This window comes from Streptomyces sp. NPDC002520 (genome assembly GCF_053595235.1).
Genome location: NZ_JBSFXG010000004.1, coordinates 227,144 through 284,814, shown reverse-complemented (window position 1 = coordinate 284,814; position 57,671 = coordinate 227,144). Strand labels below are relative to the sequence as shown.

Annotated in this window: 45 protein-coding genes, 1 tRNA gene and 2 pseudogenes (2 of these 48 running past the window's edge); 27 read left to right on the top strand and 21 right to left on the bottom strand. The window is 71.4% G+C overall.

Translation table 11 applies throughout. From position 1 onward, the window contains the following. A protein-coding gene (locus ACWD5D_RS09425; protein ID WP_451372193.1) for an MFS transporter crosses the window boundary here: on the top strand, positions 1-546 show its 3' portion. It extends 687 nt beyond the left edge of the window; 546 of the gene's 1,233 nt are visible here — the last part of the coding sequence; its start codon lies off the left edge, out of view; the stop codon is at positions 544-546. Between the two features lie 117 nt (positions 547-663). On the opposite strand, the gene ACWD5D_RS09420 is transcribed toward ACWD5D_RS09425, so the two are convergent. The 8 genes and pseudogenes from ACWD5D_RS09420 to ACWD5D_RS09385 all read right to left on the bottom strand — a co-directional run bounded on the left by ACWD5D_RS09420 (position 664) and on the right by ACWD5D_RS09385 (position 14,157). Continuing rightward, positions 664-2,493, bottom strand: a complete 1,830-nt coding sequence (locus tag ACWD5D_RS09420) for a glycoside hydrolase family 3 protein (protein WP_451372192.1) — start codon at positions 2,491-2,493, stop codon at positions 664-666. A 197-nt stretch (positions 2,494-2,690) separates the two neighbouring features. Further along, positions 2,691-4,124 (bottom strand): annotated as a pseudogene (locus ACWD5D_RS09415) (S28 family serine protease). Positions 4,125-4,228: 104 nt separating this feature from the next. Then, positions 4,229-4,630: a hypothetical protein gene (locus tag ACWD5D_RS09410; RefSeq protein ID WP_451372191.1), complete on the bottom strand. Its 402-nt coding sequence runs from the start codon at positions 4,628-4,630 to the stop codon at positions 4,229-4,231. A gap of 182 nt (positions 4,631-4,812) precedes the next feature. Continuing rightward, positions 4,813-8,556 (bottom strand): ABC transporter ATP-binding protein, encoded by a 3,744-nt coding sequence (locus ACWD5D_RS09405; RefSeq protein WP_451372190.1) that lies wholly within the window; start codon positions 8,554-8,556, stop codon positions 4,813-4,815. Between the two features lie 160 nt (positions 8,557-8,716). Next, the gene (locus ACWD5D_RS09400; RefSeq protein ID WP_451372316.1) at positions 8,717-9,610 is read right to left on the bottom strand and encodes a serine hydrolase; all 894 of its coding nucleotides are present in this window, start codon (positions 9,608-9,610) and stop codon (positions 8,717-8,719) included. 326 nt (positions 9,611-9,936) lie between these two features. Further along, positions 9,937-11,622, bottom strand: coding sequence for a thiamine pyrophosphate-binding protein (locus tag ACWD5D_RS09395; RefSeq protein ID WP_451372189.1), 1,686 nt, complete (start codon positions 11,620-11,622; stop codon positions 9,937-9,939). A 40-nt stretch (positions 11,623-11,662) separates the two neighbouring features. Continuing rightward, a complete protein-coding gene (gene speB, locus ACWD5D_RS09390) occupies positions 11,663-12,631 on the bottom strand; it encodes an agmatinase (protein ID WP_393879138.1) in 969 nt (322 codons plus the stop codon). A 56-nt stretch (positions 12,632-12,687) separates the two neighbouring features. Continuing rightward, complete coding sequence (locus ACWD5D_RS09385) at positions 12,688-14,157, bottom strand: sodium:solute symporter (RefSeq protein ID WP_451372188.1); 1,470 nt, start codon at positions 14,155-14,157, stop codon at positions 12,688-12,690. 178 nt (positions 14,158-14,335) lie between these two features. Here ACWD5D_RS09385 and ACWD5D_RS09380 point away from each other — a divergent pair, with 178 nt between their 5' ends. The 3 genes from ACWD5D_RS09380 to ACWD5D_RS09370 all read left to right on the top strand — a co-directional run bounded on the left by ACWD5D_RS09380 (position 14,336) and on the right by ACWD5D_RS09370 (position 17,248). Continuing rightward, positions 14,336-15,943: a helix-turn-helix domain-containing protein gene (locus ACWD5D_RS09380; protein ID WP_451372187.1), complete on the top strand. Its 1,608-nt coding sequence runs from the start codon at positions 14,336-14,338 to the stop codon at positions 15,941-15,943. 66 nt (positions 15,944-16,009) lie between these two features. Next, positions 16,010-16,798 carry a phosphatase gene (locus ACWD5D_RS09375; RefSeq protein WP_451372186.1) on the top strand — a complete coding sequence of 263 codons (789 nt, stop codon included), beginning with the start codon at positions 16,010-16,012 and terminating at the stop codon, positions 16,796-16,798. 60 nt (positions 16,799-16,858) lie between these two features. Next, positions 16,859-17,248 (top strand): hypothetical protein, encoded by a 390-nt coding sequence (locus ACWD5D_RS09370; protein ID WP_451372185.1) that lies wholly within the window; start codon positions 16,859-16,861, stop codon positions 17,246-17,248. Between the two features lie 386 nt (positions 17,249-17,634). On the opposite strand, the gene ACWD5D_RS09365 is transcribed toward ACWD5D_RS09370, so the two are convergent. The 3 genes from ACWD5D_RS09365 to ACWD5D_RS09355 form a co-directional block, all read right to left on the bottom strand. Then, positions 17,635-18,510 carry an acyl-CoA thioesterase gene (locus tag ACWD5D_RS09365; RefSeq protein ID WP_451372184.1) on the bottom strand — a complete coding sequence of 292 codons (876 nt, stop codon included), beginning with the start codon at positions 18,508-18,510 and terminating at the stop codon, positions 17,635-17,637. Positions 18,511-18,541: 31 nt separating this feature from the next. After that, positions 18,542-19,699: an acyl-CoA dehydrogenase family protein gene (locus tag ACWD5D_RS09360; RefSeq protein WP_451372183.1), complete on the bottom strand. Its 1,158-nt coding sequence runs from the start codon at positions 19,697-19,699 to the stop codon at positions 18,542-18,544. A 162-nt stretch (positions 19,700-19,861) separates the two neighbouring features. Continuing rightward, a complete protein-coding gene (locus ACWD5D_RS09355; RefSeq protein ID WP_451372182.1) occupies positions 19,862-20,470 on the bottom strand; it encodes an SACE_7040 family transcriptional regulator in 609 nt (202 codons plus the stop codon). 96 nt (positions 20,471-20,566) lie between these two features. Between ACWD5D_RS09355 and ACWD5D_RS09350 the strand changes: the two genes are divergently transcribed. The 10 genes from ACWD5D_RS09350 to ACWD5D_RS09305 all read left to right on the top strand — a co-directional run bounded on the left by ACWD5D_RS09350 (position 20,567) and on the right by ACWD5D_RS09305 (position 33,547). Continuing rightward, complete coding sequence (locus ACWD5D_RS09350) at positions 20,567-22,219, top strand: carboxyl transferase domain-containing protein (RefSeq protein WP_451372181.1); 1,653 nt, start codon at positions 20,567-20,569, stop codon at positions 22,217-22,219. Between the two features lie 11 nt (positions 22,220-22,230). Beyond that, a complete protein-coding gene (locus ACWD5D_RS09345; protein ID WP_451372180.1) occupies positions 22,231-24,195 on the top strand; it encodes an ATP-binding protein in 1,965 nt (654 codons plus the stop codon). After that, positions 24,192-25,133 carry a hydroxymethylglutaryl-CoA lyase gene (locus tag ACWD5D_RS09340; RefSeq protein ID WP_451372179.1) on the top strand — a complete coding sequence of 314 codons (942 nt, stop codon included), beginning with the start codon at positions 24,192-24,194 and terminating at the stop codon, positions 25,131-25,133. The genes ACWD5D_RS09345 and ACWD5D_RS09340 overlap by 4 nt, the downstream gene beginning before the upstream one ends. A 5-nt stretch (positions 25,134-25,138) precedes the next feature. Next, positions 25,139-26,299 carry an acyl-CoA dehydrogenase family protein gene (locus tag ACWD5D_RS09335; RefSeq protein ID WP_451372178.1) on the top strand — a complete coding sequence of 387 codons (1,161 nt, stop codon included), beginning with the start codon at positions 25,139-25,141 and terminating at the stop codon, positions 26,297-26,299. Between the two features lie 139 nt (positions 26,300-26,438). Then, complete coding sequence (locus tag ACWD5D_RS09330) at positions 26,439-27,485, top strand: ABC transporter substrate-binding protein (protein WP_451372177.1); 1,047 nt, start codon at positions 26,439-26,441, stop codon at positions 27,483-27,485. Between the two features lie 64 nt (positions 27,486-27,549). Further along, the gene (locus ACWD5D_RS09325) at positions 27,550-28,374 is read left to right on the top strand and encodes a siderophore-interacting protein (protein WP_451372176.1); all 825 of its coding nucleotides are present in this window, start codon (positions 27,550-27,552) and stop codon (positions 28,372-28,374) included. 146 nt (positions 28,375-28,520) lie between these two features. Next, the gene (desA, locus tag ACWD5D_RS09320; protein WP_451372175.1) at positions 28,521-29,987 is read left to right on the top strand and encodes a lysine decarboxylase DesA; all 1,467 of its coding nucleotides are present in this window, start codon (positions 28,521-28,523) and stop codon (positions 29,985-29,987) included. Next, a complete protein-coding gene (locus ACWD5D_RS09315) occupies positions 29,971-31,254 on the top strand; it encodes a lysine N(6)-hydroxylase/L-ornithine N(5)-oxygenase family protein (protein WP_451372174.1) in 1,284 nt (427 codons plus the stop codon). The genes desA and ACWD5D_RS09315 overlap by 17 nt, the downstream gene beginning before the upstream one ends. Then, entirely contained in the window at positions 31,251-31,781 is a 531-nt protein-coding gene (locus ACWD5D_RS09310) for a GNAT family N-acetyltransferase (RefSeq protein ID WP_451372173.1), read from the top strand. Before ACWD5D_RS09315 ends, ACWD5D_RS09310 begins: the two co-directional genes overlap by 4 nt. Then, positions 31,778-33,547: an IucA/IucC family protein gene (locus tag ACWD5D_RS09305; protein WP_451372172.1), complete on the top strand. Its 1,770-nt coding sequence runs from the start codon at positions 31,778-31,780 to the stop codon at positions 33,545-33,547. Before ACWD5D_RS09310 ends, ACWD5D_RS09305 begins: the two co-directional genes overlap by 4 nt. 57 nt (positions 33,548-33,604) lie before the next feature. Here the strand turns inward: ACWD5D_RS09305 and ACWD5D_RS09300 are convergent, their stop codons facing one another. Next, entirely contained in the window at positions 33,605-35,206 is a 1,602-nt protein-coding gene (locus ACWD5D_RS09300) for a beta-N-acetylhexosaminidase (protein ID WP_451372171.1), read from the bottom strand. A gap of 70 nt (positions 35,207-35,276) precedes the next feature. Between ACWD5D_RS09300 and ACWD5D_RS09295 the strand changes: the two genes are divergently transcribed. Beyond that, positions 35,277-36,194 (top strand): DUF4429 domain-containing protein, encoded by a 918-nt coding sequence (locus ACWD5D_RS09295; protein ID WP_451372170.1) that lies wholly within the window; start codon positions 35,277-35,279, stop codon positions 36,192-36,194. Between the two features lie 42 nt (positions 36,195-36,236). On the opposite strand, the gene ACWD5D_RS09290 is transcribed toward ACWD5D_RS09295, so the two are convergent. Next, complete coding sequence (locus ACWD5D_RS09290; protein WP_451372169.1) at positions 36,237-37,805, bottom strand: fibronectin type III domain-containing protein; 1,569 nt, start codon at positions 37,803-37,805, stop codon at positions 36,237-36,239. Between the two features lie 165 nt (positions 37,806-37,970). Between ACWD5D_RS09290 and ACWD5D_RS09285 the strand changes: the two genes are divergently transcribed. Continuing rightward, positions 37,971-38,228 (top strand): hypothetical protein, encoded by a 258-nt coding sequence (locus ACWD5D_RS09285; RefSeq protein WP_451372168.1) that lies wholly within the window; start codon positions 37,971-37,973, stop codon positions 38,226-38,228. 26 nt (positions 38,229-38,254) lie between these two features. Then, a complete protein-coding gene (glmS, locus tag ACWD5D_RS09280; protein WP_451372167.1) occupies positions 38,255-40,072 on the top strand; it encodes a glutamine--fructose-6-phosphate transaminase (isomerizing) in 1,818 nt (605 codons plus the stop codon). Between the two features lie 148 nt (positions 40,073-40,220). Here glmS and ACWD5D_RS09275 read toward each other — a convergent pair whose 3' ends face one another. After that, positions 40,221-40,781 (bottom strand): hypothetical protein, encoded by a 561-nt coding sequence (locus ACWD5D_RS09275; protein ID WP_451372166.1) that lies wholly within the window; start codon positions 40,779-40,781, stop codon positions 40,221-40,223. Between the two features lie 144 nt (positions 40,782-40,925). Further along, positions 40,926-41,453, bottom strand: coding sequence for a universal stress protein (locus tag ACWD5D_RS09270; protein WP_451372165.1), 528 nt, complete (start codon positions 41,451-41,453; stop codon positions 40,926-40,928). A 319-nt stretch (positions 41,454-41,772) separates the two neighbouring features. Between ACWD5D_RS09270 and ACWD5D_RS09265 the strand changes: the two genes are divergently transcribed. The 4 genes from ACWD5D_RS09265 (at position 41,773) to ACWD5D_RS09250 (ending at position 44,655) form a co-directional block, all read left to right on the top strand. Then, positions 41,773-42,033 carry a hypothetical protein gene (locus ACWD5D_RS09265; RefSeq protein WP_451372164.1) on the top strand — a complete coding sequence of 87 codons (261 nt, stop codon included), beginning with the start codon at positions 41,773-41,775 and terminating at the stop codon, positions 42,031-42,033. Between the two features lie 388 nt (positions 42,034-42,421). After that, positions 42,422-43,648 carry a helix-turn-helix domain-containing protein gene (locus ACWD5D_RS09260; protein WP_451372163.1) on the top strand — a complete coding sequence of 409 codons (1,227 nt, stop codon included), beginning with the start codon at positions 42,422-42,424 and terminating at the stop codon, positions 43,646-43,648. Positions 43,649-43,833: 185 nt separating this feature from the next. Beyond that, on the top strand, positions 43,834-44,436 hold the full coding sequence (orn, locus tag ACWD5D_RS09255) for an oligoribonuclease (protein WP_451372162.1): 603 nt from the start codon (positions 43,834-43,836) through the stop codon (positions 44,434-44,436). 146 nt (positions 44,437-44,582) lie between these two features. Further along, positions 44,583-44,655, top strand: a tRNA-His gene (locus tag ACWD5D_RS09250). 129 nt (positions 44,656-44,784) lie between these two features. On the opposite strand, the gene ACWD5D_RS09245 is transcribed toward ACWD5D_RS09250, so the two are convergent. Then, the gene (locus tag ACWD5D_RS09245) at positions 44,785-45,840 is read right to left on the bottom strand and encodes a LacI family DNA-binding transcriptional regulator (RefSeq protein ID WP_451372161.1); all 1,056 of its coding nucleotides are present in this window, start codon (positions 45,838-45,840) and stop codon (positions 44,785-44,787) included. A gap of 343 nt (positions 45,841-46,183) precedes the next feature. Here ACWD5D_RS09245 and ACWD5D_RS09240 point away from each other — a divergent pair, with 343 nt between their 5' ends. From ACWD5D_RS09240 to ACWD5D_RS09225, 4 genes are all read left to right on the top strand, one after another. Next, complete coding sequence (locus ACWD5D_RS09240; RefSeq protein ID WP_451372160.1) at positions 46,184-47,506, top strand: ABC transporter substrate-binding protein; 1,323 nt, start codon at positions 46,184-46,186, stop codon at positions 47,504-47,506. Then, on the top strand, positions 47,503-48,528 hold the full coding sequence (locus tag ACWD5D_RS09235; protein ID WP_451372159.1) for a carbohydrate ABC transporter permease: 1,026 nt from the start codon (positions 47,503-47,505) through the stop codon (positions 48,526-48,528). The genes ACWD5D_RS09240 and ACWD5D_RS09235 overlap by 4 nt, the downstream gene beginning before the upstream one ends. Next, complete coding sequence (locus ACWD5D_RS09230; RefSeq protein WP_451372158.1) at positions 48,525-49,421, top strand: carbohydrate ABC transporter permease; 897 nt, start codon at positions 48,525-48,527, stop codon at positions 49,419-49,421. Before ACWD5D_RS09235 ends, ACWD5D_RS09230 begins: the two co-directional genes overlap by 4 nt. A gap of 171 nt (positions 49,422-49,592) precedes the next feature. Further along, positions 49,593-51,032 carry a GH1 family beta-glucosidase gene (locus ACWD5D_RS09225; protein WP_451372157.1) on the top strand — a complete coding sequence of 480 codons (1,440 nt, stop codon included), beginning with the start codon at positions 49,593-49,595 and terminating at the stop codon, positions 51,030-51,032. A gap of 117 nt (positions 51,033-51,149) precedes the next feature. On the opposite strand, the pseudogene ACWD5D_RS09220 reads toward ACWD5D_RS09225, so the two are convergent. The 3 genes and pseudogenes from ACWD5D_RS09220 to ACWD5D_RS09210 all read right to left on the bottom strand — a co-directional run. Further along, positions 51,150-51,554 (bottom strand): annotated as a pseudogene (locus ACWD5D_RS09220) (cellulose binding domain-containing protein); the annotation flags it as partial. A 290-nt stretch (positions 51,555-51,844) separates the two neighbouring features. Beyond that, positions 51,845-53,254 carry a sensor histidine kinase gene (locus ACWD5D_RS09215; RefSeq protein ID WP_451372156.1) on the bottom strand — a complete coding sequence of 470 codons (1,410 nt, stop codon included), beginning with the start codon at positions 53,252-53,254 and terminating at the stop codon, positions 51,845-51,847. After that, a complete protein-coding gene (locus ACWD5D_RS09210; protein ID WP_451372155.1) occupies positions 53,251-53,970 on the bottom strand; it encodes a response regulator transcription factor in 720 nt (239 codons plus the stop codon). Before ACWD5D_RS09210 ends, ACWD5D_RS09215 begins: the two co-directional genes overlap by 4 nt. 99 nt (positions 53,971-54,069) lie before the next feature. Between ACWD5D_RS09210 and ACWD5D_RS09205 the strand changes: the two genes are divergently transcribed. Beyond that, the gene (locus ACWD5D_RS09205; RefSeq protein WP_451372154.1) at positions 54,070-54,606 is read left to right on the top strand and encodes a hypothetical protein; all 537 of its coding nucleotides are present in this window, start codon (positions 54,070-54,072) and stop codon (positions 54,604-54,606) included. Between the two features lie 42 nt (positions 54,607-54,648). Here ACWD5D_RS09205 and ACWD5D_RS09200 read toward each other — a convergent pair whose 3' ends face one another. Both ACWD5D_RS09200 and ACWD5D_RS09195 read right to left on the bottom strand, forming a co-directional pair. Then, positions 54,649-55,518: a spermidine synthase gene (locus tag ACWD5D_RS09200; RefSeq protein WP_451372153.1), complete on the bottom strand. Its 870-nt coding sequence runs from the start codon at positions 55,516-55,518 to the stop codon at positions 54,649-54,651. Positions 55,519-55,573: 55 nt separating this feature from the next. Then, positions 55,574-55,981, bottom strand: a complete 408-nt coding sequence (locus tag ACWD5D_RS09195; RefSeq protein ID WP_451372152.1) for a hypothetical protein — start codon at positions 55,979-55,981, stop codon at positions 55,574-55,576. A gap of 264 nt (positions 55,982-56,245) precedes the next feature. Here ACWD5D_RS09195 and ACWD5D_RS09190 point away from each other — a divergent pair, with 264 nt between their 5' ends. Further along, on the top strand, positions 56,246-57,671 hold the 5' portion of the coding sequence (locus ACWD5D_RS09190) for a hypothetical protein (RefSeq protein ID WP_451372151.1). 47 nt of this gene lie beyond the right edge of the window; 1,426 of the gene's 1,473 nt are visible here — the first part of the coding sequence; it begins with the start codon at positions 56,246-56,248; its stop codon lies off the right edge, out of view.

Sequence of the window (57,671 nt, the reverse complement as noted above, 5' to 3'; positions counted from 1 at the left end):
CTGATCACCGACCTCGCGGCCACCGTGCTCTCGTTCCCGGTCAGCCTGTTCCCACTGGTCAACGCCGAGCGGTTCGGCGGGAACCCGCGCACTCTGGGACTGTTCCTGTCCGCCCTGGCGGTGGGCGGCATCACGGCCTCCACGCTGTCGGGGGCGCTGACCCGGCTCGGGCGGCCCGGCACGGTGATGCTCTGCGCCTCCGGCACGTGGGGGGTGGCGCTGCTGCTGTTCGGCCTGGCGTCCGAGCCCTGGGCCGGTCTCGCCCTGCTGGTGGTGGCCGGGGCGGCCGACGCCGTCTCGGTCGTCTCCCGTTCCACGATCGTGCAGACCCGGACCCCGGACGCACTGCTCGGCCGGGTCACGGCGGCCGAGGCGATCGTCGGCCAGGCCGGCCCCAGCCTCGGCAACGTGCGCGGCGGTCTGCTCGCCGGCTGGACCTCCGGCGCGACCTCTCTGATCACCGGGGGTCTGATGTGTGTCCTGGCGGTGGCGGCGGTGGCCGTGAGCACCCCCGAACTACGGGACGCGCCCACCACGACGCCCTGACGGAAGGGCACGACCTGAGGGAAGGCACGCCCTGAGGGAAGGCACGCCCTGACGGAGAGGTGCGTGGCCCGCCGTGGCGGGCCACGCGCCTTTCCTCGTACGTCGCGGGCCGTGCGCCTAGTACGTCAGGCCGTGCCCCACGGGATACAGCACCTGCGTGGGGTCGTCCGCACGCTGTACCGGTACCGGGAGCCTGCCGCGGGGGGACACCCGGCCGGCGATGACCCGGGCGGCGGCGCGCACCTCGACGTCGGTCCAGGAGTAGGTCGCCACGCAGGCCTTCACGGACGGGAGTTGGGCCACGTCGTAGGGGTTGCGCACGGCCACGGCGACCACGGGGCGGCCGGTGGCGAGCAGTTGCTCCACCAGGGTCCGCTGGGAGCTCGCGGCCGTCACGTTGTACGTCGCCACGACCACCACGTCCGCGTCCTTCGCGGCCGTCACCGCCTTGGCGATGGTCGCGTCGGAGGGGGTGATGCCGGTGGACAGCGCGCCCGCGGCGAAGCCCAGGTCGGAGAGGGCGGCGGCCAGGACACCGGTGGGCGGTCCGGTGGTGCCGGACGGGGAGGCGGGGTCGGCGCCGACGACGAGGACCCTGGGCGTCGTGCGGCGGTCGAGCGGGAGGGCGCCGCCCTCGTTGACCAGCAGGGTCGTGGTCCGCTCGGCGATCTGGTCGGCGGTGGCCAGATGGGCCGCGGTGCCCACCAGCCGGTCGACGCCGGCCTGGGTGACGTACGGCTTGTCGAAGAGTCCGAGCCGCGCCTTCATCCGCAGGATGCGCAGGATCGACTCGTCCAGCCGTGCCTCGGTCAGCTCGCCGCCCTGCACGGCCTTGAGGACCGCGTGCCACGCCACGTCGATGGACGGCGGGTTGAGCAGCTGGTCGACGCCGGCCTTCAGCGCGAGCACCGGAACCCGGTCGTCGCCGTACTTGGTGCGGACGCCCTCCATGCCGAGGGAGTCGGTGATGACGACGCCGTCGTAGCCGAGTTCGCCGCGCAGGATGCCGCTGAGGATCGGGGCGGAGAGGGTGGCGGGGTCGCCGGAGTCGTCGAGGGCCGGGAACTGGATGTGCGCGGTCATGATCGAGTCGATGCCCGCCCCGATCGCGGCCCGGAAGGGCACCGCGTCCAGCTTCTCCCACAGCTCCCTGCTGTGCGTGATGACCGGGAAGCCGAAGTGGCTGTCGACGGCGGTGTCGCCGTGGCCCGGGAAGTGCTTGGCGGTCGCCGCGACCCGAGCGGCCTGGTAGCCCTTCACCTCGGCCGCGACCAGTTCGGCCACCGCGTCCGGGTCGGCCCCGAAGGACCGTACGCCGATGACCGGGTTGGCCGGGTTGACGTTCACGTCGGCGTCGGGCGAGTAGTCCTGGTTGATGCCCATCGCGCGCAGCTCGGTGCCGGAGATCTTGCCGAGGGTGCGGGCGTCGAGCCAGGAGCCTCCCGCCCCGATCGCCATGGCGCCCGGGAACAGCGTGGCCGGCTTGCCCACCCTGCACACTATGCCGTGCTCCTGGTCGGTGGCGACGAGCAGCGGCAGGCCGCGCGGCTGCTCCAGGGACGCCTTCTGGATGCCGTTGGACAGGTCGGCGATCTGCCGCGGGTTGCGGGTGTTGTGCGCCCAGGTGAAGTAGATGATCCCGCCGACCCGGTACTTCGCGATCAGCTCGGCGGCGGTGCGGACGCCGATCTCGCCGAGGTTGGCGTCGATGTCGGCCTGGTCGGGTGCGGTGGCGGAGTGGCCGTAGGCCCGCATCACGAAGAGCTGGCCGACCTTCTCCTCCAGCGTCATCCCGGAGATGAGGGCCCGGAGCCTGCTGTCGGGGACGGCGGCGTGAGCGGTGGTGGATACGGTCAGCGCGGCGGCGACGCCCGCGGTCGCGGCGAGGACGGTCCGTCTGGACGGCCGTGCGGTGTTTCCCGTGCTTCCCGTGCTGGTGTCGTGCACGTGCGCCCCTTCCAGAGGAGAACCGCTGAAGGAAACTTCCGAGGAGCCACGAATATCCGGGAAGTTTCTTTCCGTCAAGGGAACGCACAGCAAGCCGCGGTGGGGCCGCCGATCGGCGTACGGGTGCGGGACGCGCCGGGGGCGGGGGCCGACGGGCGCGGTGCCGGCCCTCGTCGTGGAGGGCCGGCACCGGGCGGTCAGGGACGCAAGCCGGGCTCGCGCTCCGTGTTCCGGGCGTCGAGCCTGGCGTCGGGGCGGGCCAGCGGCTTCGCCGCGGACGGGTTCGCCCGGACGGCCGGGGAGGCCACGCCGGCCCATTCGAGGATCCGGGCCGTCGCGAGCGCCTTCTGGTCGGGGACCAGGCCGGCCACGTTGGCGCCGTGGTTCATGCCGGGAGCGGTGAACACGTAGGAGTCACGGGCGCCCACGCCGAGGCGGAAGCGCTCCGCGCCCCAGGGGTCGTTCTGCCCGTACACGTACAGCATGTGGTTCGCGTGCTGCCGCACCCAGGTGTCCACGTCCCGCATCGCGTCCGGCTGGAAGCGCATGGGGATGGAGCGGGGCACGAAGTTGCGCGGCGGCTGGTAGCCGTAGCGGATCAACTGCCGCTCGATGTACGGGAAGTGGATGGTGGGAGCGCCCAGCTGGGTGCCCGCCTGGTAGTAGTACGGCGTGTACGTCTGAAGGCCCTGGTCGGTGTAGGCGGAGAAGCCGGAGACGGTGTCGACCGAGTCCCAGATCGCGTCGTCGGTCGCGTTCGGGGCGTCCGCCGGGATCGTGTCGCAGTCGGGCAGGCCGCTGTACTGCCAGAAGCCCCAGACGTAGTCGAGGACGACCGCCTCGTAGGCCTTGTCCAGGCCGCCGATGGTGTCGAAGGTGTAGCTGTTGTCGGCGGCGTACTGCGCGTACTTCTTCTCCAGCGGCTCGCGGCGCACGAGCGCCTCGCGCTGGACGGCGTTCAGCCGGTCGCGGCACTCCTTGGTGCCGACGGTGGTGAAGAAGCGGTCGTACGCCGAATCCTCGTTGTTCACCACGTCGTTGGGGGCGACGTACGCGACGACGCCGTCCATGTCGCGCGGGTAGAAGCGCTCGTAGTAGGTGGCGGTCATGCCGCCCTTGGAGCCGCCGGTGGCGAGCCAGTTGGCCGAGTAGACCGGCTTCAGGGCCTCGAAGACGCGGTGCTGGTCGCTCGCCGCCTGCCAGATGTCCAGCTTGGACCAGTCGGCCGGGGCGGGGCGGGACGGCGTGAAGAAGCGGTACTCCAGGGAGACCTGGTTGCCGTCCACGATCTGGGTGGGCTCGCGGCGGGACGGGGTCGTGGAGACGTTGTACCCGCCGGTGTAGAAGACCGTCGGGCGGCTGGTGTCCTTGTGCAGCACGGTGATCCGCTGCTAGAAGGTGCCCTCTGACGGGTGCCGGTGGTCGACCGGCTGGGTGTAGTTGAGGACGAAGTACCGGTAGCCGGGGTACGGCTTCTCCTGGATCAGGCTCATGCCCGGTATCGCGAGGAGTCGGTCCTTGATGTCCGTGGGTCCTGACGGTTCAGACTGGGCGGCGGTGGCCGCGCCCGCTGTGCTCAGCGTTCCTACGAACACCATGAGCGCCAGCAGCCATCTGAGCGCCTTGCGCATGCGCACTCTCCCCTTCGAGACGGATGTTCGCCGGAAGCTATCCGAGCAACTGCCGTCACACCAGAGGGAGTCGAGCGGTTCTGGCGATCAGGGGCCGGCCGGGCTCAGCACAGGATCCAGCCGGAAGTGACCGAGCCCGCCCCCACGGAGCCCTTCACCCACACGCAGCGGTGGCCGGCGTGGACGGTCACCGGGCCCGCGAGTTGCTTGTACCGGCCCTTGTCGACGACCGGCCGGCCGCCGCGGGCCTGCACGCTGACCGACATGGCGCGCGGGGTGCCGGGGGTCCTGGTGACGGTGACGGCGCAGACGTAGCCGTCACTCTTGTAGACGTGGACGACGCCGGTGCTGAAGGGCAGGGTCCGCACCTCGCGCCCGGCGCAGGAAACGCCCCCGGCCGCCTGGGCGGTGCCGGGTACGGCGAGGGCCAGCGCACCGGACGCCGCCAGCACGGCCGCGCCGAGCGCCAGGCGCCGGCGTATCGCACCACTGTCCCCACTATCCACTTTTGTCCTCCCCGCACCCCGGTCGTGCCCCACCGATGAACGCACCGATGAACGTACTGACGAACGTACTGATGTACGGACGCACGACCTGTGTCGGATGGTTGCACGACCGTCAGCACGACGCGTGGGGAGGGGGGTCCCACGATCGGCCGTCCGGCCGGTCGGCGTCCGGCCGGACGCGCTCAGCGGGTCGCGCCCACCGGCTCCTCCGGCTCGGACTGGCCGACGAACGTCCGCCACAGTTCGGCGTACCGGCCGTCGAGGGCGAGGAGTTCGTCGTGGGTGCCGTCCTCGACGACCCGGCCGTGGTCCATCACCACGACCCGGTCCGCGCGGGCGGCCGTGGTGAGCCGGTGGGCGACCACCAGCGTCGTACGGCGGCCCGTCAGCCGGTCGGTGGCCTGATTGACCTGGGCCTCGGTGGCCAGATCCAGGGCGGCGGTGGCCTCGTCGAGCAGCAGGACGTCGGGGTCGACGAGTTCGGCGCGGGCGAGCGCGATCAGCTGGCGCTGGCCGGCCGAGAGGTTGCGGCCGCGCTCGGCGACCTCGTGGAGGTAGCCGCTGTCGAGCGTCGCGATCATCTCGTGCGCGCCGACCGCCCGCGCCGCCGCCTCCACCTCGGCGTCGGTGGCGTCCGGGCGGCCGTAGGCGATGGCGTCGCGGACCGTGCCCGGGAAGAGGTACGCCTCCTGCGGGACGACGCCGAGGCGGTGCCGGTACGACGTCAGGTCCAGGGTGCGCAGGTCCGCGCCGTCGGCCGTGACCCGGCCGCCTGTGGGGTCGTAGAACCGGGCCACCAGCTTGACCAGGGTCGACTTGCCCGCGCCGGTCTCGCCGACGAAGGCGACCGTCTGCCCGGCCGGTATCCGCAGGTCGATGCCGGTCAGCGCCTCTTCGGCCGCGTCGCCGACGCCGTACGCGAAGTGCACGTCCTCGAAGGCGATGTCACCGCGCAGGGAGGTGACCTCGAGGGGTTCGTCGGCGGACCGGGTGGAGGTCGGCTCGCGCAGCAGCTCCTGGATGCGGCGCAGCGAGACGGTGGCCTGCTGGTAGCCGTCGAAGACCTGGGAGAGCTGCTGGACCGGGGCGAAGAACAGGTCGATGTAGAGGAGGTACGCCACCAGCGCACCCGTGGTCAGCGTGGCCGCCTCCACCCGGCCCGCGCCCGCGACGAGGACGGCGGCGGCCGCGACCGAGGACAGCAGCTGGACGAACGGGAAGTAGACGGATATCAGCCACTGACCGCGGATCCGGGCCGTGCGGTAGCTCGCGCTGCGCTCGGTGAACCGCCGCCTGCCGTCCCGTTCGCGCCGGAACGCCTGCACGATCCGCAGTCCGGAGACCGACTCCTGGAGGTCGGCGTTGACCACCGACACCCGCTCACGAGCGAGCTCGTAGGCCTTCACGCTCGCCCGGCGGAAGAAGAAGGTGGCGATGATCAGCGGGGGCAGCGTGGCGAAGACGACGAGGGCGAGCTGCACGTCGATCACGAGCAGGACGATCATGATGCCGAAGAACGTGACGACCGAGACGAAGGCCGTGACCAGGCCGGTCTGCAGGAAGGTGGACAACGCGTCGACGTCGGTCGTCATCCGCGTCATGATCCGGCCGGTCAGTTCGCGCTCGTAGTAGTCGAGGCCGAGCCGCTGGAGCTGGGCGAAGATCTTCAGCCGCAGCGCGTACAGCACGCGTTCGCCGGTCCGGCCGGTCATCCGGGTCTCGCCGGTCTGCGCGGCCCACTGCACGAGCACGGTGAGCAGGCCCAGCAGGGACGCGGCCCACACCGCGCCGAGCGCCGTCCTGGTGACGCCCTGGTCGATGCCGTGCCGGATCAGCACGGGCAGCAGCAGGCCCGCGCCCGCGTCGACGGCGACCAGCAGCAGGCTGAGGAGCAGGGGCGGGCCGAAGCCGCGCAGGAGGCGGCGCAGGCCGTACGAGTCCTCGGGACGGACCGCGCGGGCCTCGTCGATGTCGGGGGTGTCGCCGGCCGGGGGCAGCGCCTCCACCTGGGCGAGGAGCTCGGGCGTCGCCGGGGTGCCGGACAGCGCCGGATCCCTGGGCTCGCGGTCGCCGGTCCACAGCCGCGGGGTCACCCCGCGCTCCGCGTCGAACTCGGCGTCCAGCTCCTCGCGGACGGAGCTCTCCGCGTCCTGCGGCTCGTCCGGCAGGGCGTGGCCCGGGGAGACCCCGCCCAGCTCGTCCGGGTCGGTGAGCAGCCTGCGGTACAGCGGCGAGCGTTCCTGGAGCTCCTCGTCGGTGCCGATGTCGGCGAGCCGGCCGCCGTCCAGGACGGCGATGCGGTCGGCGAGGTTGAGGGTGGAGCGGCGGTGCGCGATCAGGAGGGTCGTACGGCCCTCCATGACGTGCCCCAGGGCCTCGTGGATCTCGTGCTCCACGCGGGCGTCCACGGCCGAGGTCGCGTCGTCCAGGACCAGCAGGCGCGGGTCGGTGAGCAGGGCGCGGGCCAGCGCGATGCGCTGGCGCTGGCCGCCGGAGAGGGTCAGGCCGTGCTCGCCGACCTTGGTGTCGTAGCCCTCGGGCAGCTCGGCGATGAAACGGTCCGCCTGGGCGGCGCGGGCGGCGGCCTCGATCTCGTCCTGGGTGGCGTCCGGTCGGCCGTAGGCGACGTTGGCGCGGACGGTGTCCGAGAAGAGGAACGAGTCCTCGGGGACCAGTCCGATCGCGGCCCGCAGCGAGTCCAGGGTCAGCTCGCGCACGTCGTGGCCGCCGACCAGGACGGCGCCGTGGGTGACGTCGTAGAAGCGGGGCAGGAGGAGGGAGAGGGTGGACTTGCCGGAGCCGGAGGACCCGACGACGGCGAGGGTCTCGCCGGGGCGGATCTCGAAGCTGAGCCCTTCGAGGACCGGGCGGGCCGGGCCGGAGCCGTTCTCGTACCCGAAGGACACGTCGTCGAACTCGACGGTCGCGGGCGCGTCGGCGGGGAGGGTCCTGGTGCCCTCCTGGAGGGTCGGCTCGGTGTCGATCAGCTCCAGGACGCGCTCGGTGCTCGCGCGGGCCTGCTGGGCGACCGTGAGGACCACGGCGAGCATGCGGACGGGGCCGACCAGCTGGGCGAGGTAGGTGGAGAAGGCGACGAAGGTGCCGAGGGTGATGTGCCCGCGCACGGCCAGCCAGCCGCCGAGCGCCAGCATGGCGACCTGGCCGACGGCGGGGACGGCCTGCAGGGCCGGGGTGTACCTGCTGTTCAGGCGTATCGTCCGCAGCCGTCCCGCGAACAGCTTGCGGCCGACGCCCCGGAGCTTCCCGGTCTCCTGCTCCTCCTGCCCGAAGCCCTTGACCACGCGTACGCCGCTGACCGCTCCGTCGACCACGCCGGCGACGGCGGCGGCCTGGGCCTGCGCGTACCAGGTGGCGGGGTGGAGCTTGGAGCGGCTGCGCTTGGCGATCCACCACAGCGCGGGGGCGACGGCGAGGGCGACCGCGGTCAGCGGCAGCGACAGCCACGCCATGATCACCAGGGACATCAGGAAGAGCAGCAGGTTCCCGATGGTCATCGGGAGCATGAAGAGCAGACCCTGGATCAGCTGGAGGTCGCTGGTGGCACGGCCGACCACCTGCCCGGTGGACAGCTCGTCCTGACGGCGGCCGTCCAGGCGGGTGATCGTGCCGTACATCTCGGTCCGCAGGTCGTGCTGGACGTCGAGGGCGAGCCGGCCGCCGTAGTAGCGGCGGACGTAGGTGAACGCGTAGACGAGGACGGCGGCGCCTATGAGGGCGCCGGCCCAGGTGGCCATGGAGCGGGTGCGGTCGCTGATGACGTCGTCGATGATCACCTTGGTGATCAGCGGGACGAACGCCAGCACGGCCATGGCGGCCAGGGAGGAGCCGAGCGCGAGTACGACGTCCCTCGGATACCGCCAGGCGTAGCCCGCCAGCCGTCGTGCCCATCCCCGTTGCGGTGCCACGCGGGTGCCTTCCTGTCGACCTGCTCTACCGCAAGGCACAAACGCCGGGAGGGGCGGATTTCATCCCCCCGCAACAAACCGGGTGACAGGGCGTGCGACAGACCACGTGACGAACAGGGGGCGAGGCGGGCACGCTCTCGCCCCCTGGTCCCCGGCTCTCTCAGCCCTTCGGCGGCACCGGGACGGTCGCCTCACGGGGCGTTTCGGTCGGGACGTAGAGAGCGGTGGCGGAGGTCGTGGGCACCAGGTCCTTGTGGATGACCTTGGCGACGTTCTGGATGGTGGTCACGCCGTAGCTCATGGTGCTGTTGTCCTGCGTGAGCACGCTGATCATGTAGTCGTGGCCGGCTCCGTTGAAGGTGCCCAGGCTGTGCACGCGCCAGCCGTGCGTGGAGCGCTGCAGCCAGCCGTTCTTCACGTGCACGGAGACGGTGGACGGCGCGCCGGCCGGGGTGCCCCAGCGCTGCGAGCTGATGACCTGGCCCATCAGCTTCAGGATGTAGGCGCGGGAGTTGTCGCTCAGGACGCTGTTCTTGGCGGTGACGAGCTTGAGCAGCTTCTGCTCGTCGGTGACGTTCTCCTGGGTGAGACCCCAGTAGCCGTTCGCGCCGGGGACGGTGTTCGTCATCCCGGCGGCGGACAGGAAGCCCTTGATCTTCGTCAGGCCCAGCTGCCTCCAGAGGGTGCTGGTGGCATCGTTGTCCGACTTGGTGATCATCGCCTTGGCGAGCGTGGCCTCCCGGTCGGTCAGGTACCGGTTGTGCTTCTTGGCGTCCCACAGCAGCGTGGCGAGGACGGTGACCTTGACGGTGCTGGCCGAGTCGTAGGAACTGGTGGCACGCAGGGTGCAGGTGGTGCTGGTCGACCGGTCGTACAGGCCGAGGGCGACGCTGCCCCTGCGGGTGGCGAGCGCCGCGGTGATGTCCTTCTGCAGCTTGGTCGCGAGGCCCGCCTTGGCGGACGTGCAGCTCACGGCGGGCGTCGCCGCGGCGGCCGGGGTGGCGGCGGTGACGGCCGGCATGAGCACCGCGGCGCCGAGGGCGGCCGCGAGCATGCCGGCGCGACTGGATGTACGGGGAGTCATACCGGTGTTGACTCCCCGGTCTGTCCGAAAGTTGTACACCTGTTCCCGAGGTTGGGTTCGAGAGGGTGAACCGGGACAGACATCGGCTCACGCCTGAAGTGCCCGAAGCGGGGGAAAGCAGATAAGGCAGATAGAGCAGATACCCGCGGCCGGGGCGGCTGTTCGCGGCGCCGGCGGTGCCGGCGGTGCTGCGTCCTCTCGGGTCCTCTCGCGTCGTCCGCGCTACCGCGCCGACGGTGCCCTGTCCGCCTTCCGGAGCAGGGCAACCCCCGTCCCCGTCCCCCGTCCCCTGTCCCCTAGCTCAGGTGCGTCGGCGCGAACATCCGCAGCAGGGCCGGGAGGACGACCACCGACGGGCCCGGGGTCGCCAGCGCCTTCGCCAGGTCCGCCTCCAGGGTCTCGGGGGTCGTGCGGGTCCCGGGGACGCCGAAGGACTCGGCGAGGGCCGCGTAGTCCGGGCGGGCCAGTTCGGTGGCCGTCGCCTGGCCGAAGGCGTCCGTCATGTACTCGCGCAGGATGCCGTAGCCGCCGTCGTCGACGATCAGCCAGGTGACGGGCAGGTCGTACTGCTTGGCCGTGGCCAGTTCCGCGATCGAGTACAGGGCGCCGCCGTCGCCGGACACCGCCAGGACCGGGCGGGTCGGGTCGGCCGCCGCCGCGCCGAGGGCCGCCGGGAAGCCGTAGCCGAGGCCGCCCGCGCCCTGGGCGGAGTGCATGGTGTTGGTGCCCCGGGGGTCGAAGGCCGACCAGGCCCAGTACGCCAGGATCGTCATGTCCCAGAAGGACGGGGAGCCGGCGGGCAGGGCGCGCCGGACGGACGCCAGCACGTCCTGTTCCAGGGTGAGCTCCTGGGCGGCGATGCGGGTCCCGACCTTCGCCAGGAGCTCCCGCACCCGCTGCGGCGCCGACGCGTCCGTGCGCTCCTCCACCGTCTCCAGCAGGGCCTGGAGGGCGAGGCGTGCGTCCGCGTGGATGCCGAGGGCGGGGTGGTTGGACTCCAGCTTGCCGAGGTCGGCCTCGATCTGGACGACCCGGCCGCGGGGCTTGAACGTGTGGTAGTTCGAGGAGAGTTCACCGAGGCCGGAGCCGACGACCAGGAGGACGTCCGCGTCCTGGAGGAACTCCGTCGTGTGCTGGTCCTCCAGCCAGGACTGGAGCGAGAGCGGGTGTTCCCAGGGGAAGGCGCCCTTGCCGCCGAAGGTCGTCACCACGGGGGCGTCGAGCTTCTCGGCCAGTGCCAGCAGCTTTCCGGCGGCGTCGGAGCGGACGACACCGCCGCCCGCGATGATCGCCGGACGGTCGGCCTTGGACAGCAGGTCGGCCGCGACCGCGGTCAGTTCGGGGCGCGGGAGAAGGTGCTCCGGGGTCGCGTCCACCGCCGTCACTATCGGCAGGGCGGTCTCGGCGAGCAGCACGTCCTGCGGGATCTCCACCCACACCGGGCCGTGCGGAGCGGTCAGCGCGGACTTCCAGGCCGCCGCGAGGGCGGAGGGGATCTGGGACTGGGTGCGGACGGTGTGGACCGACTTCACCACACCCCTGAACGAGGCCGCCTGGTCCGGGAGTTCGTGCAGATAGCCGTGGCGGCCACCGCCCAGGCCGGCGGTCGGGATCTGGCTGCTGATCGCCAGCACGGGAGCCGAGGCCGACGCCGCCTCCTGGAGCGCGGCCAGGGACGTGAGGGCTCCCGGGCCCGTCGAGAGCAGCAGCGGGGCCGCCTCACCGGTGATCCGGCCGTACGCGTCCGCCGCGAAGCCCGCGTTGTTCTCCACCCGCAGGCCCACGTAGCGCAGCGAGGAGCGGCGCAGGGCGTCGAACATGCCGAGGGCGTGCTGGCCGGGCAGACCGAACACGGTGGTCGCGCCCAGCCCGGCCAGGGTCTCCACGACCATGTCTCCGCCGTTGCGGCCGGAGGGCGGGTTCAGCGCGGCCTCCGTCTGCGCGGGCGTCGGGCGGAGTACCAGGTCGTGGTCGTGAGTCACTGCTCTCGGTCCCCTAGGGAGAGTCGGGCGTCGGGGTGGGTCAGGCGTTACGCGCGGCCGCGATCTGGCGGCTCATGATGGTGGTCAGTTCGTACGCCGTGTGGGAGGCCGCCACCGAGGTGATCTCCGCGTGGTCGTACGCGGGAGCGACCTCGACGACGTCCGCCGAGACCAGGTTGCAGGAGGCCAGGCCGCGCAGGATCTCCAGCAGCTCGCGGGAGGTCATGCCGCCCGCCTCCGGGGTGCCGGTGCCGGGCGCGTGGGCCGGGTCGAGGCAGTCGATGTCGATGGAGATGTACAGCGGGCGGTCGCCGATGCGCTGGCGCAGCTGGTCGGCGACCTCGTCGGCGCCGCGGCGGTAGACGTCCGCGGAGGTGACGATGCCGAAGCCCATCTTCTCGTCGTCGGTGAGGTCCTGCTTGCCGTACAGCGGGCCGCGGGTACCGACGTGGGAGAGCGCCTCGGTGTCGAGGATGCCCTCCTCCACGGCGCGGCGGAACGGGGTGCCGTGGGTGTACTCGGCACCGAAGTAGGTGTCCCAGGTGTCCAGATGGGCGTCGAAGTGGAGCAGGGCGACGGGGCCGTGCTTCTTCGCGACCGAGCGCAGCAGCGGGAGCGCGATGGTGTGGTCGCCGCCCAGGGTCATCAGGCGGGCACCCGTGCCGAGCAGCTCGTCGGCGGCCGCCTCGATGGTCTCCACGGCCTCGTTGATGTTGAACGGGTTCACGGCGATGTCGCCGCCGTCCGCGACCTGGGCGAGCGCGAAGGGGGAGGCGTCCTGTGCCGGGTTGTAGGGGCGCAGCAGCCGGGACGCCTCGCGGATGGCGTTGCCGCCGAAGCGGGCGCCCGGCCGGTACGAGACGCCCGAGTCGAACGGCACACCGACGACGGCGACGTCGGTGGTGCCGACCTCGTCGAGGCGGGGCAGCCGGGCGAAGGTCGCGGGGCCGGCGTACCGCGGGACGCGGGAGGAGTCGACGGGGCCGCGGGGCGTCTCGTTGCCGCTCATGCTGATATGCCTTCTTTCTTACGCTCTGTCGCGTACGTACTGCTTATCTCTCGACTCTACTGGTGAGCCGGGACCGCTTCGGACACGAGTTCGGGGGACCGACCCGCCAGCCGCTCGCGCCAGTTGGCGAGGACGGCGGCGTCGGTGGGCCTGGTCGCCAGGGAGACGACCACGTAGGCGGCGAGGGAGGCGAGCAGGCCGTAGTAGACGGGCTCGTTGGCGAGGATGCCGAAGGCCGCCATCAGGCCGATCACGGCGAGGCCGCCGACGATCACGGAGGCCAGCGCGCCCTGCACGGTGCCGCGCTTCCACAGCAGACCGCCGAGGATCGGGACGAGCAGGCCGCCGACGAGGAGGTTGTAGGCGACGGTCAGGGCCTCGACGACGTTGTTCAGCGCGATCGCGGTGACGATCACCGCGACACCCATCACGAGGATGAAGGCGCGGTTGCCCTTGACCTCGTCGTGCTCCTCGCCCTCTCGGCCCTCTCGGCGCACCGCGCCCCGCAGCCGGGACCAGATGTCGTTGTTGGCGACGGTGGCGCAGGCGATCAGGGCGCCGGAGGAGGTCGACATCACGGCGGCGAGGGCGGCGGCCAGCACAAGTCCGCGGACGCCGATGGGCAGTTCGTCCTTGACGATGGTGGCGAACGCGTCGTCGGCGCTGCCCAGGTTCGGGTAGAGCACCTTGGCCGCCGTGCCGATGACGGCGCCGGCGAGGGCGTACACCAGGCAGTAGGTGCCGGCGACGGTACCGCCGTGCCGGGCGACCTTGTCGCTGCGCGCGGTGAACACACGCTGCCAGATGTCCTGGCCGATGAGCATGCCGAAGGTGTAGATCAGCACGTAGGTGAAGATCGTCTCGCCGCCGATGCCCAGCGGGTCGAAGTACGAGGTCGGCAGCTTGGCCTTCATGCCGGAGAAGCCGCCCGCCTTGACCACGGCGATGGGCAGGAGCAGCAGGAGCACGCCGATCGTCTTGACGACGAACTGCACCATGTCGGTGAGCGTGATGGACCACATGCCGCCGAGCGTGGAGTACGCGACGACGATCGAGCCGCCGAGGATGATCGCGATCGTGCGGTTCATGTCGAACAGGACGTCGAAGATCGTGGCGTAGGCGATGGTCGAGGTGACCGCGAGCATGAGGGTGTACGCCCACATGACCACGCCGGAGATGACGCCCGACTTGCCGCCGTAGCGCAGGTCCAGCATCTCGGAGACGGTGTAGACCTTCAGGCGCGCGATCCGGGCCGAGAAGAAGATCGACAGGGCGAGGATGCCGAGGCCGATGGTGAAGACCATCCAGGCGCCGGAGAGGCCGTACTTGTAGCCGAGGCCGACACCGCCGATGGTGGACGCGCCACCGAGGACGATCGCGGCCATCGTGCCGGAGTACATGGCGGGACCGAGGCGGCGGCCTGCCACCAGGAACTCGCTCTTGGACTTGGCGCGGCGCATGCCCCACCAGCCCATGGCCAGCATCCCGACGAGATACAGGACGATCACGGTGTAGTCGACGGCCATGTGGGGCCCTCCTTCGCGCACGGGTCGGTGGCGTGTCGTGCAGGTGAATGGGGAGTGGGGACGTCGGCAGCGGATCGCGGGGACATCCGCCCGTACCCGCGGCTGCCGGACTCACTTGACATTAGGTGGCCGGAAAGCGACTGCGAAGTGTACGTTCCATCCATATGGACGGGGCGGAATGGAGGGAGTGCACACCATGTCGGATTCGATCACCCCAGCCGTCCCACCGACCCCACCCGTACCGCTGTCGGCGCTGCTGGCCCGTGAGGACCTGGCGCTGCGGCAGATCGCGGGGCCCTCGGATCCGGACATCGTGATCCACTGGGCGCACACCACGGAGATGTCCGACCCCTACCCGTACCTGCTGGGCGGCGAGCTGCTGCTGACCGCCGGGGTGCACGTGCCGGGGGCGGCGGGAGGGGCCGAAGGCACGGGCCGGACAGGCAGGCTCAAGGGCCTGGGCAAGTACTTCGACGACTACGTCTCCCGGATCGTGGCCGCCGGCGGCGCCGCCCTCGGCTTCGGCCTGGCCCCCCTGCACGACACGGTCCCGCCCGCGCTGGTCGCCGCCTGCGAGGCGCACGCCCTCCCCCTCCTGGAGGTCCCGCCCCAGACGACGTTCTCCGGCGTGGCCCGCGCTGTCTGGCAGTTGATGGCCCAGGCCCGCCTGGCCGAACTGCGCCGGGTCACGGAGGCCCAGCAGAGCCTGGCCTCCGCCGCCTCCCGCCCCGACCCGGTCCCCTCGGTGGTGCGCCAGCTCGCCCAGCGCCTGGGCGGCCGCGCGGTCCTCTACGGCCCCGACGGCACCGAGATCGCGGCGGCGGGCCGACAGACGCCGGAGGCGGTCCGGCGGGCGCTGGCGGGACTCGCCGCCGTGGTACGGCCGGCGGGACGCACGGCCCAGGGCACGGACCGGGACCCGGAGGACGGCCCCCAGGCCGCCTCCCGCCCCACCCCCACGTCCGCCACCGACACCCACGGCGACACCCACCTCGCCGCCTACGCCCTCGGCGCCGGCGAGGGCTTCGTCCTCGGGGTGGCGACGGCGCAGCGCGAGCCCGGCGACCACACCATCGCCTCCGTCGCCTCCGTCCTGCTCTCGCTGCTCACCGGTGAGCACCAGAGCGGGACCGGTGCGAACCGATCCTCCGCGCTGGTGAGGCTGTTGCTCGGCGCGGCACCCGAGGAGGTCGCGCCGCTGCTGGGCGGGGGGCCGGCCGAAGTCGGCGAGGAGGGACGGTGGTTCGTCGTGCACGCGCGGCCCGAAGGCCACGCCCCGGACGCGGTGGCCGCGTCCGCGCTGGGCGCGGCGCTCGGGTCACCGCTGGTCGACCTCGACCGTGACGTCGTACGGGTGCTGGTGCCGGCCGGGCGGGAGCCCGCGGCGCAGCCCGGCTGGACGCTCGGGGTCAGCGCGCCCACCGGCCCGCGGGAGTGGCCGTCCGCGGACGCGCAGGCGGCGCGTGCGCTGACCCGCGCGCGGGCCACCCGCACCGCGCTGGTCCGGCGCGGCGCCCGGCCGGGCCTCGACGACCTGGTGCCCCGGGCGGACGCGGAGGCGCACGCGCGCGCGTTGCTCGCGCCGCTCGCGGCCGGTCCCGCGCTCGCCGACACCCTGCGCACCTGGCTTTCGCTGCACGGCAGTTGGGACCGTACGGCGGTGGCGCTCGGCGTGCACCGCAATACCGTGCGGCAGCGGATCGCGCGGTGCGCGGCCCTGCTGGACGCCGATCTGGACGACCCCGACGTACGCATGGAGCTGTGGTTCGCCCTGCGCGGACGGTGAGTGAGCCGTGTCCCAGCGTGCGATATGCCGAGGACGCGCACGGCACGCTGCCTCACAATGGGAGCCATGCCGATACCCGGGACACCCAGCCGCGCCCAGCTCGTCGACCACCTGGTGAGGACCCGTATCGCGGGGGACGTCGCCACGCCCCGCGAGAACAACCTCTCCCACTACCGCAAGCTGGCCAACGGCGACCGCCACTACTGGTTCGGTCTGGAGCTGGGCGAGCGCTGGGCGGACGAGCAGGACGTGCTCGCGGTCATGGCCGAGCGGGTGGGTGTCGACGACGATCCCGAGTACCGCTACGGGCAGGACACCATCGACCCCCAGCTGACCGTGGACGCGCTGGAGCGGCTCGCCACGAGGCTGCGCAAGGCGGCGGACGCCCAGCAGCGGGTGCTGTTCGCGACCGGTCACCCGGGCGGCCTGCTGGACGTGCACCGGGCCACGGCCGCCGCGTTGCGCGCCGCCGGCTGCGAGATCGTCGTCATCCCGGACGGACTGCAGACGGACGAGGGATACGTCATGCAGTTCGCGGACGTCGCCGTCCTCGAGCACGGGGCGACGCTGTGGCACACCCACTCCGGGGAGCCGATGCGGGCCGTCCTCACGGGACTTGAGCGCGAGGGGCGCCCGCTGCCGGATCTGGTGGTGGCCGACCACGGCTGGGCCGGCTACGCCGCACAGCACGGCGTCGACTCCGTCGGGTACGCCGACTGCAACGACCCGGCGCTGTTCCTCGCCGAGTCCGAGGGCACCCTCCAGGTCGCGGTGCCGCTCGACGACCACGTCGCGAGCCCCCGCTGCTACGACCCGATGACGGCGTACCTGCTCGCGGAGGCGAACCTCGCCTGACCCGGCGACAAGTGAGTGTGCGGCCCCGCTGAGGGAGCCGCACACCGTACTCAGGTTGTGGTGCGATCAGCGGCCTCCGCCGCCGCCGCCACCGTGGCCGCCACCGCCGTGACCGCCACCGCCGTGGCCGCCGCCACCGTGGCCGCCGCCACCGTGACCGCCACCGCCGTGACCGCCGCCACCGTGACCGCCGCCACCGTGACCGCCACCGCCGTGACCGCCGCCACCGTGACCGCCACCGCCGTGGCCGCCGCCACCGCCGTGGCCGCCGCCACCGCCGTGGCCGCCGCCACCGCCGCCGCCACCGCCGTGGTCACCGTAGCTCGTGCTGTACGAGCCGTAGTTGTGGGACGGGGCCGCCGAAGCGGTGCCTGCTGCGCCGATCGCGGCGCCGCCGGCCAGGAGCACGCCACTGGCGGACAACGCGATAAGGCGCCTCGTGCGCTGTGATCGCATGGGATTACCTTCCATCTCCATCGTCTCTCGCGACTCCGGGAAGGGTGCGAGGTGGATGGCCGTCGCCGCGACCAAAGGTGGACGAATGCGGCGCGGTCTTGAGGTGCCACCGCAGTTCCTTGAGGGCACGACACCTGTCACCGACGCCTGCAGACCACCCGTTCGTTGTTGCGCCACCGGGTGCTGCGGCTGAGGTCCGGGCGTCCGGAACCTCGTCGGCCGGGCATTTCGTGCGCTGCGGCTTTCACTCATAGAGCCTAGTACCCCATGCGTCACTCGCAACTCCGCGCGACCACCCATGGGGGCGGCGGGGCGCGCACGAGGGCCGCCCCGACGGATCGGGGCGGCCCTCGTGCGCGTGTGTCCGGTCGGTCGCGCCCTCACCAGGGAACGCGGACCACGCCCTCCTGGATGACGGAGACGGCGAGCCGCCCGTCCTGGGTGTAGATGCGGGCCTGGCCCAGGCCCCGGCCGCCGTGCGCGGACGGCGACTCCTGGTCGTAGAGCAACCACTCGTCGGCGCGGAAGGGCCGGTGGAACCACATCGCGTGGTCCAGGGACGCCCCGACGACGTCCCCGACGGCCCAGCCGCCGCGCCCGTGCGCGAGCAGCACGGAGTCGAGGAGGGTCATGTCGGAGACGTAGGTGGCGAGGACGACGTGCAGCAGCGGTTCGTCGACGGCGCCGTCGAGCTTGCCGTTGGTGCGGAACCACACCTGGCTGTGCGGCTCGCGCGCCTCGCCGAACTGCCCGTACGGCGGCTCCTCCACGTACCGCAGGTCGATCGCCTCGCGGGCCTCCAGGATCTTCTCGACCACCATCGGGTCCAGGTGGCCGTAGCGGCGCAGTCGCTCCGGGGAGGTGGGCAGGGTCTCCGGATCCGGGGCGGGCGGCATGGGCGCCTGGTGTTCGAGACCCTCCTCGTCCGCCTGGAACGACGCCGAGAGATGGAAGATCGGCTTGCCGTGCTGGACGGCGACCACCCGGCGGGTGGTGAAGGACCGGCCGTCGCGGATGCGGTCGACCTCGTAGACGATGGGCGCGCCGGGGTCGCCCGGGCGCAGGAAGTACGCGTGCAGGGAGTGGGCGGGGCGGTCGGCGGGGGCCGTCCGGCCGGCGGCGACCATCGCCTGCGCGGCGACCTGCCCGCCGAAGACGCGGGGGACGACGGCGGAACGGGACTGGCCGCGGAAGATGTTCTCCTCGATCCGCTCGAGGTCGAGCAGATCGAGGAGATCCTGTAGTGCCTGGCTCATGGCGACAGTTGTACCGGCCGGCGAGGCCGGCTCACAGCCCCATGTCCTTGGCGATGATCGTCTTCATGATCTCGCTGGTGCCGCCGTAGATGCGGTTGACGCGGTTGTCCGCGTAGAGGCGGGCGATCGGGTACTCGTTCATGAAGCCGTAGCCGCCGTGCAGTTGGAGGCAGCGGTCGATGACGCGGTGGGCGACCTCGGTGCAGAACAGCTTGGCGGAGGCGGCCTCGGCGGGGGTCAGCTCACCGGCGTCGAGAGCCTCGGTCGCGCGGTCCGCGACGGCCTCGGCGGCGTCGACCTCGGCCTGGCAGGCGGCCAGTTCGAACTTCGTGTTCTGGAAGTGGGCGACCGGCTTGCCGAAGACGGTGCGCTGCTGGACGTACTCCTTGGCGAACCGGACGGCGGCCTTGGCCTGCGCGTAGGCACCGAAGGCTATGCCCCAGCGCTCGGAGGCCAGGTTGTGGCCGAGGTAGGAGAAGCCCTTGTTCTCCTCGCCGAGCAGGTCCTCGACCGGCACCTTGACGTCGACGAACGCCAACTCGGCGGTGTCGGAGGTGCGCAGGCCGAGCTTGTCCAGCTTGCGGCCGATGGAGTAGCCCTCGGCCTTGGTGTCCACGACGAAGAGGGAGATGCCGAAGCGGCGGTCGTCCTCGCGGGGCGCGGAGGTGCGGGCGCAGACGATCATGCGGTCGGCGTGCACGCCACCGGTGATGAAGGTCTTGGCGCCGTTGAGGACGTAGTGCGTGCCGTCCTCGGAGAGCTTGGCGGTGGTCTTCATGCCCGCGAGGTCCGAGCCGGTGCCCGGCTCGGTCATCGCGATGGCCCACATCTCCTCGCCGGTGACGAACTTCGGCAGGTAGCGCTTCTTCTGCTCATCGGTGGCGAGCAGCTTGACGTACGGCAGGCCGAGCAGCACGTGCACACCGGAGCCGCCGAAGGAGACGCCGGCGCGGGCGGTCTCCTCGTACAGGACGGCCTCGAACTTGTGGGTGTCCAGGCCGGCGCCGCCGTACTCCTCCGCCACGTTGATACCGAAGACGCCCAGCTCACCGAGCTTGTAGTAGAAGTCGCGCGGCGCCTGGCCGGCGGCGAACCACTCGTCGTAGACCGGGACGACCTCGGCCTCGATGAAGGCGCGGAGGGTCTCCCGGAACGCCTCGTGATCTTCGTTGAACAGCGTGCGGCGCATGGTTCCCTCCACGGACCTCGGGCGTGTCTAAGCGCTTGCTCAGATTCGAAGATACCGGCGAGTACGTGAGGCGTCCAGAGACGCACATCACTCCGGGGAGGGGGATGCGGGCGTCATGCCGACAGGACGGCGGGCGTCACGCCCCGTCCGGGACGGCGGGCGTCACACCCCCGCCGCTCCCCCCGCCGCCGAGAACGCCCCCCGCGCCATCCGGTGCAGCAGGGCCGCGGTGGTCCCGCGTCCGGGCAGCGTGCCGGCGCGGCCCAGGTGCGGGGTGGAGTTCAGCAGGCCGAAGACCGAATGGACCGCCGAGCGGGCCGCCGGCTCCGACAGCCCCGGGTACACCTCGCGCACCACCTCGACCCACAGCTCGACGTACTGCCGCTGGAGCTGGCGGACCAGCTTGCGGTCGCTGTCGCGCAGCCGGTCCAGCTCGCGGTCGTGGAGGGTGATCAGGGGGCGGTCGTCCAGGGCGAAGTCGATGTGGCCCTCGATGAGGGAGTCCAGGACGTCGAAGGCGCCGGTGCCACCGTCGGTCTCCGCCAGGCGGCGCCTGGCGCCGGTCAGGAGCTGTCCGCTGATGCCGACCAGCAGCTCGGCGAGCATCGCGTCCTTGCCCGGGAAGTGCCGGTACAGACCGGGGCCGCTGATGCCCACGGCGGCCCCTATCTCGTCGACGCCGACGCCGTGGAAGCCGCGCTCGGCGAAGAGCCGGGCGGCTTCCCTGAGGATCTGCTGGCGACGGGTGGAGGCGTCGGTTCTGGTGGCCATGCCGGTAATTCTAGACAGCGAGGTTAGCGGTCGTTAACCTGAGGGAAATGGTTAACGCTCATTAACAGTACGACCACTGGGTGAGGGGACCGCAGGATGCAAGAGGCACCGGAGCTGACGAGCGGTGGGGGTCCCCCCGCGCGAGTCCTTTCGAGCGTGGGGGAGGACCCCGCGTCGGAGGCCTGGCGGGCCAATGAGGAAGCCCACCTCGCCCTCGCCGAGGAGCTGCGCGCCAAGCTGGCCGCGGCGGCCCTCGGCGGCGGCGAGAAGGCTCGCGCCCGGCACACCGCGCGCGGGAAGCTGCTGCCCAGGGATCGGGTGGACACCCTGCTCGACCCCGGGTCGCCGTTCCTGGAGCTGGCCCCGCTCGCGGCCGACGGGATGTACGAGGGCCAGGCGCCGGCCGCCGGTGTGATCGCCGGGATCGGGCGGGTCAGCGGGCGCGAGTGCGTGATCGTCGCCAACGACGCCACCGTCAAGGGCGGCACGTACTACCCGATGACGGTGAAGAAGCACCTGCGCGCGCAGGAGGTGGCCCTCGACAACCGGCTGCCGTGCGTCTACCTCGTGGACTCGGGCGGCGCCTTCCTGCCGATGCAGGACGAGGTCTTCCCCGACCGCGAGCACTTCGGGCGGATCTTCTACAACCAGGCCCGGATGTCGGGCGCGGGGATCCCGCAGATCGCGGCCGTCCTCGGCTCGTGCACGGCGGGCGGCGCGTACGTCCCGGCGATGAGCGACGAGGCCGTGATCGTCCGCAACCAGGGCACGATCTTCCTCGGCGGCCCGCCGCTGGTGAAGGCGGCCACGGGTGAGGTCGTCACCGCGGAGGAGCTGGGCGGCGGCGAGGTCCACTCCCGGATCTCCGGCGTCACCGACCACCTCGCCGAGGACGACGCGCACGCCCTGCGGATCGTGCGCGACATCGTGGCCACGCTCCCCGCCCGGCAGCCTCTCCCCTGGGAGGTCACACCCGTCGTGGAGCCCAAGGTCGACCCCTACGGGCTCTACGGCGCGGTCCCCGTCGACTCCCGTACCCCCTACGACGTACGCGAGATCATCGCGCGGGTGGTCGACGGCTCCCGGTTCGCCGAGTTCAAGAGCGAGTTCGGGCAGACCCTGATCACCGGGTTCGCCCGGATCCACGGCCACCCGGTCGGGATCGTCGCCAACAACGGCATCCTGTTCTCCGAGTCCGCCCAGAAGGGCGCCCACTTCATCGAGCTGTGCGACCAGCGCGGCATCCCGCTGGTGTTCCTGCAGAACATCTCGGGCTTCATGGTGGGCAAGGACTACGAGGCGGGCGGCATCGCCAAGCACGGCGCCAAGATGGTGACGGCCGTGGCCTGCACGCGCGTGCCGAAACTGACCGTCGTGGTCGGCGGTTCGTACGGCGCGGGCAACTACTCGATGTGCGGCCGGGCCTACTCCCCCCGCTTCCTGTGGATGTGGCCCAACGCCAAGATCTCGGTCATGGGCGGCGAGCAGGCCGCCTCCGTCCTCGCCACCGTCAAGCGCGACCAGCTGGAGGCGCGCGGCGAGGACTGGCCGGCCGAGGACGAAGAGGCCTTCAAGGCGCCGATCCGCGCGCAGTACGAGCACCAGGGCAACGCCTACTACGCCACCGCGCGCCTCTGGGACGACGGCGTGATCGACCCGCTTCAGACCCGTCAGGTGCTGGGACTCGCCCTGACGGCCTGCGCCAACGCGCCACTGGGAGACCCCCAGTTCGGCGTCTTCCGGATGTGAGGAGGGGACCTATGTTCGACACAGTGCTCGTGGCCAACCGGGGCGAGATCGCCGTACGCGTCATCCGTACGCTCCGCTCGCTGGGCGTGCGCTCGGTGGCGGTCTTCTCCGACGCCGACGCGGACGCGCGGCACGTCCGGGAGGCCGACACGGCGGTACGGATCGGCCCGGCCCCCGCGGCCGAGAGCTATCTGTCGGTGGAGCGGCTGCTGGAGGCCGCCGCCCGCACCGGCGCCCAGGCCGTCCACCCCGGCTACGGCTTCCTCGCCGAGAACGCGGGCTTCGCGCGCGCGTGCGAGGAGGCGGGGCTGGTGTTCATCGGCCCGCCGGCGGACGCGATCGCCCTCATGGGCGACAAGATCCGCGCCAAGGAGACGGTGAAGGCGGCCGGGGTGCCGGTCGTGCCGGGTTCCAGCGGCAGCGGGCTCACCGACGCCCAACTCGCCAAGGCCGCCCAGGAGATCGGGACCCCGGTCCTGCTCAAGCCCTCCGCCGGCGGTGGCGGCAAGGGCATGCGCCTGGTGCGGGACATCTCCGTCCTGGAGGAGGAGATCGCGGCCGCCCGCCGCGAGGCCCGCGCCTCCTTCGGCGACGACACCCTGCTGGTGGAGCGGTGGATCGACCGGCCCCGGCACATCGAGATCCAGGTGCTGGCCGACGGCCACGGGGGCGTCGTCCATCTCGGCGAGCGCGAGTGCTCGCTGCAGCGGCGGCACCAGAAGATCATCGAGGAGGCGCCGAGCGTGCTCCTCGACGAGGCGACCCGGGCGGCGATGGGCGAGGCGGCCGTGCAGGCGGCCCGCTCGTGCGGGTACCGGGGCGCGGGCACGGTGGAGTTCATCGTGCCGGGCGGGGACCCCTCGGCGTACTACTTCATGGAGATGAACACCCGTCTCCAGGTGGAGCACCCGGTCACCGAGCTGATCACGGGCCTGGACCTGGTGGAGTGGCAGCTGCGGGTCGCGGCCGGTGAGCGGCTGGGCTTCACGCAGGAGGACGTGCGGCTGACCGGGCACGCGGTCGAGGCCCGGATCTGCGCGGAGACCGTGTCCGTCAAAGAGGGCGCGCGCGGGTTCCTGCCCTCCGGCGGCACGGTCCTGCTGCTGAACGAGCCCCAGGGCGACGGCATCCGCACCGACTCCGGGCTCAGCACGGGCACCGAGGTCGGCAGTCTCTACGACCCGATGCTGTCCAAGGTGATCGCGTACGGCCCCGACCGGGCGACGGCGCTGCGCAGGCTCCGGGCCGCCCTCGCCGAGACCGTGACCCTGGGCGTGCCGACCAACGCGGGTTTCCTGCGCCGGCTGCTGGCCCATCCGGCCGTGGTGTCGGGCGAGATGGACACCGGTCTGGTGGAGCGGGTGGTGGACGAGCTGGTCCCCACCGACGTCCCGGAGGCGGTGTACGAGGCGGCGGCGGCCGTGCGACTGGACGCGCTGCGGCCGCCGGCCGGGCAGGAGTGGGTGGATCCCTTCTCGGTGCCGAGCGGCTGGCGGCTGGGCGGCCGGCCGAAACCGGTGGCCTTCCCCCTCCAGGTGCCGGGACTCGAACCCGTCGCCCACGCGGTCCGGGGCGAGTCCACGCTCGCCGACGACCGGGTGTCCGTCACCCTGGACGGCGTCCGGCACTCCTTCCGTCGGGCCGGTGACTGGATCGGACGCGACGGCGACGCCTGGCAGGTGCGGGACCACGACCCGGTGGCCGCCTCCCTCACCGGCGCGCGGCACGCGGGCGCCGACTCGCTGACCGCGCCCATGCCCGGCACGGTGACCGTGGTGAAGGTGGCCGTCGGCGACGACGTCACCGCGGGTCAGAGCCTGTTGGTGGTCGAGGCGATGAAGATGGAGCACGTCGTCTCCGCCCCGCACGCGGGCACGGTCGCCGAACTCGACGTGACCCCGGGCACGACGGTCGCCATGGACCAGGTGCTCGCCGTCATCGCACCGCACGACGAGGAAGGGGTGGTGGCGAAGTGAGCAGCGAGGGACTGCCCATGGTCGTACCGGCCCAGGACCTGCCCGCCCGGGTGCGCATCCACGAGGTCGGTGCGCGCGACGGGCTGCAGAACGAGAAGCGGACCGTGCCGACGGCGGTGAAGGCGGAGTTCATCCGCCGCCTGGCCGACGCGGGCCTGACCACGATCGAGGCGACCAGCTTCGTGCACCCCGACTGGGTGCCCCAGCTCGCCGACGCCGAGCAGTTGTATCCGCTGGTCGGCGACCTCGACGTGGAACTCCCCGTGCTGGTGCCCAACCGGCGCGGCCTGGAGCGTGCCCTGGCGCTCGGCGCCCGCCGGATCGCGGTGTTCGCCAGCGCCACCGAGTCCTTCGCGAAGGCCAACCTCAACCGTACGGTGGACGAGTCGCTGGCCGTGTTCGGCCCGGTGGTGCGGCAGGCGAAGGACGCGGGCGCGCACGTGCGCGGCTATGTCTCGATGTGCTTCGGCGACCCCTGGGAGGGGGCGGTCCCGCTCCATCAGGTGGCCCGCGTCTGCACGGCCCTGCGGGACATGGGCTGCGACGAGCTGAGCCTCGGCGACACCATCGGGGTGGCCACCCCGGGCCACGTCCTCGAACTGCTCTCCCTGCTGAACGAGGAGGGCGTGCCGACGAACACGATCGGCGTGCACTTCCACGACACCTACGGCCAGGCGCTCGCCAACACCTACGCGGCGCTGGAGCACGGCGTGACGACGATCGACGCGTCCGCCGGCGGCCTCGGGGGCTGTCCGTACGCCAAGTCCGCCACGGGCAACCTCGCCACCGAAGACCTCGTATGGATGCTGCACGGCCTCGGCATCGAGACGGGGGTCGACCTCGGCCGTCTGACCGCCACCAGCGTGTGGATGGCCGCCCATCTGGACCGGCCCAGCCCGTCCCGTACCGTCCGCGCTCTCTCCCACAAGGACCAGTGATCAGCATGGACCACCGTCTCAGCCCCGAACTGGAGGAACTCCGCCGTACGGTGGAGGAGTTCGCGCACGACGTCGTGGCGCCGAAGATCGGCGACTTCTACGAGCGGCACGAGTTCCCGTACGAGATCGTCCGCGAGATGGGCCGCATGGGCCTGTTCGGGCTGCCGTTCCCGGAGGAGTACGGCGGCATGGGCGGCGACTACCTGGCCCTCGGCATCGCGCTGGAGGAGCTGGCCCGGGTCGACTCGTCCGTCGCCATCACCCTGGAGGCGGGCGTCTCCCTGGGCGCCATGCCGATCCACCTCTTCGGCACCGAGGAGCAGAAGCGGGAGTGGCTCCCCCGCCTCTGCGCGGGCGAGATCCTGGGCGCGTTCGGGCTGACGGAACCGGACGGCGGCAGCGACGCCGGCGCGACGCGCACCACGGCCCGCCTCGACCCCGACACCGACGAGTGGGTGATCAACGGCACGAAGTGCTTCATCACCAACTCGGGTACGGACATCACGGGTCTGGTGACGGTCACCGCGGTGACGGGCCGGGGGCCGGACGGCAAGCCGCGGATCTCCTCGATCATCGTCCCGTCGGGCACGCCGGGCTTCACGGTGGCGGCCCCCTACTCCAAGGTCGGCTGGAACGCCTCCGACACCCGCGAACTCGCCTTCCAGGACGTCCGGGTGCCCGCCGCGAACCTGCTCGGTGAGGAGGGCCGCGGCTACGCCCAGTTCCTGCGCATCCTCGACGAGGGCCGCATCGCCATCGCGGCGCTCGGGACCGGCCTGGCCCAGGGCTGCGTCGACGAGTCGGTGAAGTACGCGAAGGAACGGCATGCCTTCGGCAAGCCCATCGGCGCGAACCAGGCCATCCAGTTCAAGCTGGCGGACATGGAGATGAAGGCCCACACCGCCCGCCTCGCCTGGCGCGACGCGGCCTCCCGCCTGGTCGCGGGCGAACCCTTCAAGAAGGAGGCCGCGATCGCCAAGCTCTACTCCTCCACCATCGCCGTCGACAACGCCCGTGACGCCACCCAGATCCACGGCGGCTACGGCTTCATGAACGAGTATCCGGTGGCCCGCATGTGGCGGGACTCCAAGATCCTGGAGATCGGCGAGGGCACGAGCGAGGTGCAGCGGATGCTGATCGCACGGGAGTTGGGGCTGGTGGGCTGAGGTGACGGCGGCGCAGGCGCCGCCGCCCACCGGTCCGGGTGCGAGGCGCCCCACCCGCTGGACATTTATTGAGGTTAGGCTAACCTAACTTCGAACTTGTCCGGCGGGCGCCTCGCCCCGTTCGAAAGCAGTCACAGCCATGCCCCATGCCCGTGCCACCCACCTCACCCGCCGCGGACTGCTGGCCGCGGGCGGCGCTCTCGGACTCGGCGCCGCGCTCGCCGCCTGCGGGGACGAGAAGGGCGGAAGCGGTGGCTCCTCGGAGGCTGCCAAGAACGGCGGATCTGGCCCCTGGAGCTTCAAGGACGACCGCGGCACGACCGTGAAGCTGGACAAGATACCGGCGGACATCGTCGCGTTCACCGGCGTCGGCGCCGCGCTGTACGACTACGGCATCCAGGTCAAGGGCGTGTTCGGCCCGACCACGACCACCGGCGGCAAGGCCGACGTCCAGGCCGGCGACATGGACGTCAGCAAGGTGACGGTCCTCGGCAACGCCTGGGGCCAGTTCAGCATCGAGAAGTACGCGGCCCTCGCGCCGGACGTGCTCATCACGACGATGTTCGACGACGCCGGCACGCTCTGGTACGTCCCGGACGAGTCGAAGAAGAAGATCGCCCAGCTGGCGCCGAGCGTCGGCATCTCCGTGTACGACCGTCAGCTCACCCGGCCGCTCCAGCGGATGTGGGAGCTGGCCGAGTCGCTCGGCGCGGACATGAGGGCCGCGAAGGTGACGGACGCCAAGAAGCGGTTCGAGCAGGCGGCGTCCCGGCTGCGGGCCGCGGCCAAGGCCAAGCCCGGCATCAAGGTGATGGCCGGCTCCGCGAGCGACCAGCTCTTCTACGTCTCCGGTACGGATCTCTCCATCGACCTGGAGTACTTCAAGGCCCTCGGCGTGAACTTCGTGGAGCCGCCTACGAGCGCGAAGAAGCAGGGCGGCGGCTGGTACGAGTCGCTGAGCTGGGAGAACGTCGACAAGTACCGGGCCGACATCATCATGATGGACGACCGGACCTCCGCGACCCAGCCCGCCGACATCACGAAGGCGACGTGGAAGAAGCTGCCGGCGGTGAAGGCGGGGCAGGTCATCGCGCGCTCGCCCGAGCCGATCCTGTCGTACGACAAGTGCGTGCCGCTGCTCACCGGACTGGCCGAGGCGCTGGAGAAGGCGAAGAAGGTCGGCTGACACCCCTTCGGGGTGCATCGCAGCCCCCTCACATCTGAACACCGACGCTCATTCAGGAGCCTTGATGACGACGGCCCTTGTCGCCCCGTTCCGTTTCTTCTCTCTTCAGGTTGTACGGACCCGGCGGCTGGGGCCGTCGCTGGTTCGTGTCACCTTCGGCGGTGACGAACTGCACGCCTTCCACTCCGACGGGTGCGATCAGTCCCTGTCGTTGTTCCTGCCGCACCCGGGGCAGAGCGAGCCCGTCGTGCCGCTGGAACTGGACGACAAGTGGGGGCAGGCGTGGCGGGACCTGCCGGAGGACGTCAGGGCCGTGATGCGCTCGTACACGCTGCGGGCGCTGCGGCGCGGTCCCGACGAGATCGACATCGACTTCGTGCTGCACACTCCCGCCGGGCCCGCCTCGGCCTGGGCCGCGCGCACCGCCCCCGGTGAGCGTGTGGTGGTGCTCGGGCCGGCGGTCGCGGACAACCGGTCCATCCGGTTCCGGCCGCCGGCGGACGCCGATCTCGTCGTCATGTGGGGTGACGAGAGTGCCGTACCCGCCGCCACCGCCGCCCTGGAGTCGCTGCCGGCCGGCACGCGGACCCGCGTCTGGCTGGAGGTGCCGGACGCCGGGGACATCCAGGACGTGGTGACCGACGCGGACGCGGAGATCACGTGGCTCGTGCGGCGCGAGGGGGTCCCCACGGGCGTCGACGCCGTACGGGCCGCCCGCCTGCCCGCCGCCGAGAGGCCGTACGTCTGGATCGCCGGGGAGTCGGGGCAGGTGAAGGCACTGCGGCGCCATTTCGTGGGCGAGTGCGGGATCGACCGGCGGCGTGTCACCTTCGTCGGTTACTGGCGCCGGGGGATGACGGAGGAGCAGGTACGGGCCGCCGGCGAGTAGCGGCCCGAACTCCCCTGCGAGGAACGGGTTTCACGGGAGGGGCATGGTCCCGCGCGCGAAACTTAGGTTAGGCTAACCTAAGTTAAGCTGCGGGACCTCGCCCCTTCTTCCGTTCCCGCACGGACAGTCCCCTCGGAGGACCCCCCATGCGCTCGCACCTGCTCAATGGCCTCACCGCGGAGCACTACCGCCGCTCCGTGACCGAAGGAGTCGAGCGGGTGGCGGCCAGACTCGCCACCACCGACCGTCCGTTCACCGGCGTCCAGGTCGACGCCCTCTCCCCCCGTATCGACGCGATCGACCTCGACCGGCCGCTCGGCAGCGCAGCCGCGGCCCTGGACGAGCTGGAGGACGTCTACCTCCGCGACGCCGTCTACTTCCACCACCCCCGCTACCTCGCCCACCTCAACTGCCCGGTCGTCATCCCGGCGGTGCTCGGCGAGGCCGTCCTGTCCGCGGTCAACTCCTCCCTCGACACCTGGGACCAGTCGGCCGGCGGCACCCTCATCGAGCGCAGGCTCGTCGACTGGACCGCCGAGCGCATCGGCCTCGGCCCCGCCGCCGACGGCGTGTTCACCTCCGGCGGCACCCAGTCCAACCTCCAGGCGCTGCTGCTGGCCCGGGAGGAGACCAAGCCGGGGAGGGCGGGACGGGAAGGGGGCGGCACCCTCGGCGAACTGCGCGTCCTCACCTCCGAGGTCAGCCACTTCAGTGTGCAGAAGTCGGCCGGACTGCTGGGGCTCGGCCAGGAGGCGGTCGTCTCCGTCCCGGTCGACCGCGACAAGCGCATGCGGACGGTCGCCCTCGCCCACGAGCTGGAGCGCTGCCGACGCGAGGGACAGGTCCCGATGGCGGTCGTCGCCACCGCCGGGACCACCGACTTCGGGTCCGTGGACCCGCTCGCGGAGATCGCCGAGCTGTGCGCGCAGTACGGCGTGTGGATGCACGTCGACGCGGCGTACGGCTGCGGGCTGCTCGCCTCCCTGAAGTACCGCGACCGCCTCGCCGGCATCGAACGCGCCGACTCGGTCACCGTCGACTACCACAAGTCCTTCTTCCAGCCCGTGAGTTCGTCCGCCGTGCTGGTCCGGGACGCGGCCACCCTGCGCCACGCCACCTACCACGCGGACTACCTCAACCCGCGCCGCACGGTGGCCGAGCGCATCCCCAACCAGGTCGACAAGTCCCTGCAGACCACCCGCCGCTTCGACGCCCTCAAGCTGTGGATGACGTTGCGCGTCATGGGCGCCGACGGGATCGGGGAGCTCTTCGACGAGGTGTGCGACCTGGCCCGGGAGGGATGGCGGATGCTCGCCGCCGACCCCCGCTTCGACGTCCTCGTGGAGCCCTCGCTCTCCACCCTCGTCTTCCGCTGCGTCCCGGCGGCCGTCACCGACCCGGCCGAGATCGACCGCGCCAACCTCCACGCCCGCAAGGCGCTGTTCGCCTCCGGTGACGCCGTGGTCGCGGGCACCACGGTCGGCGGCCGCCACTACCTCAAGTTCACCCTGCTCAACCCCGAGACGACACCGGCCGACATCGCCGCCGTCCTCGACCTGATCGCCGGCCACGCCGAGCAGTACCTGGGAGACTCCCTTGACCGCGCTTCCTGACGCCAGCCGCACCCATGACCTCGTGGGGATCGGACTCGGCCCCTTCAACCTCGGCCTGGCCTGCCTCACCGAGCCCATCGCCGAACTGGAGGCCGTCTTCCTGGAGTCCAAGCCCGGCTTCGAGTGGCACGTCGGGATGTTCCTGGACGGCGCCCACCTCCAGACCCCGTTCATGTCGGACCTGGTCACCCTGGCCGACCCGACGTCGCCGTACTCCTTCCTGAACTACCTGAAGGAGAAGGGCCGGCTGTACCCGTTCTACATCCGCGAGAACTTCTATCCCCTGCGGGTCGAGTACGACGACTACTGCCGCTGGGCGGCCGACAGGCTGAGCAGCGTGCGCTTCGGCAGGACGGTCACCGAGGTGACGTACGAGGACGAGGTGTACGTCGTCCGCACCGGCACCGGGGAGACGTTCCGCGCCCGCCACCTGGTCCTCGGCACCGGAACGGTCCCCCATGTGCCGCCGGTGTGCGAGGAGTTGGACGGCGACTTCCTGCACACCGCGCAGTACATGCACCGCAGGGCCGTGCTGCGGGAGAAGGAGTCGATCACGATCGTCGGCAGCGGGCAGAGCGCGGCCGAGATCTACCACGAGCTGCTCGCCGAGATCGACGTCCACGGCTACCGACTCAACTGGGTCACCCGCTCACCGCGGTTCTTCCCGCTGGAGTACACCAAGCTGACCCTGGAGATGACGTCCCCGGACTACATCGACTACTTCCGCGCGCTGCCCGAGGACACCCGCCACCGGCTGGAGAAACAGCAGAAGGGACTGTTCAAGGGCATCAACTCGGACCTGATCGACTCGATCTTCGATCTGCTCTACCAGAAGAACGTCGCGAGCGGCGACCGCCCGGTCCCGACCAGGCTGCTCACCAACTCCTCACTCACCCGCGCCACTCACCGGGACGGCACCTACACCCTCGGCTTCCACCAGGACGAGCAGGGCAAGGACTTCGAGATCCGCACCGAGGGCCTGGTGCTCGCCACCGGCTACCACTACGAGCCACCCGCCTTCCTCGGCCCGGTCCGCGACCGTCTCCGCTTCGACGGCCACGGGCGCTTCGACATCGCCCGCAACTACTCCATCGACACCACGGGCCGGGGCGTCTTCCTGCAGAACGCCGGCGTCCACACCCACAGCATCACCAGCCCCGACCTGGGCATGGGCGCGTACCGCAACAGCTACATCATCCGTGAGCTGCTCGGCACCGAGTACTACCCGGTCGAGAAGACCATCGCATTCCAGGAGTTCGCAGCATGACCTTCACCTTCCGCGCCGTCGACCCCTCGCAGGACGCCGGACTCCTGCACTCCTGGGTCACCCACCCCAAGGCCGCGTTCTGGATGATGCGGGACGCGACACCGCAGGACGTCGAGCGCGCCTACGGGGAGATCGCGGCCGACGAGCACCACCACGCCCTGATCGGACTGCGGGACGGCGAACCCGTCTTCCTGATGGAGAAGTACGACCCCGCGCACCGGGAGCTGGTGGGCCTCTACGAGCCGCGTCCGGGTGACGTCGGCATGCACTTCCTCACCCCGGCGACCGACACCCCCGTACCCGGCTTCACCAGGTCCGTCATCACCGCCGTGGTCGCGCACCTCTTCGAGGACCCGGCGGTGCGGCGCGTCGTCGTCGAACCGGACGTGCGCAACACGGCCGTGCACGCCCTGAACGAGGCCGTCGGGTTCGTGCCCGAGCGGGAGATCGAGAAGCCGGAGAAGAGGGCGCTCTTGAGCTTCTGCACCCGGGAGCGGTTCCTGGCCGCGACGGGGGTGACCGCATGAGCCTCACCGACGCCGTGGCCCACCTCTCCCCCGACCGCTGGGCGAGCGCCAACCGGCTGCTCATACGCAAGGCGCTCGCCGAGTTCGCGCACGAGCGCCTGATCACGCCCGAGGAGGACGGGGAGCGGTACGTCGTCCGCAGCGACGACGGGCTCACCTCGTACCGGTTCTCCGCCGTCCGCCGCGCCCTCGACCACTGGCAGGTCGATCCCGGATCCATCACCCGGCACCGCGAGGGCGTCGAACTCCCGCTCGCCGCCCTGGACTTCTTCATCGAGCTGCGCACGGCCCTGGGCCTGAGCGACGACGTCCTGCCCGTCTACCTGGAGGAGATCTCCTCCACCCTCTCCGGCACCTGCTACAAGCTCGCGAAGCCGAAGGTCACCTCCGCCGAACTGGCGGGGAGCGGCTTCCAGGCGATCGAGACCGGAATGGCCGAGGGGCATCCGTGTTTCGTCGCGAACAACGGGCGGCTCGGGTTCGGTGTCCACGAGTACCTCTCGTACGCCCCGGAGACCGCGAGCCCCGTCCGGCTGGTGTGGCTGGCCGCGCACCGTTCGCGGGCCGCGTTCACGGCGGGCGTCGGCATCGGGTACGAGGACTTCGTCCGGCAGGAGCTGGGGGCGGACACCGTCGAGCGGTTCCACGGCCGGCTGACCGCCCAGGGCCTCGACCCCGCCGACTACCTGCTCATCCCGGTCCACCCCTGGCAGTGGTGGAACAAGCTCGCGGTCACCTTCGCCGCCGAGGTGGCCCGCCGGCACCTGGTGTGCCTCGGCGAGGGCGACGACGAGTACCTGGCCCAGCAGTCCATCCGGACCTTCTTCAACACCTCGCACCCCGAGAAGCACTACGTGAAGACGGCCCTGTCCGTGCTCAACATGGGCTTCATGCGCGGGCTCTCGGCCGCCTACATGGAGGCGACGCCGGCCATCAACGACTGGCTGGCCCAGCTGATCGAGAACGACCCCGTGCTGAGGTCGACGGGGCTGACGATCATCCGGGAGCGGGCGGCCGTCGGCTACCGGCACCAGGAGTACGAGCAGGCCACAGACCACTACTCGCCCTACCGCAAGATGCTGGCCGCGCTGTGGCGGGAGAGCCCGGTGCGCTCGCTGCGAGGCGGCGAGTCGCTCGCGACGATGGCCTCCCTCCTCCATGTGGACCACGAGGGCGCGTCCTTCGCGGCCGCGCTGATCGACCGGAGCGGACTGCCCCCGCGGGAGTGGCTCCGCCGCTACCTCCAGGCCTACTACACCCCCCTCCTCCACAGCTTCTACGCCTACGACCTGGTGTTCATGCCGCACGGCGAGAACGTGATCCTGGTCCTGGAGGACGGGGCCGTCCGGCGCGCGGTCTTCAAGGACATCGCCGAGGAGATCGCGGTGATGGACCCGGACGCGGCACTGCCGCCCGAGGTGCGGCGCATCCGCGTCGAGGTCCCGGACGACAAGAAGCTCCTGTCCGTCTTCACGGACGTCTTCGACTGCTTCTTCCGTTTCCTCTCCGCCGACCTGGCCGCCGAGGGAGTCCTGGCCGAGGACGACTTCTGGCGGACGGTCGCCGAGGTCACCCGCGACTACCAGGAAGCGAACCCCGAACTGGCGGACAAGTTCCGGCAGTACGACATCTTCGCCCCCGAGTTCGCCCTGTCCTGCCTCAACCGCCTCCAACTGCGCGACAACAGGCAGATGGTCGACCTGGCGGATCCTGCGGGCGCCCTCCAGCTGATCGGAACCCTGAAGAACCCCATCGCCGGGTTCTGACCGAGCCCCGCCGGGCACCCCGGAGTACGGTCCTCCGGGGTGCCCGTCGGTCTGTGGTCAGGTCGTGGGCCAGGGCACCTGGGGCGACCTGTAGTAGTGGATGCCGAGGGCGTCCCAGCGGGGGCCCTGGGCGGCCAGGCGGACCTTGTAGGCGTCCCAGTCGTGGGTGGCCGCCGGGGACCAGCCGAGTTCGGCCGCGCCCGGAAGCCGGGGGAAGGCCATGTACTCGATGTCGGCGGACTCGGTGAGGGTCTCGGACCACATGGGTGCTTCCACACCCTTGACGGCGGAGGCCGGCGCGCCGGGGAGATAGGCGCCGGGATTCCAGTCGTAGGACCGCTTCACCTCCACCAGGCCCGCCCAGTCCAGGCCGAGCGGGGTGTCCTTGGTGTACTTCATGTCGAGGTAGACGCGGTCGGCCGGGGAGAGGATCAGGCCGGTGCCGTTCCGCGCGGCCTTGGCGACCTGTGCCTTCTCGTCGGCGCTGGTGCCGTCCAGGCCCCAGTACTGGGCGAGGGCGCCCTTGGCGGGGGTGGCGCCGGTCAGCTGGTGCCAGCCGATGACGGTCTTGCCGTACTTGGCGACGATCGGCTGGACGCGGTCCATGAAGGTCACGTAGTCGGCGTGGCTGGTGGAGTGCGCCTCGTCACCGCCTATGTGGAGGTAGCGGCCGGGGGTGAGGGCGGCCAGTTCGCGGATCACGTCGTCCACGAAGTCGTAGGTGACCTGCTTGGACACGCACAGCGAGCTGAAGCCGACGTCCGTGCCGGTGTACAGCGGGGGTGCCTCGCCGTCGCAGTTGAGCTGGGCGTAGGAGGCGAGGGCCGCGTTGGTGTGGCCCGGCATGTCGATCTCGGGGACGATCTCGAGGTAGCGGGAGGCGGCGTAGCGGACGATCTCGCGGTAGTCGGCCTTGGTGTAGTGGCCGCCCTCGCCGCCGCCGACCTCGGTGGAGCCGCCGTAGGTCGCCAGGCGCGGCCAGGAGTCGACGGCGATGCGCCAGCCCTGGTCGTCGCTGAGGTGCAGATGCAGGGTGTTGATCTTGTAGAGGGCCAGCTGGTCGATGTAGCGCTTGACCTGGGCGACGGTGAAGAAGTGCCGGGAGACGTCGAGCATCGCGCCGCGGTAGCCGTAGCGCGGCCGGTCCTCGATGGTGCCGCCCGCGATCTGCCAGGGGCCGGCCTGGACGGTCTTCTTCTCCACGGACGCGGGGAGCAGCTGACGCAGGGTCTGCACGCCGTGGAAGAGGCCGGCGGGTGCGCTCGCGGTGACGGTGACGCCGTCGGGGCCGCTGTGCAGCCGGTAGCCCTCGGCGCCGAACGAGCCCTTGGCCAGCCGGAGCCGGATGCCGCCCGTGCCCTGTTCGACCAGGGGCAGGGGGTAGCCGGTGGAGGGCCGCAGGATACGGGCGAGGTACTCGCCGATGTGCCGGGCGGCGTCCGGGCCGTCGACGCGGACGTTCGTCGTGCGGGTGATGCGGTACGGGGATCCGCCGGGCGTGACCGAGGCGGGCGCCGGGACCACGCGGTCCAGGGGCGTCGGTGTCGTCGCGCGGGGTGCGGGGCCGGCGGCCAGCGTGGCCGCTCCTGCCGCCGCGACCAGCAGGAACGAACCGAGTATTCGGGTCAGTCGGGGAGTTGTGCCGCGGTGCCGTCTCACATGCGCTCCCTTCAGGACTACAGGATTGGTAAAGACCACTCTCCCTCAGTTCCGGTGAAACAATCCCCGCATGGCGGAAATCATCCAGAAGGACGGCACGTGGGCCTTCGTCGGGGACCGTCTGCGGCTGACGCCGGGACGCGACAGGAACGTGAGCCCGATACGCCGTGCCCTGGGTGAACTCGAGGTTCCGCTGGACGCGTTGGCGGGCGTCTCCTTCGAACAGGGGAGGAGGTCCGGCCGCTTGCGGCTGCGGCTGCGCGACGGCGCCGACCCCCTGCTGCGGGCCACCGCCGGCCGGCTCGCCGAGTCCGACGACCCCTATCGGCTGACCGTGGACAGCGACCGGTACGGCGTGGCCGAGTACGTGGCGGAGGAGGTCCGTACCGCCCTGCTGCTGGAGGGCGTCCCCTCGGGGCCGGTCACCGGGTACCGGCTGCCGGGGCCGCCCCTGCCGGTGTCCGCGGCGGCCGGGGACGGCACGGCGGCCTTCGACGGGGAGCGGGTGCGGCTGGAGTGGAACTGGAAGACGGAGGACGCCAAGGCCGCCACCGGGCCCCGGACGATCCCCCTCGCGGAGATCACCGCCGTGCGGTGGCAGCCGGCGGCCGGGCTGGAGAACGGGCACCTGCGCTTCACCGTGCGCGGCGCGCCCGTCACCGCGCCGCCCAAGTTCGACCCGAACGCCGTCGAGTTGTGGGGCTTCAGGAAGGACCCGCTGATGGCGCTGGTCGCGGCGGCCGTACAGGTACGGCTGCCGCATCCCTCGGCGCCGGCCGCCGGAGCCCTCGCACCGGCCGGGGCACCCGCCCCCGTCGAGGCCCTCGTACCCCGCCAGGCCGAGGCGCCCACCGGGGCGCCCGCCGCCGAGGACGACCACGACGCGCTGCTTCGGCGGCTGCGGGAGCTGGGCGAGCTGCACCGCTCGGGCGTGCTGACCGACGAGGAGTTCACGCTGGCCAAGCGGGCGGTCCTCAGCCGTATGTAGCGGGCGGTCCTCAGCCGTGTGCGAGGACCGCCGCGCCCTGGCTCACTTCGCCGTGCGGGACACCGTGAAGTGGTCGATGCGGTCACCGGTCTCGGCGATGCCTGACACCGTCAGGGTGGTCTGCCGGCCCTTCGGCGCGGGGGTGACGTCCACGCGCAGGAAGGAGTAGTTGAGGTAGCGCACCCGGGACCAGGCGACGGTCTCGGGCTGCCGGGCGCCGTCCTTGAGGCAGATGAACGAGGACACGGAGTCGACCTCGTGCTCGTGGCCCTCGTAGGAGTCCGGGGCGGTGAAGGCGTAGAGGCTGCGGCCCGCCGCGCCCGCCGTGACGTAGACCACGCCCTCGGTCTCGGGGTAGGCCGTGCCGCCGATCGGCAGCTTCTTGGTGACCTCGTTGCCCTTGATGACGTCCGTGCGCTCGTACTGGTGGTTGTGGCCGTTGATGACCAGGTCCACCGTGTACTTGTCGAACAGCGGCACCCACTCCTGGCGCACGCCCCCCTCCGAGGCGTGCGCGGTGGAGGTGCAGTACGCGCAGTGGTGGAAGAACACGACGATGAAGTCGACGTCCTTCGAGGCGCGGAACTTCTTCAGCTGGCCCTCGAACCACGTCGTCTGCGTTCCGCCGGAGATACCCAGGTTCGCCGGGATCTCGAAGGAGACGTCGTTGGGGTCCAGCGAGATGATCGCGGTGTTGCCGTGGACGAAGGAGTAGACGCCCGGCAGGTTCTTCGGGTCCGGGCCGTTGTCCGGGAGGGTCCAGCGGGCCTCCTCGCCGCCGTAGCCGTTGGGCGAGTACCAGGCCTCCATGTCGTGGTTGCCGTACGAGACCATCCACGGGACCTGCTTGGCGACCGACTCGGTCTGGTACAGGAACTGGTCCCAGGTACGCGAGTCGAAGCCGGTGTCCGTGCTCTTGCCCTGGCCGGCCGGGTCGCCGTAGGCGATGTCACCGGCGTGCAGGTGGAAGGACGGGTTCTGGCCGAGGATCAGGCTGTCGTTGGCCAGGGCGTGGTAGCTGACGCCCTGGTCGCCGAAGGCGGTGAAGGTGAACGGCGCCTTGTGGGCGGGGGCGGTGGTGAAGGTGCCCACGGTGCCGGCGAGATGCGGCTGGGCCGGGTCGAAGCCCTGGTGGCCGACGCCGTAGTAGTAGGTCCGGCCCGGACGCAGGTGGGTGAGCCTGACGTGCAGGTAGTACTGCGTGTGGTCGCCGCTCGCGCCGACGCCGGCCGGCGTGTACAGGGTGCGGACCTCGGCCTCGATCTTGCGCGAGAGGTCCCAGGGCTGGGCGCCGATCCGGATGAAGGGCTTGTTCACCGCGACCGGGACCTGCCAGGAGACGGTCATCTCGGTGCGCGGGTCGTTGCCGTAGGCGAGGTGCCGGCCGAAGGGGGCGACGAGGGCGCCGTCGACCTTCTCGGCGGCCGGAACGGTGCGCGGCGTGGGGACGGCGGCCTGGGCGGTGGCGCCCGGCACGAACGCGCCGCCCGCGACGGCGCCCAGCGTGACGGCGCCGCCTCTGATCATGTTGCGCCGCGAGAACCTGGAGCGCAGATACTCATGCTGCTCGGCCATGCTCATGCGCTCGGCCAGCTTGTCGGGTACTCCCATACGAGGAATGTCCATGACGCCTGAAACTCGCCTGTTCGGGCGACGCGGCGCAAGACACAGGATGGCCGTCCTGCGAACAGCGGACCACAAGACATTCCTCGGCCCCCTGCCCGGAATCGGGCACAATTCTTGCGAAACTCTCGCCGGTACTCCAGGATCTACCGGGTGCACGAGGAACTTGTCGATCACCTGACGCGGTCCACGCCCCTGAACCGGGGCGAGGCCCTGCGGGTGATCCAGGACGTGCTCGCCTTCTTCGACGAGACGATCCAGGACTACGTCCGTCGCCGCCACCGGGAACTGCAGACCCAGGGCCTGCAGAACACGGAGATCTTCGAACGGATCGAGGCGGACCTGAAATACCGGGCGGTGGCGCCGCCGGAGCTGACGCTCAGGCAGCTGCGCCGCATGGTCTACGGCTGAGACGCCAGGCTGAGAGATACCTGCATATGTGCGGAATTGTCGGATACATCGGTAAGCGTGACGTGGCCCCGCTGCTGCTGGAGGGCCTGCAGCGGCTGGAGTACCGCGGCTACGACTCCGCGGGCATCGTCGTCTCCTCCCCGAAGTCGGCCGGCCTGAAGATGGTCAAGGCCAAGGGCCGGGTGCGCGACCTGGAGGCGAAGGTCCCGGCGCGCTTCAAGGGCACCACCGGCATCGCCCACACGCGCTGGGCCACCCACGGCGCCCCGTCCGACGTGAACGCCCACCCGCACATGTCGGCCGACCAGAAGGTCGCCGTCGTGCACAACGGCATCATCGACAACGCCGCCGACCTGCGCCGCAAGCTGGAGGCGGACGGCGTCGAGTTCCTCTCCGAGACCGACACCGAGGTCCTCGTCCACCTGATCGCCCGCTCGGAGGCCGAGAAGCTGGAGGACAGGGTCCGCGAGACCCTGCGCCTGATCGAGGGCACCTACGGCATCGCGGTCATGCACGCCGACTTCCCCGACCGCATCGTGGCGGCCCGCAACGGCTCCCCGGTCGTGCTCGGCATCGGCGAGAAGGAGATGTTCGTCGCCTCGGACATCGCCGCGCTGGTCGCCCACACCCGGCAGATAGTCACGCTGGACGACGGCGAGATGGCCACCCTCAAGGCCGACGACTTCCGCACCTACACCACCGAGGGCACGCGCACGACGGCCGAGCCGACCACCGTGGAGTGGGAGGCCGCCTCGTACGACATGGGCGGCCACGACACCTACATGCACAAGGAGATCCACGAGCAGGCCGACGCCGTGGACCGCGTGCTGCGCGGCCGCATCGACGACCGCTTCTCCACCGTGCACCTGGGCGGCCTGAACCTGGACGCCCGCGAGGCGCGCAAGATCCGCCGCGTGAAGATCCTCGGCTGCGGCACCTCGTATCACGCGGGCATGATCGGCGCCCAGATGATCGAGGAGCTGGCCCGCATCCCCGCCGACGCCGAGCCCGCCTCCGAGTTCCGCTACCGCAACGCGGTCGTCGACCCCGACACCCTGTACGTCGCGGTCTCCCAGTCCGGTGAGACGTACGACGTCCTCGCCGCCGTCCAGGAGCTGAAGCGCAAGGGCGCCCGCGTCCTCGGCGTCGTCAACGTGGTCGGCTCGGCGATCGCCCGCGAGGCGGACGGCGGCATCTACGTGCACGCGGGCCCGGAGGTCTGCGTGGTCTCCACCAAGTGCTTCACCAACACCACGGTGGCCTTCGCCCTGCTCGCCCTGCACCTCGGCCGCACCCGCGACCTCTCGGTGCGCGACGGCAAGCGGATCATCGAGGGCCTGCGCAGGCTGCCCGAGCAGATCTCCGAGATCCTCAAGCAGGAGGAGGAGGTCAAGGAGCTCGCCGAGCAGTACGCCGCCGCCCGCTCGATGCTCTTCATCGGCCGCGTCCGGGGCTACCCGGTCGCCCGCGAGGCCTCCCTGAAGCTCAAGGAGGTCTCCTACATCCACGCCGAGGCCTACCCCGCCTCCGAGCTGAAGCACGGCCCGCTGGCCCTGATCGAGCCCGCCCTCCCCACGGTCGCGATCGTCCCCGACGACGACCTCCTGGAGAAGAACCGCGCCGCCCTGGAGGAGATCAAGGCCCGCAGCGGCAAGATCCTCGCCGTGGCCCACCAGCACCAGGAGAAGGCCGACCAGACGATCGTCGTCCCGAAGAACGAGGACGAACTGGACCCGATCCTGATGGGCATCCCCCTCCAGCTCCTCGCCTACCACACGGCCAAGGCCCTGGGCCGCGACATCGACAAGCCGAGGAACCTGGCGAAGTCGGTGACGGTGGAGTGAGAAATCCCCACGAGGGCCGAAGCGACAATTGAGCAACCCCCGCGGCGAGCAACCACGTCCGCGAGAGCGGCGCCGGTTCAGGCGCAAAAGGGGGCGGATCCCCACGTGGGCCACCTGCCACGCGGGGATCCGCCATGTGCTGCACGTTTCAGCCGGCGGCCGTCACCCCCCGGCCCGCAGCACGCCGAGGCATCGCCGTCGGCCAGTGCGCCACCGCGGCCGTGGCCGCGTACCACGCCACCGCGCCGGAGACCGCGGCGACCCAGCCGCCGACCTTCGCGAGGGACGAGCTGTCGGCGAAGCTCGCGACGGCGAGCACCACCATGGCCAGGAACAGCAGGCCGTGCATGGCCTGGCCCAGGGTGTCCCCGCCGGCCAGGGTCAGCGTGAGGGCCACGAGGGCGAACAGAAGCAGGAAGAGACCGGCCGCGTCGGCCGATCCGTGGTCCGCGACGGCCCAGGTGAACCACAGGGCGCCGAGGACCGTGAAGCCCGTGCCGGAGGCGCTGTCGCCGCCCCGGAAGGCCAGCAGGCCGATCAGGAACAGGGCAACTCCGCCCACATAGTGGGCCACTGACATGGCGTCGGATGCCGCGACGCCGTCGATCACACCGGTCGTACCGAGTCCGAACGCCAACAGGGTGATTCCCAGGGCGAGTCGGCCTACGACTGTCGTGCTTCCGCTTCCCGCAGAGACGTCACTGTCCACGGCGGGCTCCCTTCGTGCTGTTCAGTTGCGCGGTGACCGATATATGCCCTTCACAAGGGCACAAACACCTCTGACGCGCGAGTAGTTTCGGTCTGCACAAAGGAAATTGACGCGGGGTGGAAACGCTCTGAGTCGCCGGTGAACTCAGGGGATGACGATCACGGGCCGCTTGGCCCGCTTGGCGAGCCGTCCGGCCACGGAGCCGAAGATCCGGCCGACGATCCCGTGCGTCGAGCCGACCACGATCGCGTCGGCCTCGTACTCCCGCCCGACCTCCTCGAGCTCGTGGCAGATGTCACCGCCGCGCTCGACGAGGATCCACGGCACCTCGGACAGATAGTCCGCGCACGCCAGCTCGAGGCCGAGCACCTCGGTGCGGTGGTCCGGCACGTCGACGAAGACGGGCGGCTCACAGCCGGCCCACACGGTGGTGGGCAGCCGGTTGGCCACATGGACGATGATCAGACCGGAGCTGGAGCGGTGGGCCATCCCGATCGCGTAGGCGAGGGCTCGCTCGCTGGAGGTGGAGCCGTCGAAGCCGACCACCACCCCGTGCCGGAAGGCTGGATCGCAGGAGGGGCGTGTCTCTTCCGCCGCCAGGGGCTCTGCCGCCGTGGGTTCGGCGACCGGCCGCTTGCGGTCCGCGTGTTCGAAGAATTCGTGACCGGCCATGGCTGTCTCGGCGTCGTGATCCTTTATGAGAGGGGGGTGATGTCGTGCGACGGAGGTGTGTGTCCGGGAAACGTCTTCCCAACCCCATACCCCCAAGGGTACGGCTGCACGCCTCCTTGAGCCCAGATCTCGCACACTCTCCGTGATCGGTTCCCGAGGGTGTCCCCGGGGGTTCCCCGGAGCATGCACGAGCGGCGCCCGTAACGCAATGGTTGCTGCCCCGTACAGGCGGTTTGCACACGATCCGCCAAGCCACGGCCAGTGACCGACCGATCCGACACGCGTTGATCATGACGACCGCCGCCCCAGGGAGCACGTGATGCCCGGACCCCGATCCACCTCCGACCCGCGGCCCGCCCCGGACACCACGAGTGACGTGATCCGCTGGGCGGTCTTCAGTTGCGTCCTCGTCCCCGCGGTCCTCCTCTGGTACGGCACCTCGCCGGCCTGTGCCGCCGCAACCGCGCTCGGTCTCGCCGCCGTCACCGTCGCGTGCCGCTTCCTGCTGCGCCGTTCGGAGCGTTTCGCCGCGCAAAGAGGAGGTGGACATCACACCCAGGGACGGACACCGGTCGACTGACCGGTTTCCGCACCTCCGAACGCTTCTTTTCGGCCAACTTCCTGATATCGCCGTGGAGGGGTCCGAAGCACCCCCCATCCCCCGTTCCACCTGCACGGACAGGGTCTGGACGACCTCACGCACCCTATGCGGTTCGGCCACCGCCACAAGGCGCACTTCCGCACACGGCCCGTGAGTGCAACCCTTCGTGATCGAATGCTTCACGCCAAGTTGTCATGTCGACAATCCACGGCGTGCGGAACTGGCCATCGGCAGACCGCGGAAGCCAGTAGATTCGATCTTGACTTTCTTTACGGCGGGGGACTCGTGCAGGACCGAGGGGAAACGTGCAGGAGCGACAGACCCGATCAGTTAGGGGCGCCGCGACCACCGAGGGGGGCTTAGCAGGATGAGCCACGACTCCACTGCCGCGCCGGAGACCGCGGCCCGGAAACTCGCCGGGCGACGCCGCAAGGAGATCGTCGCGGTGCTGCTGTTCAGCGGCGGCCCCATCTTCGAGAGTTCCATACCGCTGTCGGTGTTCGGCATCGATCGCCAGGACGCCGGGGTACCGCGCTACCGACTGCTGGTGTGCGCCGGCGAGGACGGTCCGCTGCGGACCACGGGAGGCCTGGAACTCACCGCACCACACGGCCTGGAGGCGATCTCCCGCGCGGGCACGGTCGTCGTGCCGGCCTGGCGCTCGATCACCTCGCCGCCACCGGAGGACGCGCTCGACGCGCTGCGCAGAGCGCACGAGGAGGGCGCCCGCATCGTCGGGCTGTGCACCGGGGCCTTCGTGCTCGCGGCGGCGGGCCTGCTGGACGGCCGCCCGGCGACCACGCACTGGATGTACGCACCGACACTGGCCAAGCGCTACCCGTCGGTCCACGTCGATCCGCGCGAACTGTTCGTCGACGACGGCGACGTCCTGACCTCGGCCGGTACGGCCGCGGGGATCGACCTGTGCCTGCACATCGTGCGGACGGACCACGGCAACGAGGCGGCCGGCGCGCTGGCCCGCCGCCTGGTGGTCCCGCCGCGCCGCAGCGGCGGTCAGGAGCGCTACCTCGACCGGTCTTTACCGGAGGAGATCGGCGCCGACCCGCTCGCCGAGGTCGTCGCCTGGGCGCTGGAACACCTCCACGAGCAGTTCGACGTGGAGACACTGGCGGCACGCGCCTACATGAGCCGCCGTACCTTCGACCGCCGATTCCGCTCGCTCACCGGCAGCGCGCCGCTGCAGTGGCTGATCACCCAGCGGGTGCTGCAGGCGCAGCGGCTGCTGGAGACCTCGGACTACTCCGTGGACGAGGTCGCGGGCCGCTGCGGCTTCCGTTCGCCGGTGGCGCTGCGCGGGCACTTCCGCCGCCAGCTCGGCTCGTCCCCCGCCGCCTACCGGGCCGCCTACCGCGCCCGTCGGCCGCAGGGTGACAAACCGGGTGAGCAGGAGGTCGCGTCCTCCCAGCACGGCCCGGCGGGCGCACCGTCCGCCGCCCCGTCCGGCCACGGGCCGATGGGCCCGGTGCCGGCCATGATGCACCCGGACCGGGAGAGCGGCGTGCCGATGCACATGAGCCGCCGCCAGGCCGCGGGCGCGGTGAGCCTGCTCCCGGCGCCACGCAGCGGCAGCTGAGCGAGGCTTGAGAGGCGCGAGAAGCGGGGCGTGAGAAAAGAGGGGGCGGACACCGGGTCCGCCCCCTCTTTTCCGGCTTTTCCGGTTCCTTCGGTTCGGCCCGTCCGGGGTGCGTCCCGGCTTCGGCGGGTCCCAGGGCGACAGGGGGCATCCGAAATGCACAGGCCCGCTTTAGGGTAGGTCGCATGAACGATCGCATGGTGTGGATCGACTGCGAGATGACCGGCCTCTCGCTGTCCGACGACGCTCTCATCGAGGTGGCCGCCCTCGTCACCGACTCCGAGCTGAACGTACTCGGCGAGGGGGTGGACATCGTGATCCGTCCACCGGACTCCGCGCTGGAGACGATGCCCGAGGTGGTGCGTCAGATGCACACCGCGTCCGGGCTGCTGGACGAGCTGGCCGGCGGCACCACGCTCGCCGACGCCGAGGAGCGGGTCCTCGCCTACATCCGCGAGCACGTGAAGGAGCCCGGCAAGGCCCCGCTGTGCGGCAACTCCGTCGGCACCGACCGCGGCTTCCTGCTGCGGGACATGCCGACCCTGGAGGAGTACCTCCACTACCGGATCGTCGACGTGTCCTCGATCAAGGAGCTGGCCCGCCGCTGGTACCCGCGCGCCTACTTCAACAGCCCGGAGAAGAACGGCAACCACCGGGCCCTCGCCGACATCCGCGAGTCGATCGCCGAGCTGCGCTACTACCGCGAGGCCGTCTTCGTGCCGCAGCCGGGCCCGGACAGCGACACCGCCAAGGCGATCGCCGCCAAGTACGTCCTGCCCGCGCCGTAGCGGCAGGAGCCGCGTCGCGCGCCCGGCGGACACCCGCGGGGCGCGCTCGGACACCCGAACGAAAACACGTGCGCGAGCACCCCTTGGGACCCTGTAGACTTCTTCTCGGCCGGTCGGGGAAACCACACGTTCCACCGCCGGTCGTGGTGGGTGTAGCTCAGCTGGCAGAGCACCTGGTTGTGGTCCAGGATGTCGCGGGTTCAAGTCCCGTCACTCACCCTGAGTGATCAGCCGGTGACTTCGTCGAAAGACGGGTCACCGGCTGATTCGTTTTCCGGCCTCGCCGCCGGCCGCGTCACGCGGTCCGGCCCGCCCGACACCGGCACCCGACTCATGACGACGGCCGCATCACGCCGACGCCCGTGCCACCAGCTCCGTGGGCAGCACCACGTGCCGCGGCGCCGGCCACCGGGAAGCCGCCGGACGGCGGTCGGCGATCTCCGTGAGCAGCAGGTCGATCATCGCGCGGCCCATCTCCTCGATGGGCTGGCGGACGCTGGTCAGCGGCGGGTCCATGTGGCGGGCTATGGCCGAGTCGTCGTACCCGACCAGGGCCACGTCCTGCGGGATACGGCGGCCCGCCTCGCGCAGCACCTGCCGGGCGCCCGCCGCCGTGACGTCGGAGCCGGCGAAGACCGCGTCCAGGTCGGGGCACCGCTCCAGCAGCGCGGTCATCGCGCGCCGGCCTCCCTCCTCGCTGAAGTCACCCGGTTCGACGAGGCGTTCGTCCCCCTCCAGACCCGCCTCTCGCAGGGCGTCGCGGTAGCCGTCGACGCGGCGCTGGGCGCCGTAGACGTCGAGGCGGCCAGTGATGTGCGCGATGCGGCGCCGGCCGCCGGCGAGCAGGTGCGCGACGGCCGAGCGGGCACCGCCGTAGTTGTCGGAGTCCACCGAGGTGAGCGTCTCCCCGGCCGACCGGGGGCCGCTGATCACGGCCGGGATCTCCAGCTGGGCCAGCAGGTCGGGCAGCGGATCGTCGGCATGGACGGAGACCAGGAGCACGCCGTCGACCCGGTGGGCCGCCAGGTACTGGGCGAGGCGCTGCCGCTCCCGGTCGCTGCCCGCGAAGATCAGCAGCAACTGCATCTCCGTGTCGGACAGTTCGGCTCCGACACCGCGCAGCATGTCCGAGAAGTAGGGCTCCGCGAAGAACCGGGTCTCCGGCTCGGGGACGACGAGGGCGATGGCGTCGGTGCGGTTGGCCGCGAGGGCGCGGGCCGCGGTGTTGGGGACGTAGCCGAGTTCCGCGACGGCCGCCTCGACCGCGGCGCGGGTCGCGTCACTGACCCGGGGCGAGCCGTTGATCACCCGCGAGACCGTGCCCCGGCCGACTCCCGCCCGGGCGGCAACCTCCTCGAGCGTGGGCCGCCCCGCGCTCCGGCCCCGCGCTCCGTGGCCTGCCATGGGCTCCGCCTTTCTCCGCCGCGTATCCGGTCGGCCTGGAATGTAACAGTGCCGCCGGCCGGGGCCGCCCGCCCCCGGGCCGTCCGACCGCCCGAGCAAGGGGGCGCGCGCCGCCGACCGGCGTTCGCTAACGGCCCGATAACACGCGGCCGCCCGCCCCGTCCGCTCCCTTGACACCCCGCCCGGGACCGACGACTCTTCAACCCATCACACGTGGGAGCGCTCCCACGCTACCTGACACCTACACAACCCGCACGTTCCCCGCCCGAGCCGCAGCGAGTACGAACGGGCCCAACCATGCAGTTGGCCGGGGGGTCGGCACGTCAGGCAACAGGAGGACGCAATGCGTACGAGCATCCGCCGGTCCCACAGGCTGGGGGCCCTCGTGGCCGTCGCCGCGCTGACCACGGGGCTGCTGGCCGGCTGCGCCAAGGACTCGGACGACGGCTCGTCGGTCACCTCGGACGGAGGCGGCAAGGGGAAGACCACTCTGACCATCGGTACCTTCGGTGTCTTCGGCTACAAGCAGGCCGGCCTCTACGACGAGTACATGAAGTTGCATCCGGACATCAGCATCAAGGAGAACGTCACCACACGGACAGACGTGTACTGGCCGAAGGTGCTCACGCGGCTGCAGGCCGGGTCCGGCACCGACGACATCGAGGCCATCGAGATCGGCAACGTCACCGAGGCCGTGCAGACCCAGGCCGACAAGTTCGTGGACCTCGGCAAGGACGTCGACAAGTCCCAGTGGCTGGACTGGAAGAACGCCCAGGCCACCACCAAGGACGGCAAGCTCATCGGGCTCGGGACCGACACCGGGCCGATGGCCATCTGCTACCGCAGGGATCTGTTCCAGAAGGCGGGACTGCCGACCGACCGCACCGAGCTCGCCCGGATGTGGAAGGGCGACTGGTCCAAGTACGTCGACCTGGGCAAGCAGTACATGCGGAAGGCGCCGAAGGGCACCAAGTTCGTGGACTCGGCCTCCTCCGTCTACAACGCGGCGGTGGGCGGCGCGAGCGAGCGGTACTACGACAAGGACGGCAACGTCGTCTGGGACAAGTCCGAAGGCGTGAAGAACGCCTGGGACGCCGCCATGGCCGTCGCCACCAGCACCATGTCGGCGAAGCTGAAGCAGTTCGACCCGACCTGGGACCAGGGCTTCGCCAACGGCACCTTCGCCAGCATCGCCTGCCCGGCCTGGATGATCGGCTACATCGAGCAGAAGTCGGGCGACTCCGGCAAGGGCAAGTGGGACGTGGCGGCGGCGCCGGCGGCGTCCAACTGGGGCGGCTCCTTCCTCGGCGTGCCGACCGCGACCAAGCACCGGAAGGAGGCCGTCGCGCTGGCGAAGTGGCTGACCGCGCCCGAGCAGCAGGCCAAGGTCTTCGCCAAGCAGGCCAGCTTCCCGTCCACCCCGTCGGCGTACGCGAGCCTGAAGCCGCAGGCCGACACCACGGCGTACTTCTCCGGCGCACCGCTCACCCAGATCTTCTCCGATGCGGCGAAGACCATCCCCGCGCAGCCCCTCGGCCCCAAGGACAAGCCGATCGACAGCGCGATCAGCGACATCGGCATCCTCCAGGTCGAGCAGAAGGGCAAGTCGCCCTCCGAGGGCTGGGACGCGGCGTCCAAGGAGATCAAGGACGTGCTCGGCCAGTGACCAGCCCCAAGCAGGCTCTCGCGCACCTCGCGAAGAGCGCCGACGCCGCGCCCGGCAGCCCGCCGGGCGCGGCCCGGGGCGGTCACGGTCGCGGTGCGCCGGCGGGCGCCGACTCCTGGCGCAGCCGGCTGTACCGCTGGGACATGAAGGCGTCGCCGTACGCGTTCGTGTCCCCGTTCTTCGTCCTGTTCGCGGCGTTCACACTCGTCCCGCTGCTCTACACCGCCTGGTACTCGCTGCACCATGTGCAGCTGTCCGCGCTGGACCACCAGAGCTGGGCGGGCCTGGACAACTACAAGAACCTGTGGACCTCGGACTTCTTCTGGAACGCGCTGCGGAACACGCTGACCATCGGCGTCATCTCGACCGTGCCCCAGCTGTTGGCCGCGCTCGGTCTCGCGCACCTGCTGAACTACAGGCTGCGCAGCTCTACCGTGTGGCGCGTGGTGATGCTGACCCCCTACGCCACCTCGGTGGCCGCGGCGACCCTGGTCTTCACGCTGTTGTATTCGTGGGACGGCGGCATGGTCAACTGGATCCTGCACTTCCTCGGGGTGGATCCGGTCAACTGGCGGGAGTCCGACTGGGGTTCACGCTTCGCGGTGTCGTCGATCGTGATCTGGCGGTGGACCGGCTACAACGCGCTGATCTACCTCGCCGCCATGCAGGCCATCCCGACCGACCTCTACGAGTCGGCGGCGATCGACGGCGCGAACCGCTGGCAGCAGTTCCGGCATGTGACGGTCCCGCAGCTGCGGCCCACGATCCTGTTCACGGTCGTCGTCTCCACGATCGGCGCGACGCAACTCTTCGGCGAACCACTGCTGTTCGGTGGGGTCAGCGGGTCCAAGGGCGGTTCCGAGCACCAGTACCAGACACTCGGTCTGTACATGTACGACCAGGGCTGGATCATCGGCAACCTCGGCAAGGCGTCCGCTATCGCCTGGTCGATGTTCCTGATCCTGCTGATCGTCGCCGCGGTCAATCTGCTGCTCACCCGACGGCTGAGGAAGTCCCAATGACGACCGGTGAAGTGACGCTGCCCGCGCGGAAAGCGGAGCCGACGGTGAAGCGGCGCAGGGGGACGGGCGCGGGCAGGCAGCTGCACGCGGGCCCGGTGACCTACGTCGTCCTGACCGTCTTCGCCCTCGTCTCCCTCGCCCCGCTGGTGTGGACGGCGATCGCCGCCTCCCGCACCGACCGGCGCCTGGCCGAGACGCCGCCGCCACTGTGGTTCGGCGGCAACCTTTTCAAGAACCTGCAGAGCGCCTGGGACCAGGCGGGGCTGGGCACCGCGATGCTCAACTCGGTGATCGTGGCGGGCACGATCACCGTGAGCACGGTGCTGTTCGCCACGCTGGCCGGATTCGCCTTCGCCAAACTGCGGTTCCGCTTCTCCGGCCTGCTGTTGCTGCTCACCGTCGGCACGATGATGATCCCGCCACAACTGGCCGTCGTACCGCTGTACTTGTGGATGGCGGACCTCGGCTGGTCGAACCAGCTGCAGACGGTGGTCCTGCCGAGTCTCGTCACCGCCTTCGGTACGTTCTTCATGCGGCAGTACCTGATGCAGGCGCTGCCGGCCGAACTGATCGAGGCGGCCCGGGTGGACGGAGCGAGCAGCCTGCGGATCGTCTGGCACGTGGTCTTCCCGGCCGCGCGTCCGGCCATGGCGGTGCTCGGCCTGCTCACGTTCGTGTTCGCCTGGAACGACTTCCTGTGGCCGATCATCGCCCTGAACCAGCAGAACCCGACCGTGCAGGTGGCCCTGAACTCGCTCGGCACCGGTTACGTCCCGGACCAGGCGGTGATCATGGCGGGCGCGCTGCTCGGCACGCTGCCGCTGCTGATCGCCTTCGTGCTGTTCGGCAAGCAGATCGTGGGCGGGATCATGCAGGGCGCGATCAAGGGCTGACCGTCCTGTGTCCCGCGGGGGCCGGGCACCGCGGTCCCGACCCCTCGCCGCCACCCGTCCGTGTCCCGGTCCGCCCGAGTCCCGGTCCGCCCGTGTCCCTGCTCGTCCGTCGGCCGCCTTCCGGCCCGTCCGGCCCGTCCGGCTCTTACGACCCTTCCTGGGAGCGCTTCCATGCCTGACTCCGTCTCCTCTTTTCCTTCCCCCTCGCCCGTGGCCTTCCCGCCCGCCTTCCTCTGGGGCTCCGCGACGTCCGCGTACCAGATCGAGGGGGCGGTGCGGGAGGACGGCCGCACCCCCTCGATCTGGGACACGTACAGCCATACGCCGGGCAGGACGGCCGGCGGTGACACGGGCGACGTCGCGGTCGACCACTACCACCGCTACCGCGACGACGTGGCGCTGATGGCGGAGCTGGGCCTCACCGCGTACCGCTTCTCCGTCTCCTGGCCCCGAGTGCAGCCGACGGGCCGGGGCCCGGCGGTCCAGGTGGGCCTGGACTTCTACCGTCGCCTCGTCGACGAGCTGCTCGCGCGCGGCATCAAACCGGCCGTCACCCTCTACCACTGGGATCTGCCGCAGGAACTGGAGGACGCGGGCGGGTGGCCGGAGCGTGACACGGCGTTCCGTTTCGCGGAGTACGCGCAGCTGGTCGGCGAGGCGCTGGGCGACCGGGTGGAGCAGTGGATCACCCTCAACGAGCCCTGGTGCAGCGCCTTCCTGGGCTACGGCTCCGGGGTGCACGCGCCCGGCCGTACCGACCCGGCGGCCGCACTCAGGGCCGCCCACCACCTCAACCTGGCGCACGGTCTGGGCGCTTCGGCCCTGCGCGCCGCGATGCCGTCCCGCAACCAGATCGCGGTCAGCCTCAACTCGGCGGTGGTACGGCCCCTTTCCCAGGACCCCGCCGACCTGGCGGCGGCCCGCCGCATCGACGACCTGGCCAACGGGATCTTCCACGGCCCGATGCTGCACGGGGCGTACCCGGCGTCCCTGTTCGAGGCGACGCGCTCGGTGACCGACTGGTCGTACGTCCTGGGCGGCGACGAGCGCACGATCAACGCCCCGCTGGACTCGCTGGGCCTGAACTACTACACCCCGGCGCTGGTCTCGGCCGCGTCCGACGCGGTCGGGGGCCCCCGGGCGGACGGCCACGGCGCCAGCGCCCACTCCCCCTGGCCCGGCGCCGACGACGTCCTCTTCCACCAGACCCCGGGCGACCGTACGGAGATGGGCTGGACGATCGATCCGACAGGCCTGTACGACCTGCTCATGCGCTATGCGCGCGAGGCACGGGGCCTGCCGCTGTACGTGACGGAGAACGGCGCCGCCTACGACGACAAGCCCGACGCCGACGGCCGCGTCCACGACCCCGAGCGCATCGCCTATCTGCACAGCCACCTGTCGGAGGTGCACCGGGCCATCGCCGACGGCGCCGACGTGCGTGGCTACTACCTCTGGTCCCTCATGGACAACTTCGAGTGGGCCCACGGCTACGGGAAGCGGTTCGGCGCGGTGTACGTGGACTACGGGACGCTGGAGCGGACGCCGAAGTCGAGCGCGCGGTGGTACGCCGAGGCGGCCCGGTCGGGGGCGCTGCCGCCGGTCGCGTAGTCGGGGGAGGTCAGCCCGCGCGGGCGGCCCACGAGGTGGCAACGCCACGCGCCCCGGCCGGAGGTGGGGGGATGTCCGGCCGGGGCGCTCCCCGTTGATGAGAGTGGCTCAGTGCGCGCCGTCGATACGGCAGGCGGTGGGGTCTCCGCTGCCGTTGACGACGAAGCCGACGGTGACCGACTTGCCCGCCGCGAGGCCCCCCGCGTCCCACGAGGCGGGCTTCACGGTGACGTGCTGACCGCTCACGTTCGACTCGCCGTTCCACAGCGAGCTGAGCTTGGCACCGGCGGGCAGGTCGAACTCCAGCGTCCAGGTCTTCTCCGTCTGGCCGCTGTTGTTCGTGACGACGTACTGCGCGGTGTACCCCGTCGACCAGTCGCTGGTCTTCGTGTAGGCGGCGCCGACACCGGCGGCGTGCGCGGTGCCGGTCAGCAGGGCCGCGCCGCCGCCGACCACGGCCGCGGCCACCAGGCCGCCGATCGCCTTGTTCCTGCCACTGAACCTGCGCCGGTGCGTGCTCATGCGCCTGCCTGCCTTCACTGCTTGCGGGGGGTGGGGGTGCGGCAGCACGCTAGCGATCCGGAATCGGACAAACGGCTTTATAGGGACGGCCGTTGGAGACCTTAGGGTGCGCTTAAGGAAGGGATCGGGGACGGTTAAAGGTAGAGACCAATGGGGCGGTTCCGGGAGACTCGGGGCCGGGCCGGGCCGGGCCGGGGCGGGCCGGGGTCAGCGGTCAGCGGTCAGCGGGGCCAGGGGGCTGGCGGTCGACGAGGCCGGGGCCGGTGGCCGGGGCCGGTGGCCGGGGCCGGTCAGCGGGGCCGGGCGGGGCGGCCGGGTTGCCCCCAGCGGGCGGCGGCTGTGTGCCGGCGTCTGCGTACCCTTCCCCGGTGTCCCCGGCTCTCGGGGCTTCGGACGTCCAGCTGGAACCAGATCCGCACCTCGGCGCCGCCCAGCACCGAGGAGCCGATGCGGACGTCTCCGCCGGTGGACTCGGCGAGCCGGCGCACGATGTCCAGGCCGAGGCCGGTCGAGCCCGCGCTGCCCGAGCCGCGGCCGCGGGCCATCGCCGCGTCGGGGTCGGGTATACCGGGGCCCGCGTCGGAGACCAGTACGATCACCGCGTCCTCGCCGTTGTGCACGTCGACCGCGAAGGCGGTGCCCTCGGCGGTGTGCCGGAACACGTTGCCGAGCAGCGCGTCCAGTGATGCGGCCAGGTCGGCACGGGCCACGGGTACGCGCACCGGGCGCCCGACCCCGGCCACCCGCCACTTGCGGCCCTCGTCCTCGGCGAGCGCCGACCAGAACTCCATGCGTTCGCGGACCACTTCGGCCGCGTCGCACCCGGCGCCGGGGCCGGCCGCGGCGGTCTGCGGCTTGGCCTCCCGGGCCGTGCGGATGATGGTGTCGACCTCCCGCTCCAACTGGGCGACGGCGGTCCGGGTCTGCTCGGCGGCGGGTCCGGCGCCGAGCGAGGCCGCGTTGAGCCGGAGCACGGTGAGCGGGGTGCGCAGCCGGTGCGACAGATCGGCGGCCAGTTCCCGTTCGTTCGCGAGGAGTTGGACGACCTGGTCGGCCATGGAGTTGAAGGCGACGGCGGCCAGTCGGAGTTCGGTCGGACCGTCCTCGGGGACCCGGGCGCCCAGCTTGCCCTCGCCCAGCTCGTGCGCCCCCTCCACCAGCCTCTGCGCCGGCCGCACCATGCGCACTCCGAGCCGGTCGGCGACCGCCACCGAGCCGACGACCAGCGCGAGACCGACGGCGGCCAGGACCGCCCAGGCCGTGCCGACACCGTTGCTCACCTCGGATTCGGGCACGTACACCTCGACCACCGCGATCGCCCCGGAGCCGAGGGCGACCGGCTGGAGCAGCGTGAAGCCGCCGGCGACCGAGGTGGTGGAGGCGCGCCCCAGACGGCGGACGGCCTCGATGTCGCGGTGGGCGGCGCGGGGCCGGCCGAGGTCGAGCGCGGCCCGGCCGCCGTCGGCGGGCAGGTGCACGGCCATCCCGGAGTTCGCGCCGGCGGAGGCCACCACCCGCTCCAGCTCGTCCCGGTCGGTGGTGATGGACAGGGCGGGGGCGACGGCGGCGGCCTCCCGCTCGGCGTTCGAGAAGGCGCGGTCGCGGGCCATCTCCTTGACGACCAGGCCGAGCGGGACGGCGAAGGCGACCACGACCATCGTGGTGACCGCCAGGCAGACTTTGACCAGGGCCCATCTCATCGCACCGGCTCCCCTCCCCCGTCGGCGATCGCGGGTGGCTCCAGCTTCACGCCGACCCCTCGGAGGGTGTGCAGATAGCGAGGCCGGGCCGCGGTCTCCCCCAGTTTGCGGCGCAGCCAGGACAGGTGGACGTCGATGGTCTGGTCGTCGCCGTAGGACTGCTGCCAGACCTCGGCGAGCAGTTCCCTGCGCGGGACGACGACACCGGGGCGGCCGGCGAGGAAGGCGAGCAGGTCGAACTCGCGGCGGGTCAGGTCCAGGCGGGCCCCGTCCAGCTCGGCCTGGCGGCGCAGCGGGTCGACGCTCAGACCGCCGACGCGGAGCACGGGGGACGGCGGGGCCTCCGGTCCGGCGGAGCGGGTCCGGCGCAGGACCGCCGCGATGCGGGCGGACAGGTGCTCGACCGAGAACGGCTTGGTCAGGTAGTCGTCCGCCCCGGCGTTGAGCAGCCGGACGATCTCCGTCTCGTCGTCGCGGGCGGTGGCGATGATGACGGGCACGTCGGTGATGCCGCGCAGCATCTTCAGGGCCTCGGAGCCGTCCAGGTCCGGCAGTCCGAGGTCCAGGATGACCACGTCGAAGCGGATGTGGGCGACCTCGCGCAGCGCCTCCAGTGCCGTACCGACGCTGCGCACGGTGTGCGAGGCGTCGGTCAGATGCCGGATGAGCGCCGAGCGTACGAACTGGTCGTCCTCGACCACGAGCACACTTGCCATGCGCCGCACCGTACGCCATGCGCGGAACACCGCTTCCGTGCCTGTGGACAACTCAGGGCAGGTGCGCACGGCGTTGCCCCTGAGGCAGTATGGCCCGCGATGCGCAGAGGACTCGTACACGTACTGGCGTGGCTGCTCTCGACGGGAGCGGCGGTCACGCTGTCGTGGTGGGGTGTGCACACGGTGATGACGCACACGGTGTACGACCCGCCGCGCGCGCTGCCGGTCGCCGCGCAGGACACGACCCCGCAGGGAGAGAAGGCGTCGGCGCCGCCGGCCACGCGCCCGTCCCCGTCCCCGTCGCCGAAGAGTCCGTCGGCGACGAGCCCGTCGTCTCCGGCCCCGTCCCGCACCCCCTCCCGGCCCGCCACCGGGTCCCCCACCGCTTCCCCCACCGCTTCCGCCACCGCCTCCGGCCGGATCAAGTCCTACGACACCGCCGGTGGCCGGGCGGTCTTCGACCTGGGCTCCGCCGACGCGACCCTCGTCTCGGCGGCTCCGGGGCCCGGCTGGTCGATGCAGGTGTGGAAGACGCAGACGTGGATCCGGATCGAGTTCGCCAGGGACACGGACCGGGTCTCGGTGTTCTGCGCCTGGCACGACGGACCACCGCACGTGGAGGTCAACACGTACTGACCGGACGTCCACCGGGACCGGCGGGCTTCCCGGGGCGGCGGCTCAGCGGAACACCGAGGGCGGTGGGGCCGGGGAGGCCACCGCGGCCCTGTCGGTGACGGGGGCGGCGCCGCCGGTGAAGTCGGTGAGCGCCCTGCCGTGTTCGACCCGGCCGGGGTGCGGGTCGGAGGCGGCGCGGCGGGTGAGTTCGGCGAGCGGCAGCGGGCCGTCGGAGGCGACCAGGATGGCGTTGCCGAAGCGCTTGCCGCGCAGGACGGCCGCGTCGGCGATCAGGGCGAGTTCGGCGAAACGGGCGGCCGCGGTGGCGATCTGACCGCGCAGATGGGCGAGCGGCGGCCCGTCGGCGAGGTTGGCGACGTAGACCCCGCCGGGCCCGAGGGCCCGGCGCACCTCGTCCAGGAACTCGGTGGAGGTGAGGTGGGCGGGGGTCCGGGCACCGCTGAAGACATCGGCGACGACCAGGTCGGCCCAGCCGTCCGGCACCTTGGCCAGCCCGTCCCGGGCGTCGGCCGAACGCACCCGTATCCGGGCGTTCGGGTCCAACGGAAGCGCGCGGCGGACGAGTTGGACGAGGGCCGCGTCGCGCTCGACGACCTGCTGGGTGGAGCGGGGTCGGGTGGCGGCGACGTACCGGGCCAGGGTGAGCGCGCCACCGCCGAGGTGCACGGCCTGGACCGGCTTCCCGGGCGGGGCGGCGAGGTCGAGGACATGGCCGATGCGGCGCTGGTACTCGAAGGAGAGGTACGCCGGGTCGTCCAGGTCGACGTGCGACTGGGGCGCGCCGTCGATCAGGAGCGTCCAGGCCCGGGAGCGGTCCGGGTCGGGTATGAGCTGCGCGAGCCCGCCGTCGACCGTTTCCTCCACGGCTTCGGCGGTGGCCGACCTGCGCCGGTTGTTCCTGGACCTGCCCATCGGTCCATTCTCGCAGGTGGCGCGGACACCCGCCGTACGACGGCCGCGGGCCGGCTCAGCTGCAGCTGTCGGCGGCCTCGATCAGCCGGGCCGCCTCCCCGAGGGCCCGGCGCAGCACCGCCGGGTCGGTGGCGAGGTCGGCGTCGCCGGGCGGCAGGAGCCAGTCCAAGCCCTCCACCGGCGGCTGCGGATTCAGTCGCAGCCCCCGCCCTTCGGTCTCCGTGCAGGTGCTGCCCGGGACGTCCCAGCAGGCGGCGGTGCCGGCCGGGACGAGGAAGCCGAGGGTGCCGCCACCGTCGTCGTGCAGCACGGGCCCCACCGCCTCCCGGGCTCCGCGGCGCAGGATGTCGACGGCCTCCAGGCCCTGCCGGGCCGGCACCGTCACCAGGTCGCATGCCGCGTCCCCCGTCGTCGGCGACGACGACGGCGCGGCACAAGGATCGTTGCTCTGGCTGGTCTCCATGCCGGCCTCCACCACGTGCCCTGTTGCAGTCCATGACCTACAACGCGCGATCGCGTCAACGGCTACGGCACAAGTACGCCGCAAAGGATGGCAGTTCATGGCAGATCGTGGATGAGATATCCGGTTTGTAGCTAAACAGTGCGTGGCGAGTCCGATACAGCGGGTACCTTCTTGCCCGCCGGACCCGGAGTGTCACACGGACAACTCACCCCGAACCCATCCCGGTTCCGGCATGGTTCGACGGTTCGCACGAGAGGACCGGCCATGGCGTCGTCAACCGAGACCGCGTCACAGCCCGAACGGCCACCACGGCCGAACCTCGCCTTCCGGCAGCTGCGCGGCCGGCGCTCACCGGCCGAGTTCGCCGCGCTGGTACGGCGTGCCGCACGCGAGATCGGCGAGCGGGTGAGCTGTGACGCGCGTTATGTCGGCAGGGTCGAGGCGGGTGAGATCCGCTGCCCGAACTACGCGTACGAGCGGGTGTTCCTGCACATGTTCCCCGGTCGCACGCTCGCCGATCTCGGCTTCGCGCCGCGCGCGTCCGTACGCGGACGCGGGGCGCGCATAGCCGCGGACGCGCCCCTGGTGCTCGCCGTCGGTGAACCGCGGGGTGCGGACGGGCCGTGTGACACACCGGGCCGCCCCTACGACCCACAGAACCCGTGCGACTCGGACGAGCCGCACACGAACGACCACCTGAACCACGAGGAGAGCGACGTGCTGCGTCGCGCATTCATGACCGGCGGCGGGGTCACGATGGCCGCCGCCACACTGGGCCCGCTGAGGCTCACCACGGACGCCGCGTCGGCGGCCCGGCCGGCGCGGCGCGCCGGAACGCCCGAGGCCGCCGCCCTGGAGGAGGCCGTGCGCCGTATCCGGCTGCTCGACGACCGGCACGGCGCGGACGGCCTGTACCAGCGCGCGGCGGCGCCGCTGCGCGCCGCCTTCGCGCTTCTGGACGCGGGCGCGACTCGGCAGACGACCGCCGAGCGGTTGCACTCGGGCGCCGGTGAACTGGCCATCTCCGTGGGCTGGCTGGCCCATGACTCCGGGCGTTTCGACGACGCCCGTTCGCACTACGCGGAGGCGTTGGCCACCGCCCGTATGACCGGCGATGCGGCTCTTGAGGCGCATGCCTTCTGCAACATGGCGTTCCTCGCGCGCGATGCGGGCCGGCCGCGGGAAGCGGTGCGGGCGGCGCAGGCCGCGCAGCGGGTCGGGCACACGCTCGGCTCCGCCCGGCTGATGTCGCTGCTCGCGCTGCGCGAGGCGGGCGGTTGGGCGGGGCTCGCCGACCGCACCGGGTGCGAGCAGGCGCTGGCCCGTGCGCAGACCCTCTTCGAGCGGGGGCGGTCGGACGCCGATCCCGAGTGGATGAGCTTCTACGGGGAGGCCGAGCTGCAGGGGCTGGAGGCGCAGTGCTGGTCGACGCTGGGCGACTGGCGTCGTGCGTCGCGGCACGCGGGGCGCGCGGCTCATCTCCAGGACCCGCACTTCTCCCGGAACATCGCGCTCTACACCGCGGAACTCGCCGACGACCTCGCGCGCGACGGCCGCCCCGACGAGGCGGCGGCCGCCGGTCTGGTCGTTCTCGAACTCCTGACGCAGGTGCAGTCCTCGCGCATCCAGACGATGCTGTCCGGGACGGCCCGGGTACTGCTGCCGCACCGGCGGGCGTCGGGGGTCTCGG

Coding starts and splice junctions, on each gene's coding strand:
- ACWD5D_RS09400 (WP_451372316.1), bottom strand. CDS start 9,610: ATGCTCGCGGCCGCCCTCGGCGCCGCGGTGCTCATGCCGGCCGTCACC.
- speB (WP_393879138.1), bottom strand. CDS start 12,631: ATGAGCGGCAACGAGACGCCCCGCGGCCCCGTCGACTCCTCCCGCGTC.
- ACWD5D_RS09385 (WP_451372188.1), bottom strand. CDS start 14,157: ATGGCCGTCGACTACACCGTGATCGTCCTGTATCTCGTCGGGATGCTG.
- ACWD5D_RS09380 (WP_451372187.1), top strand. CDS start 14,336: ATGGAGGGAGTGCACACCATGTCGGATTCGATCACCCCAGCCGTCCCA.
- ACWD5D_RS09375 (WP_451372186.1), top strand. CDS start 16,010: ATGCCGATACCCGGGACACCCAGCCGCGCCCAGCTCGTCGACCACCTG.
- ACWD5D_RS09365 (WP_451372184.1), bottom strand. CDS start 18,510: ATGAGCCAGGCACTACAGGATCTCCTCGATCTGCTCGACCTCGAGCGG.
- ACWD5D_RS09360 (WP_451372183.1), bottom strand. CDS start 19,699: ATGCGCCGCACGCTGTTCAACGAAGATCACGAGGCGTTCCGGGAGACC.
- ACWD5D_RS09355 (WP_451372182.1), bottom strand. CDS start 20,470: ATGGCCACCAGAACCGACGCCTCCACCCGTCGCCAGCAGATCCTCAGG.
- ACWD5D_RS09350 (WP_451372181.1), top strand. CDS start 20,567: ATGCAAGAGGCACCGGAGCTGACGAGCGGTGGGGGTCCCCCCGCGCGA.
- ACWD5D_RS09345 (WP_451372180.1), top strand. CDS start 22,231: ATGTTCGACACAGTGCTCGTGGCCAACCGGGGCGAGATCGCCGTACGC.
- ACWD5D_RS09335 (WP_451372178.1), top strand. CDS start 25,139: ATGGACCACCGTCTCAGCCCCGAACTGGAGGAACTCCGCCGTACGGTG.
- ACWD5D_RS09330 (WP_451372177.1), top strand. CDS start 26,439: ATGCCCCATGCCCGTGCCACCCACCTCACCCGCCGCGGACTGCTGGCC.
- ACWD5D_RS09325 (WP_451372176.1), top strand. CDS start 27,550: ATGACGACGGCCCTTGTCGCCCCGTTCCGTTTCTTCTCTCTTCAGGTT.
- desA (WP_451372175.1), top strand. CDS start 28,521: ATGCGCTCGCACCTGCTCAATGGCCTCACCGCGGAGCACTACCGCCGC.
- ACWD5D_RS09310 (WP_451372173.1), top strand. CDS start 31,251: ATGACCTTCACCTTCCGCGCCGTCGACCCCTCGCAGGACGCCGGACTC.
- ACWD5D_RS09305 (WP_451372172.1), top strand. CDS start 31,778: ATGAGCCTCACCGACGCCGTGGCCCACCTCTCCCCCGACCGCTGGGCG.
- ACWD5D_RS09295 (WP_451372170.1), top strand. CDS start 35,277: ATGGCGGAAATCATCCAGAAGGACGGCACGTGGGCCTTCGTCGGGGAC.
- ACWD5D_RS09290 (WP_451372169.1), bottom strand. CDS start 37,805: ATGGGAGTACCCGACAAGCTGGCCGAGCGCATGAGCATGGCCGAGCAG.
- glmS (WP_451372167.1), top strand. CDS start 38,255: ATGTGCGGAATTGTCGGATACATCGGTAAGCGTGACGTGGCCCCGCTG.
- ACWD5D_RS09270 (WP_451372165.1), bottom strand. CDS start 41,453: ATGGCCGGTCACGAATTCTTCGAACACGCGGACCGCAAGCGGCCGGTC.
- ACWD5D_RS09265 (WP_451372164.1), top strand. CDS start 41,773: ATGCCCGGACCCCGATCCACCTCCGACCCGCGGCCCGCCCCGGACACC.
- ACWD5D_RS09260 (WP_451372163.1), top strand. CDS start 42,422: ATGAGCCACGACTCCACTGCCGCGCCGGAGACCGCGGCCCGGAAACTC.
- orn (WP_451372162.1), top strand. CDS start 43,834: ATGAACGATCGCATGGTGTGGATCGACTGCGAGATGACCGGCCTCTCG.
- ACWD5D_RS09245 (WP_451372161.1), bottom strand. CDS start 45,840: ATGGCAGGCCACGGAGCGCGGGGCCGGAGCGCGGGGCGGCCCACGCTC.
- ACWD5D_RS09240 (WP_451372160.1), top strand. CDS start 46,184: ATGCGTACGAGCATCCGCCGGTCCCACAGGCTGGGGGCCCTCGTGGCC.
- ACWD5D_RS09230 (WP_451372158.1), top strand. CDS start 48,525: ATGACGACCGGTGAAGTGACGCTGCCCGCGCGGAAAGCGGAGCCGACG.
- ACWD5D_RS09225 (WP_451372157.1), top strand. CDS start 49,593: ATGCCTGACTCCGTCTCCTCTTTTCCTTCCCCCTCGCCCGTGGCCTTC.
- ACWD5D_RS09215 (WP_451372156.1), bottom strand. CDS start 53,254: ATGAGATGGGCCCTGGTCAAAGTCTGCCTGGCGGTCACCACGATGGTC.
- ACWD5D_RS09210 (WP_451372155.1), bottom strand. CDS start 53,970: ATGGCAAGTGTGCTCGTGGTCGAGGACGACCAGTTCGTACGCTCGGCG.
- ACWD5D_RS09205 (WP_451372154.1), top strand. CDS start 54,070: ATGCGCAGAGGACTCGTACACGTACTGGCGTGGCTGCTCTCGACGGGA.
- ACWD5D_RS09200 (WP_451372153.1), bottom strand. CDS start 55,518: ATGGGCAGGTCCAGGAACAACCGGCGCAGGTCGGCCACCGCCGAAGCC.
- ACWD5D_RS09195 (WP_451372152.1), bottom strand. CDS start 55,981: ATGGAGACCAGCCAGAGCAACGATCCTTGTGCCGCGCCGTCGTCGTCG.